The following is a 56,686-nucleotide window of genomic DNA, read 5'->3' as shown; positions in this document are numbered from 1 at the left end:
AACCATGCCGCGCAGCTGGCTGACGAGCTTGCGCTGCTCCGGCGTCCAGTTGTGCTTTGCAAGGCGCGAAACCGAGCCCGGAATATCGACCGCCGGAAAGCGCCCCTGCGCCGCAATTGCGCGGTCGAGCACGATGTGGCCATCCAGCGTGCCGCGAATGGTGTCGGAAACCGGATCGTTATGATCATCGCCATCGACCAGCACGGAATAAATCCCTGTGATGCTGCCGCCGGCTTCTGTAATGCCCGGTCCCGCCCGCTCCAGAAGGCGCGGAAGCTGGCTGAAGACGCTCGGCGGATAGCCGCGCGAAACCGGCGGCTCTTCCGCCGCTATCGCCACCTCGCGCGCGGCATGGGCAAAGCGCGTGACGGAATCGACGATCAGCAGCACATTATGGCCAAGGTCCCGGAAATATTCGGCAATCGCCGTCGCGGTGTTGGGCGCGAGGCGGCGCATCATCGGGCTTTCGTCGCCCGTCGCGACGATGGTGATGGTCTTGTCGAGATGGCCAGCCATGGTTTCTTCCAGCATCTCGCGCACTTCGCGTCCGCGTTCGCCCGTCAAGGCCAGCACCACCGTGTCGAAATCCGCCGCACGCGTCATCATGGCAAGCAGGGTCGACTTGCCGACACCCGAACCCGCAAAGATGCCGATACGCTGGCCGAAGCAGAGCGGCGTGAAAATATCGATGACATTGACGCCAGTGCGCAAACCCCGATCCACCCGCGCACGGCGCAAGGCGGCGGGTGCAAGGCTCTCGGACGCCATGGGCCGGGTCCCGGGCTGCAATGCGCCCTTGCCGTCAATCGCCTGTCCCAGCGCATTGATGACCCGGCCGCGCCATTCCGGCGCGGGGCGGATCTGCAGCGGGCCTTCCTCGAAAACCGCAGCGCCGAGCGAGGGAATGATGCGGTCGTCAAAGGGTTTCACCAGCACCTGTGCGTCCGCTACCCGGATGATCTCGGCAAGGCATTGGCTGCCCTGCGCGTGGATCGCCACCGCATCGCCCAGCCGCGCATCCCGCGAAAGCCCGCGCACCGCAATCGCCGAACGCGACACGTCGCTCACCGTTCCGCCGATACCGGTGAGCGACTTCGGCGCTACCGATTGCCGGCGGGCAAAGGCGGCCACGCGGGAGAGCGGCAGATCAGGCGTCATCCGTTTCTGGAGCCCAGGATCTTGATGGCTTCGGAGACGGTCGTCTCCTGCTGCGCCAGCAGGTTGTTGACCTGCTCGAAGGCGCGGCTGACGCTGATGAGGCGCGTCATCTCCGTCATGGCATCGACATTCGATCCCTCGATCATGCCCTGCACGACGCCCACGCTGTTGTCATCGGCCACTGGCTGGGCGGGCTTGTTGGGGATTACGCCGGATGTACCGGCATAGGTCAGCTCCGCATCGGCGGGGATGGTGAAAAGACCGATCGCGCCGATCTGCGCGCCGTTCTGGTAGATCGCGCCATCGCTTGAAATCTTCGGTGCGCCGCCTGCCGGGTTGAGCACGATCGGCGCGCCGCCGACATCCAGCACCGGATGACCGGTGACGGTGACGAGATCGCCCGTCGGCAGCATGTTCATGCGCCCGTCACGCGTATAGATCTGGCCCTGCGGCGTGGAGACAGACATCCACACATCGCCCTTGACCGCAACATCCAGCGGATTGTCGGTCTTGATCATCGGGCCCGCCTCGGTGCGGATGAAGCTCTTGCCCGCGGTCGCGAAGCTCACATCGTCGCTGGCCTTGTCCGAAACAATCGAGCTGAACTTGGTACCCTCGCCCCGGAAGCCGACCGTGGAGACATTGGCCACATTATGGGCAATGGCATCCATCCGCCGTTCCAGCGTGATGAGCGAGGAAAGCCCGACATAGATAGAATTGTTCTGCATCGCTTAGCGCCCGCCCGGCTTGAAGTTCTGCAAGGTGCTCAGAATATCCATCGAAATGCCGACGGAAGAAGTGCCGCCCAGAAGCAGGGACGCAATCGACGCCGGGCTGCTCGCGGTCGGGTTGTTCATCTCATACATAGCGGTAAAGCGCGAAATGAGCTTCGAGACGTAATCGGGGTCCGACATTTTGGTGAAGTCGATCTTGTCCTCGATCATCTTCGCCTGCTTGTCGATATCGGCATTGGATATGGTGGATGGCCAGCCGAAGGTCGTCTGGATCATCGACACCAGCGCCTTGTCGCCCAGAATTTCATAGGCATTGGTCAGCGTCGGGGCCTTGCGCTGGAAATAGAGCGCCAGCCGCACGCCTTCATTCTGGCTTCCGGCTTCCGTCTCCAGTGTTTGGCGGAGATATTTGTCGACCACGCCCTGCTGCGCCGCCGTGCTCTGGGTCGCCTCCGCGCCCTTGCCCTCGAAATCGAAGACCGTCGCAAATTCCTTGTATCGCTTGTCGGTCAGCTTGTTGGCCATGGCATCATCGCTTTTGATGCCTTCGGTCAATATCTTGCGCACGAACGCCTTGGCGAAGGCCATGTCTTCCAGACCGAACGCCTTCAGCGCATAATTATAAAGGCGGCTGTCGGCCATGAAATCATCGACGGATTTCACCTTGCCGATATTCTCCTTGTAGTAGGCGGTTTCCCGCTCCACCATCGGTTCCTTCGAAACACGCTGCAACGACCGCGCCATATCCGACGCGATCAGGCGATAGCTCGTCATCGTATCGACCATGCGCATGACCCCCTGACTCTATTTCGATCCTTATGCAGGACCAAGCTTGTCCGAAGCTGATTTTATCTGCGCGCTGCAGACAAGGTTCGCGCAAGGCGCAGCACTTAGGTTCCCGGCAAACAGAATGTAGGCGGGAGTCTCGAGCTTTGGGCATTATTGTCGGTCTTGTCATCACACTGGGCTGTATGCTGGGCGGCTTTATCGCCATGGGCGGACATGTGAGCGTGCTTATCCAGCCCTGGGAGTTCGTCATCATTCTGGGTGCCGCACTCGGCACCTTCTTCATCGCCAACCCCTTTTCGCTCGTGAAGGACACGGGCCGCGCCTGCATGGAGGCATTCAGCAATGCCGTCCCAAAGCAGCGCGATTATCTGGACGTTCTGGGCGTGCTCTACAGCCTGATGCGCGAACTGCGCGCCAAGTCGCGCAATGAAGTTGAAGTGCATATCGACAATCCGAAGGAATCGCCGATCTTTCAGGCCTATCCAAGCGTATTGAAGAAAGAGGACCTCACCAATTTCATCTGCGACTATTGCCGCCTCATCATCGTCGGCAATGTGCGCTCGCATGAGATCGAGGCGCTGATGGACGAGGAAATCCACACCATCGCCCGCGACAAGCTCAAGCCCTACCATGCCATGGTCAGCATTTCCGAAGCGCTTCCGGCGCTCGGCATCGTTGCCGCCGTCCTCGGCGTGATCAAGGCCATGGGCGCGCTGGATCAGTCGCCGGAAGTGCTGGGCCACCTGATCGGCGCGGCCCTCGTCGGCACCTTTGCCGGTATCTTCTTCTCCTATGGCGTGGTCGGCCCGATCGCAGCCAAGATCAAATCGACCCGCGAAAAGAACAATCGCCTCTATATCGTCGTGAAGCAGACGCTCCTCGCCTATATGAACGGCTCCCTGCCGCAGATCGCCGTGGAATATGGCCGCAAGACCATCTCCGCCTATGATCGCCCGACCATCGATGTGGTCGAGCAGGAAACCATGGCGAGCGCGCCGACACAGCAGGCCGCATAAGATGACCACCGCCGAAACCGCCACATTGGGACAAAACCGCAAAACCGATGTTCTGGCCGAGAATGTGCTGCGCGCAGCCGGTCTTTCGGGCGACGACCTGAAATCGCTTGCCCATGTGTTCAAGGATGCCTCGACGCATTTCTGCGACCGGCTGAAACATGGCTGCGCCGCCGCGTTCGACATTGATGCGGGTCAGGTGGAAAGCACCGACGAAGCCGCCTTTGCCGACATTCTCGACAAGGCTGCGATCATCGCGCCGCTGAAGGCCGAGCGCTGGGGCTGCACGCTTTATCTGACCGCCGATGCAACCCTCGTCTTCTCCGTGATCGAGGCGATGTTCGGTGCGCAAGGCAATATCGGGGGCAATGTCGGTTCCGTCGATGAGGACCGTCCCTTCGGCATGCTGGAGCAGAAGATTTCCGCACTTCTGGCCGGTCATCTTGCCAAATCGCTCGATCAGGTGTTCGCCGGAAACGGCCAGACGCTTTTTGCTGCCGGTGAATGCATCGATACCGCCGAATTCGATCGGGAGAATTTCGAGCGCTCGCGCCTTTTCGCCTGCCGCATCGATGTTACCGCCGCAGGCAAGACCGGTCGGGTGCACCTGCTGCTGCCGCGCAGCACGCACAAGCCGATGCAGGATGCCGTGGCCGCCTTTTTACGCCGCCCGATGAATCAGGCCGATCCGAGCTGGGCGAAGAAGATGCGGCACGAGGTCAGTCGCGCGCGCATCGAGCTTGAGGCATTCATCCAGCAGGGATCGATGACGCTGGACGCATTGTCGATGCTGGAAATCGGCCAGGTTCTGAAACTGCCCGCCGACGCCATGGAGCAGGTGCGCCTGCGCGCCGGCGATCAGCAGCTTTTCAAGTGCACGCTCGGCAAATCGGGCATTCATTTCACAGTCAAGGTCGGCGACCCGGTCAATCAGGAAGAGGATTTCATCGATGAGCTTGTTGCTGGCTAACGTGCTTTCCACATTGATGGCTCTCGCCTCGCTTGCGGCCCTGATCGTGGTTGGCCGCAAGGCTAATGAGACGATCAAGCTCGGCAAGCTGCTGGCGCTGCGCGTCGCAGCCGCCTCCAACGGGCTGGAGCGCGCCGTCAAGGCCATCCAGAGCGAGCGCACCGATCTTGGCACTGCCCTGGCTGACGAAAACACCAGGCTTGAAGCCCGCCTTGCCGAAACGCAGCGCGTGCGCCGCGAAATGGAAGAGGCGATCGAGGAGTTGAACCGGCTGCGCAAGGCGCTGACCCGCGACATCCGCCATGCGCGCAATGTCGCCGACAGCGCACGGCGCACCGACGACCGGACCGCCGCCGCCGAACAATCGCTCCCGAAGGAAAAGAACGCACTGCCGGTCTTCGTGCGCCGCACGGTCAGGAAGGCAACGGTCGAACTCGCAGGCCAGGCATGAGCAAGGAAACCGAGGACAAGAACATGCAGCAGGAACTGGACGAAGCCATTGAGGAACTGCGCGAGGAAAAGCCGCGCAGCGCGCAGAAGGGGCCATCCAAGCCGAATCTCGAACTCATCATGGGCATTCCCGTCGATGTGCAGGTTGTCCTTGGCGGCACGACCATGCCGGTTGCCAATCTGATGAAGCTCGGTCGCGGTGCGGTCATCACGCTCGACAAGCAGATCGGCGATCCGGTCGATATCGTGGTCAATGGCCGCGTCATCGCCCGTGGCGAAGTGATCGTCCTTGAAGACGATTCCTCGCGTTTCGGTGTCAGCCTCACCGAAATCATCGGCAAGTAACGGACGTGACCATGGCCGACAATGAACAGCAAGCCCTCGCGGAAGACCTTGAAGGGACCGCCAGCGGCCTCGTCGATACGCTGACCGGCCCGCAAAAGGCGGCGGCGATCCTCGTTGCCATCGGTCGCCCTGCGGCCGCGCGTCTTCTCAAGCATTTCAATGCCGAGGACCTGCGCAAGCTTGCCGGTCATGCCCGCACGCTGGAGCCGATTTCACCGCTCGATTTCGAACATCTGGTCAAGCAGTTCGAGGATTCCTTTGCCGAAGGCGCGCCGGTTTCGGAAGCTGCCCAGCGGTTCGAGGGCCTGCTGCGCGAAACGCTGCCGCAGGAAGAGGTCGATGCGGTTCTGGAAGAGCGCGTCCAGCCGCAACTCGTTCAGGAATCCGTCTGGGTGCAGCTCGGCCGCCTGCCGGTGGAAAGCCTGCAGGCCTATCTGACGGACCAGCATCCGCAGATCATCGCCTATATCGTGTCGAAGCTGCCGTCCGACCTCGCGGCCCGGCTGTTCGTGGTATTGCCGCCGCAGTTGCGCAACGCCGTCGTGCAGCGCTCGCTCCATATCGGCAATGTCGCACCGGCTGCGGCGGAACTTCTCGAAGACGTGCTGCGGCGCGATCTTCTGGGCCGCAGCGATTCCGGACCGGTAAAGGCGCATCACGGCCAGATCGCCAATATCTTCAACCAGCTCGACAGAAGCGAGATGGAAGAACTGATGGCGAGCCTTGAAGACCTCAACCGCGACGATCTCAACCGCATCAAGGCCAAGCTCTTCACCTTTGAAGACATCGAGCGCCTGTCGCAGCGCGCGCGCCTGCTGCTCTTCGATGAAGTGCAGACGGAACAGATCGCAACGGCGCTGCGCGGAGCGGACACAAGGCTTCAGGAACTCGTTCTCTCCTCGCTCTCGACCCGTGGCCGCCGCATGGTGGAAACCGAGCTTGGCGCCGAGCAGGGCAACATAACCGCGCAGAACATTGCCGATGCGCGCCGCACGATAGCCCGTATCGCCATCGATCTTTCCGAACGCGGCATCATCACCCTCGACGCTGGCGAAGCTTCGTCCTGATTGCGGTGACCCATGGCAGATGATGCTGACAAGGAAAGCAAAACAGAAGAAGCCACCGAACAGAAGATCCGCGACGCCTTGGAAAAGGGCAACATGCCCTTTTCCCGCGAAACGCCGATCCTCGCTGGCATCGCTTCCTTTCTGATCATCGCAGTCTTTGTCGCTGGACCTGCCACAACGAAGCTTGCCGTCTTCCTGCGGGAACTGATCGACCGTCCCGAAGACTGGCTCCTCAACAGCGCCGAGGATGCGAGCCGTCTGTTCGGCGTTCTGGCGCTCGCCGTCGGCGCGGCCCTCGTGCCGGTATTCATCATCATTCCGCTTGCCGGCATTGCGGCCTCCGCGTTCCAGAATGCGCCGCGTTTCGTTGGCGAGCGCATCCGCCCGCAGGCCTCGCGCATATCGCCTCTCAAGGGGTGGCAGCGTATTTTCGGGCGCAGCGGTCAGGTCGAGTTTCTCAAGTCGCTGGCCAAATTTCTGGCGGCGAGCGTCATCGTCTTCGTCGTCTTTTTCAGCGGCAACAGCCTTTTCACCGATGCGGTCGCCTCGGACCCCAGCGCCTTGCCCGAATTCCTGCGTGAGAACATGGTGCGCCTGCTGGTCGCCAATGTTCTGGCCATCACGGCAATTGCCGGTTTCGACCTTGCCTGGTCGCGCATTCACTGGCGGCAGGAACTGCGCATGACCCGGCAGGAGGTGAAGGACGAACTGAAGCAGTCGGAAGGCGACCCGCTGGTCAAGTCTCGCCTGCGATCGCTCGGTCGCGACCGTGCGCGCCGCCGCATGATCAACACCGTTCCGACGGCAACGCTCATCGTCGCAAATCCGACTCATTTTTCCGTAGCACTGCGCTACAAGCCCGATCAGGATGCGGCCCCGGTCGTCGTGGCAAAGGGGCAGGATCTGATCGCTCTCAAGATAAGAGAGATCGCCGCGCAGCATTCCATCCCGATATTCGAGGACGTTCCGCTGGCGCGCGCGCTCTATAAACAGGTCAATGTCGACCAGATGATCGCACCGGAATTCTACAAGGCCGTGGCCGAGCTGATCCGGGTCATCAATACGCGGCATGCATTACATTAGAGCATGTCTCAAAGGTGGGAACTGGGAGTGAGACATGCATAAGAACAATTGGATAATCATGATATTTATATGTTCCGGAACAGTGACGGCCTGTTCCCCAGATTGGCGGTGAAACCATGAAGAGCCTGCAATTCTCCAACGAGCGCGAGGCGATCATTGCCGGGAACCTGCGCGAAGTCGCAACCGATCTTCGTCTGGTCGATCCGGCCGACTACATCGCCTTCATACGCTGCGAGCTTTTTGCCAATATCGCCGATATCGTCAGTTCGGCGACCGAGCTTTATTTCTTTCCCGGCACGCTGGAACTCGGACATGGCGGGGAATATCGCTGCGACTGGCAGTCGCCACCGGCCATCGTGCTCGACATGGAGTTTCGCAATCAGGGCGTCTACGCCTATTTTCGGCTGACGCTGACCGACAAGACGGCGGGGATTGAGCTGAACCACATCGCCTTCGAGGACGCCGACGAAGACCCGGCCAGGAACACGGCGCGGCTTGCCAACGCCTTCGACGCCGCCCGCCTGCCGCTCAGAAAAAGGGCCTGAAAGCACAAAACACCGGATGCCTGAAACATCCGGTGTTCTTGTCTCTGCAAGTCCGCTGGCATCAGTTCAGATGATGGACTTCCGGCATTTCGATGATGCCGAGCGACAGCGCCGTCGCCACGGCTGAAGTGCGGTTGGAGCAGTTGAGCTTGATCTTGGCGTTCTGGAGATAAGTCACCACCGTCCAACGCGCGATGTTCAGGATTTCCGCGATCTCGCCATCCGTCTTGCCATTTGCGGCCCAGCGCAGGCAGTCGACTTCGCGCGGGGTCAGAAGACTGGACACCGTCGCCACATCCTTGCAGCCGCACAGCGCCGAATGGATGATGCCCGACAGGCTCAACAGGCGCGGGCGAAGCTTCGCCACGAACTGTTCACGGTCCTCGTCCGGGCTGATCTCGAAGCTGAACAGCGAACAGCCGACCGCACCTTTCTGGCCGCGGGCCGAGACGGCGATGAAAATATTGCCCAGCCCGTGCTTTTCCGCATCCTGCAGCATGTCGGCGACAGCCGGACACTGGTCTGCGTCTTCCTGGAGATTGCGAACGATGCCGCTTACATCGTCTTTGAAATAGGGCGCATCTTCCTGAAAGATCGGGTCGACAACGAAATAGTTCTTGGTGGAGTAGCGGGCGGCCCAGTTGGCGGGCACAGTCATCACGACCGTCAGGTCGGAAGAACTGGTTTTCGAGCAATCGCCCATCCGTCCACGATAAGTGTGCAAGATGTGACGACAACCGATCTCGTCGCGAATTCGTGTCAGCAGAGCAAGCGTATCGCTCTGGAAGGAAGTGCCAAAAAATGTCTTCTTAAAATTCGGAAAATGAATCAGATCGAGTGTCATTAATATAATGTCCTTAATGCTGGCAGGCGATTATTACCGTGTCCAAAAAGGGGGCCGAATCGGGGCCTGAAGCCATTCAATCTTTTGTATAAGTGACAAAAAAAACAGGGGGTCTGACAACCTTCAATTAATCGATAGCAAAGAATTGCACACAAAAGCGGTGCCGAAATAAGGCCTAAATGAGAAGTTAATTGGTGTGGCGGTAAACTTTTTTTGAGAATCAAGCAATGCCATGCTCAACTTGTTCTATTTCAGAACAGTTTCATTCTCATTTCCGTAAGCTCTGTAGAAGAAATCCACTGCCAGCTCGACATTGCTGCGAATCGTTTCCGCTGATGGCGGCTCCGACAAGGCCCCGAAAAGCCGCGGCCTGTAGAGGCCCGACAGGAAAAGATCGGAAAGCTGATAGGCCATCCGGTCGGCATCGAAAGGCTTGAGCTTGCCGCTTTCGATCATCCGCCTGAGATAGTCGGCCATCACCACGAGGCTGCGCTTCGGGCCACGCTCATAGAACCGCGCGGCAAGCTCCGGCTTGCGCTCGCTCACGCCCAGCACGATCCGCTGGGCGCGGATGGCGGTGGAGGAAGTGATGAGCGTCACCAGCGCCACGCCGAAATCGGTCAACTCCTGACGGTTCCCGAAACCGCTGTCTAGAGTGGCGATCAATTCGCTGAACATCGTGTGGCGATAGTGTTCGCACAATGCGACGAACAGGTCTTCCTTGCTGTTGAAGTAGACGTAGATCGTGCCCTTCGACACGCCAGCTTCACGCGTGATGTCGTTCATGCTGGCTGCATCGAAACCCATGCGCAGGAACACGTCCTGAGCGCCTTCGAGAATCTGGCGGCGTTTTGCAGGGTCCTGACCGGCACCCAGCCGCGTGCGACCGCATTCCGTTTCGGAGCAGGACGACTTGCTTTGACCCATAATGCCGACATCTTTCCCATCATGCCGGTTCCGGTCATGCATCATCGTATCCGTTGTTCCTTTGGTCTTGCGATCAGGCTTCATTTTAGAGACTCTTGAATTTTTTCGAACCAAGCGGTTCGATATGCTCTTGATATGCGCATCTTATTGATCTATGTCAACATCGAACCGAGCGGTTCAATCCCAAGGATGTCCAGAGAGTTTCCCTATGTCCGCCCCGAAGTCCGTTGATAAGGCCGATATTCATCCGTTTCCCAACGCCAAGAACTTCGCCTCGGCAACCCAGCCGGCGACGAATGAGGCGCCGCTGAGCGAGAGATCGCAGCCCCATACCGCGCCGAACCCGCAGGAAGCCGCACCCAGGGAAACCGCCAAGGGCGGCAAGAAGAAGGGCTTCGGCAAACGCGTACTTTTGCCCGGCATTCTGACGGTCGCGGTCGCAGGCGGCCTCTGGTTCGCCTATGACTGGTGGACGGTCGGACGGTTCATGGTTTCGACCGACGACGCCTATGTGCAGGGCGACATTGCGTCCATCGCGCCGAAAGTTACCGGCTATATCGAAAACATCCCCGTGGCCGCCAACCAGCAGGTCAAGGCTGGCGATGTGATCTTCCAGCTCGATGCAGGCGACTACCAGATCGCGCTCGATGAAGCCGAAGCCAAGCTCGCGACCCAGAAACAGACCCTCGTTCGCATCAAGGCCCAGACCGACGCCGCGCAGGCAACCCTGCAACAGGCCGATGCCGACAAGCAGGCCGCAACGGCTGTTCTGACCAATGCGCAGAACACGATCGCGCGCGTGCAGAAGCTGCACGACACGCGTTTCGTCGCGCAGGCCGAACTCGACACGGCCCAGTCCTCGCTGGACCAGGCGCGCGCCAAGGTTGCCGGCAGCGATGCGCAGATCGCTTCTGCCAAGGCCAATATCGAAGTGCTCAACGCCCAATATAGCGAAGCCGAAAGCACGGTAAAATCGCTGGAACTTGCCCGCGACAAAGCCGCACGCGACCTGTCCTTCACGACGCTGCGCGCGCCCTTCGACGGGGTGGTGGGCAATCTTTCCGGCAAGAAGGGCGATCTCGTTTCGCCGGGCCAGAAGATTGCGGCGCTTGTCCCGGTCAATGAGCTTTATATCGACGCGAACTTCAAGGAAACGCAGCTCGCAAAGATCAAGACCGGCGAAACCGCGCATATCTATGTCGACGCTATCGACGGCACGAAGTTCGACGGCAAGGTCGCGTCCATCGCTCCGGCTTCGGGCGCCGTGTTCTCGCTGCTGCCGCCGGAAAACGCGACCGGCAACTTCACCAAGATCGTGCAGCGCGTTCCCGTGCGCATCATGATCCCGAAGGAAGCGCTGGAATCCGGCAAGATCCGCGCGGGCCTCAGCGTCGTGGTCGATATCGACACGCGCACGGCCCCCGAGCAAAAGGCCGACTGATCGAGCCCTTTGGCTCACTTGAAATAACAGATGGCGGCGCGGCGAAACGGATTTCGCGCCGCCTTTCTCTTCCATTCCGGAGTGCGCCGTCATGGCCGCAGACACGACAATGGGGCCGATAGCCCCGGCAGAAGACCGCATCGACCCCAAGAAGGCCATCGGCTTTCTGGCCATGGTGTTCGGCATGTTCATGGCGATCCTGGACATTCAGATCGTCTCGGCTTCGCTGGCTGAAATCCAGGCGGGTCTCAGCGCCAGTTCCGACGAAATCTCCTGGGTCCAGACGTCCTACCTGATTGCGGAAGTCATCATGATTCCGCTGTCGGGCTTCCTTGGACGCCTTTTGTCGACGCGCGTGCTCTTCACCGTTTCTGCGGCAGGCTTCACGCTGGCCAGCATGCTTTGCGCGACGGCGACGAACATCGAGCAGATGATCGTCTACCGCGCAATTCAGGGCTTCATCGGCGGCGGCATGATCCCGAGCGTGTTCGCAGCCGCCTTCACCATCTTCCCGCCTTCCAAGCGTTCCATCGTTTCGCCGATGATCGGTCTGGTCGCAACGCTTGCGCCAACCATCGGCCCGACGATCGGCGGCTATCTGAGCCACGCCTTCTCATGGCACTGGCTGTTTCTGGTCAATGTCGGCCCCGGCATCCTCGTTACCATCGCCGCATGGAACCTCATCGACTTCGACGAAGGCGACAGCTCCCTTCTGAGCAAGTTCGACTGGTGGGGCCTTCTCGGCATGGCCGCATTCCTCGGCTCGATGGAATATGTTCTGGAAGAAGGCCCGCGCAATGACTGGCTTCAGGATGAAGCCATCTTCGTCCTGACCGGCGTTATGATCGTCGGCGGCATTCTCTTCTTCTTCAGGGCCTTTACCGCAGAAGAGCCTATCGTGGACTTGCGAGCCTTCAGGAATGTCAATTTCGCATTCGGCTCGGTGTTCTCCTTCGTGATGGGCGTCGGTCTTTATGGCCTCACATATCTATATCCGCTCTATCTGAGCACTGTTCGCGGCTATGATGCCCTGATGATCGGCGAAGCGCTGTTCGTCAGCGGTCTCGCCATGTTCTTCACCGCGCCGGTGGCGGGTTTCCTTTCCAACAGGATGGACCCGCGCCTGATGATGATGATCGGCTTCCTCGGCTTTGCGGCAGGCACATGGATGGTGACGGGTCTGACGGCCGACTGGGATTTCCACGAATTGCTGTTGCCGCAGATTCTGCGTGGCTGCTCGCTGATGCTGTGCATGGTGCCGATCAACAATCTGGCGCTCGGCACGCTTCCGCCTTCCCTGCTGAAAAACGCATCGGGCCTCTTCAACCTGACGCGCAACCTGGGCGGCGCCGTCGGCCTTGCCGTCATCAATACGATCCTCACCCGGCGCGGCGACATGCATTATGAGCGGCTGGCCGAACATGTTCGCTGGGGCAATGCCGAAGCGGAAAGGATGATCGCCAACCTGACCGCCAAATATAATGCGGCAGGCATGGACGGCGCGACGATTGCCATCGCCAAGCTTTCCGGCATGGTGCGCCAGCAGGCCACTCTTCTGTCCTTCATCGACGTGTTTTTCATCCTCACGATGATGTTCTGCTCGCTTGCCGTCTGCGCCATCATGCTGCGCAAACCCAAGCAGGTCGGCGGTGGCGGTGGAGGGCATTAGCTCTCCGCCTCCCAATTTCATACGAAACCTATTAGGGTTCGATCATCTTTCAGAAATTTTCGTTTATCGCAGAAATTCGACCGTGATGCCGCGCGGAGACAAACCCCTGTCGCGCAGGGAAAAGCCTCTTGCAGAATTATGACAACGACGAATTTACTGTCACATTTCCTGTCATAAAAATGCTGCTCCCGCAAACGGATGAATTGCTAAGTCTCTGAAAACGTGTTTCACTTTCCACCGCTGGCAGTTTGTGACAAGCCACAAACTGTCATCCAACCGTCATATAGGGCGGGTATCGGGAATGCGCGAGCACCGGAATCGACCGGGGGCGTTCGCCGGACCTTAAACAGGGGAGTCAAACAATGCTTGCTTACACAGCGCGTCTGCTGTCGCTTTCGACGGCAATCGCCGTTGCCGGGGTTTCCATCGCCGCTGCCGAACCGTCAGCCGAACTGATCGCCGCTGCCAAGGCGGAAGGCGAACTGACCACCATCGCACTCCCGCATGACTGGTGCGGCTATGGCGAAATCATCAAGAGCTTCAAGGACAAGTACGGCCTCAAGGTCAACGAACTGAACCCGGACGCCGGTTCGGGCGATGAAATCGAAGCCATCAAGGCCAACAAGGACAACAAGGGCCCACAGGCTCCTGACGTCATCGACGTCGGCTTCGCCTTCGGCGCTTCGGCCAAGAAGGACGGCCTGATCCAGCCTTACAAGGTCGCGACCTGGGACGAAATACCAGACAGCGCCAAGGACCCTGAAGGCCACTGGTATGGCGACTATTACGGCGTGCTCGCCTTCGAAGTGAACAAGGACATCGTCAAGGACATCCCGCAGGATTGGGAAGACCTGCTCAAGAGCGACTACGCAAATTCCGTTGCGCTTGCAGGCGATCCGCGCGTTTCCGCACAGGCCATTCTCGGCGTTCATGCCGCCGGCATCGCCCGTGGCGGCGAGCCGGGCGAAGCCGCAGGCAAGAAGGGCCTCGAGTTCTACAAGGAACTGAACGCCAACGGCAATTTCGTTCCGGTCATCGGCAAGGCCGCTTCGCTGGCGCAGGGCTCGACCCCTATCGTCATCCGCTGGGACTATAACGCGCTCGCCGACCGCGACACGCTCAAGGGCAATCCGGAAATCGAAACCGTCATCCCGAAGACGGGTGTCATCGCCGGTGTCTACGTGCAGGCGATCAGCGCCTACGCTCCGCATCCGAACGCTGCGAAGCTGTGGATGGAGCACATCTATTCGGATGAAGGCCAGCTCGGCTACCTGAAGGGCTACTGTCATCCGATCCGCTTCAACGCGATGGCGAAGGCTGGCAAGATCCCGCAGGAACTGCTCGACAAGCTGCCGCCAGCAGCAGCCTATGAAAAGGCTATCTTCCCGACCCTGGAACAGATCGAGGCAGCACAGGCCACGATCACCAAGGAATGGGACAGCGTCGTGGGCGCAAACGTCCAGTAAGCGCTTCTGTCGCATCGAACACATGTCGCGTCGGCCCCAAACGGTCGGCGCGACATCAAACTGGTTTCATTTGCCCTCCCGTCCTCTTTTCCAAACAGCGCCGCGCTCTTTGGCAAACAGGATGGGCAGACTGCAAAGATGCAATGTAATTGCCCCAGGGGCGAATGACCGCCCTGCCGATCGCAAGATATAAACAAGAAGTCGGAACGGTTCTGTCAGTTTCCGTTCTGCCGGGAACCGGTCCAAAGAAAGAACCTATGAGTTCAATTGCCGAAACATCAGCCCCCAGCGGAGTGCGCAAGCGCCGGCTTCCGTTGTCCTGGCTTGGCGTGACGCCGTTTTTCATCTTCGCCATCCTGTTTCTGATCTGGCCGACGATGTACCTCATCATCGGCGCCTTTCAGGACCCGGCTGGAAACTTCACGCTCCAGAACATCCATGATCTCTTTCAGCCGCAGATCATGAGCGCCTACTGGATTTCCATCAAGGTCAGTCTGGCCTCGGCCATCGGCGGCGCGATCATCGGCTTCTTTCTGGCCTGGGCGGTTGTCCTCGGCAACCTGCCCTCCTGGCTGCGGCCGACGGTGCTGACCTTTTCGGGCGTTGCCTCGAACTTCGCAGGCGTGCCGCTTGCCTTCGCCTTTCTTGCGACGCTGGGGCGAACCGGCTTCGTGACGATCCTTCTCAAGGAATGGTTCGGCTTCAACCTCTATGCGACAGGTTTCAACCTGCTCTCCTTCTTCGGCCTGACGCTGACCTATCTGTTCTTCCAGATACCGCTGATGGTGCTGATCCTGACGCCCGCCCTCGACGGACTGAAAAAAGAGTGGCGCGAGGCATCTTCCATTCTGGGTGCGACCACCGCGCAATATTGGCGCATGGTGGCCTTTCCGATCCTGTGGCCGAGCCTGCTCGGCACGACGCTTCTCCTGTTCGCCAACGCCTTCGGCGCCATCGCCACCGCCTACGCCTTGACGGGTTCCTCGCTCAACATCGTGCCGATCCTGCTCTTTGCCCAGATCCGTGGCGACGTTCTGCATAACCAGAACCTCGGCTATGCGTTGGCCCTTGGCATGATCGTCATCACAGGTATCTCCAACCTCATCTATATCTGGCTGCGCATTCGCGCCGAGAGGTGGCAGCGATGAAAAAGAAAGGCATAAATGCCCAGAAAATCGGTGCCTGGATCGCCTTCCTGATTGGCGCGATCTATTTCCTCGTGCCGCTCATCGGCACGTTCGAATTCTCGCTGCGCATGCGGCGCGGCGAATATTCCTTCGATGCCTATCGCGTCGTGTTCTCCGACCCGAATTTCCAGGCGACCTTCGGCTATTCCATCCTGCTTGGCCTGTTGACCATCATCTTCGGCGTGCTTCTGGTCGTGCCGACCGCCTACTGGGTGCGCCTGCGCCTGCCGCAATTGCGCCCGGTGATGGAATTCATCACGCTGTTGCCGCTGGTCATTCCGGCCATCGTCATCGTGTTCGGATATCTGCGCATCTACAACTCGTCATCCTGGCTGCCGTTCACCGCATCGACACGAGCGACCGACCTCCTGTTGATGTTCGGCTATATGACGCTTTCGCTGCCCTATATGTATCGTGCCGTCGATACGGCAATGCGCACTATCGACGTCAATACGCTAACCGAAGCCGCGCAAAGCCTCGGCGCTGGCTGGGGCCGCATCATGTTCAAGGTGATTTTTCCGAATGTGATTTCCGGCGTGATGAGCGGTGCCTTCATCACATTCGCCATCGTCATTGGCGAGTTCACGCTGGCCTCGCTTTTGAACCGCCCTGCCTTCGGTCCCTATCTGCAGCTGGTCGGCGCAAACCGCGCCTACGAACCGTCAGCGCTGGCGATCATTTCGTTTGGCATAACGTGGCTCAGCATCATCATGCTGCAGCTCGTCTCGCGCCTCAATAAATTCAAGACAACCGCCGGGTAAGATTCATGGCTTTTCTGAATATCAAAAACCTGAAAAAGAGCTTCGGCGCCAATACCGTCGTCCACGATTTCAACCTTGCCGTGGAAAAGGGCGAATTCGTCTCCTTCCTCGGCCCGTCAGGCTGCGGCAAGACGACCGTTCTGCGCATGATCGCCGGTTTCGAGATGCCCGACAGCGGCGCCATCGAAATCAACGGCAAGGATGTGGTGGACCTCAAGCCCAACCAGCGCAATATCGGCATGGTGTTTCAGGCCTATGCGCTTTTCCCTAATATGACGGTGGCGCAGAATGTTTCGTTCGGCCTGCGCGTTGCCGGAAAGTCGAAGGCAGAAATCGACGCCACGGTGAAGGAAATGCTGGGCCTCATCCGCCTCGACCATCTGGCGGATCGCTATCCCTACCAGATGTCCGGCGGCCAGCAGCAGCGCGTCGCGCTGGCGCGCGCGCTTGCCACCAAGCCGCAGGTTCTTCTGCTCGACGAGCCGCTATCGGCACTCGATGCCAAAATCCGCATATCCTTGCGCGAAGAAATCCGCGCCATCCAGCAGAAGCTCGGCATTACGACCGTCTTCGTCACCCACGATCAGGAGGAAGCGCTGTCGATCTCCGACCGCATCGTGGTCATGCATGAAGGCCGCGCCGACCAGATCGGATCGCCTTTCGACATCTATAACCGCCCTGCCTCGCGCTTCGTGGCGTCGTTCGTCGGCACGCTCAACATGCTGGAAGCCTCGGTCAGCGAACCCGGCCGGAACAGCATCGAGCTCGACGGCCGCACCATCACGGTGCAGGAAACGCTCGACCATCATCCGAAGGGCAAGCCGCTGACGCTGGCCTTGCGCCCGGAAGCTGTCAGCCTCGAAGCGCGCAAGAGCCACGATACAGCGCTGGAAGCAACGATCGACGATGTTCATTTCCTCGGTTCCGTCATTCGCACGCGTGTGACGCTCGGCAAGAACCGCCTTTCGTTCGACACGTTCAACGATCCGACTCATCCGCCGCCGCAGCGCGGCGACAAGGTGACCGTGCATTTCGCCTCACGCGATCTGCTCGTGCTGGCAGATTAAAACAAAAAAGCCGCCCAGTGGGCGGCTTTTTCAATTACAGCGAATTTTATTCGCCCCAGGGACCGTGGAAATCCCCGTCCTTGTCGATCCGCTTGAAGCCGTGCGAACCGAAGAAATCGCGCTGGCCCTGGAGGAGATTGGCGGTGCCAAGCGCCTGCGTAAAACTGTCGAAATAGCTGAGCGCCGAGCCCAGTGCAGGCAAAGGCAGGCCAGCGAGCGCCGCCTTGGCGACGATCTGGCGAAGGCCGTTGGAAGCCTTGCTCATGCGTTCGACAAAGGCGGGCGCCAGCAGCAGGTTGCGGCTTTCGCTGTCCTCGAAGGCGTGGGCGATATCGTCCAGCAGCTGCGAACGAATGATGCAGCCCGCGCGCCAGATGCGGGCGGTTTCTGCAAGCGGGATGTTCCAGCCGTGCTCCTGCGATGCGGCTTCCATCACCGCGAACCCTTGAGCGTAAGCGGCGATCTTGCCCGCCAGCAGACCCTGCTCCAGATCGGCGAGGAATTTTGCCTGATCGGAAATCTCGAGGCTGCGCTGGCCGGGATTATAGGCCTTTGCGGCAAGCGCGCGCGCCGCCTTCAGCGAGGACAGGGAGCGGGCAGCGACCGCAGCTTCAATCGCGGTTGCCGGAACACCCAGCATCTGCGCCTCGATGGCCGCCCAGCGGCCCGTGCCCTTCTGGCCGGCTTCATCGAGGATCATGTCGACCATCGCCTTGCCGGTTTCCGGATCGGTCGCCTTCAGCACCTTGGCGGTGATCTCGATCAGATAGGAGTTGAGCGGACCCTGGTTCCACTTCTCGAACACATCGCCGATGGCAGGGGCGGAAAGCCCGAGACCGTCACGCAGGATGCCGTAGATTTCGGCAATCATCTGCATGTCGGCATATTCGATGCCGTTATGGATCGTCTTGACGAAATGACCGGCGCCATCGGGGCCCACCAGCGCACAGCAAGGTTCGTCCTTGTATTTGGCGGCAGCGGCAAGCAGGATCGGCGCGATGCGCTCATAGGCTTCCTCGGTGCCGCCGACCATCATCGACGGACCGTGGCGCGCACCTTCCGCACCGCCGGAAACGCCCATGCCGACAAAGGTCGGATCATTGGGGCCGAGCGCCTTCAGACGGCGCACCGTGTCGCGATAATCGGAATTGCCAGCGTCGATCATGATGTCGCCCTTCTCAAGATAGGCCTTGAGGCGGGTGGTCTCAGCATCGACGGGAGCGCCTGCCTTGATGAGGAAGATGATCGGGCGCGGCTTGCGGATATTCGCCGCGAGGTCCTCGAAAGTAGGGCAAGCAATGATCTTGTCGCGCAGCGGGCCAGCCTTTTCGAGGAAGGCTTTCAGCACAGGCTCATCACGGTCATAGACGGCTACCGTATAGCCCTTCTCGGCTATGTTCAGCGCCAGGTTGGAGCCCATGACGCCAAGGCCGACCATTCCGATATCTGCTTTTTCCATTTTGTGCCCTTCGCAAATGCAACCGACCGGCCGTCGTCTAGACACATGCAGAACATCGAACGCCGACAAGCCGAACCGATAAGAATAGGCCGCCGCCGGATTTCGGCAGCAGCGCATGTCAATCTGTATCCTATTGTGGGATGATCTAGGGCATATGACGCAAAGTTGATAGACCTCCCGTCACGAAAATCACCGGTTTTGCCCGCATAACCGCCTTGTTAAATCGGTTAGCTGGCCTGAAAACCCGTGTTTCGCGATTTTCACACCCGTTCCAGCTTGTGATGCGGCAGCGGCGGCAATTCGATAGTGATCGCGTCGTCCGCCTTTACCATGCCACCTGCAAGAACGATGGTCATGATGCCCGACTTGCGGACCAGTTCGCCATCGGGGGTGCGGTCCAGCACAGCATTCAGAAGCCCGGCCTGGAAATTCTCTATCTGGGCGCAGGGGTTGCGCAGGCCGGTCGCTTCCAGAACGACTTCATCGCCGATCCTGATCAGCGCGCCCTGGGGCAGACCCAGCAGATCGACACCGCGCGTGGTGATGTTCTCGCCAAGGTCGGCGGGCGCAACATCGAACCCCTTTTCGGCCAGCTCGTCGAAAAGCTCGGCATGGATGAGATGCACCTGCCGCAGATTGGGTTGTGTCGGGTCGGCCCGCACGCGGGAACGGTGCTTTACCGTCACGCCCTGATGCGCATCGCCTTCGACGCCATGCCCCGTGATGATGCGGATTTCCGGCACGACCTGTTTGGAAAAACGATGCTCACCATCCCGCGCTACAGCCACGACAAATCCGCTCATCAAACCCACCTTGTGAAAGACATCCTGACAGGACAAAGAAACTTCGTTAGCCGCATTACATGAGCTATATAGCACCTGTATGAAGTTGCGGGGCAAGCACGTGAATCAGGACAGGCAGGCAAAGACAGACTTTCGCTGGGGCATATGGGGCACGGGCACGATAGCCAACGCCTTTGCGGACGATATTCAGGCAAGCACGGGGATGCGTGTCACCGCTGTTTGCTCGCGCGCGGCGGAGACCGCCGAAGCTTTCCGCCGGCGGATCGGCGCTGACAAGGCATTCAGCGATTCAGGCGCGTTTCTCGCCCATCCGGATATCGATGCCATCTATATCGCCACTCCGAGCGCGATGCATGTGCTGCAGGCCATGCAGTCAATCGCGGCCGGCAAGCCATGCCTGATCGAAAAGCCGCTGTCGCTGGATGCGGCGGGCGCACGGCAGATCGAAGCCGCTGCGAAAGCAAAAAACGTCTTCGCCATGGAGGCGATGTGGAGCCGCTTTCTGCCAGCGATCCGCGCCGCCAGGAAGCATATCGACAGCGGTCGCATCGGCGCGGTGACGCGCATTGAAGCCGATCTGTCCTATATCCGCGCCTATGACCCGCAAAGCCGCTTCTTCAGTCCGGAACTTGGCGGCGGCGCTGCATTCGATCTCGGTGTTTATCCGGTTTCGCTGGCACTGTATTTCCTTGGCTTGCCGGATCATGCGGACGGCCGCTGGCAGCGCGCCAGAAGCGGCGTCGACATGCGTACCGATTTCCAGCTCGGCTGGCGGGGCGCTACAGCCAGCCTTTCCTGCGGCTTCGACCGCGACGGCGAGAACAGCATGCTGATCGAGGGGACCAAAGGCACGATCCTGATCCATTCGCCATTTCTGAAAGCCCAGAGGCTGACGCTGTTTTCTGCCTTTGCCGCGCGGTCATCGCTCGGCCCGAATGGCGGCAAGGGGTTTGTAGGCAAGGTCATGAACCGCCTGCCCCTGCCGGGCCGCACCATCGAAACCTATGCTTTTTCCGGCAACGGATTGCAGTTTCAGGCCGAAGCGGTCCGCGATGCGGTGCGAAGCGGCCGGATATCCGATGCGATCATGCCGCTCGACCATAGTGCAGCCGTTGCCGACATCATCCGCAAGGTGCTGTCGAAGGGTTGAAAAGCGTATCCCGAAAAGTGTGAAACGGTTCTCGGATAAGATGCGCGCCAGGACAAATTTTCAGAAAGACGAGCTGAGATCGGCTCTCTAGAAACTGCTTCTCATCCTGTAAGGCTGCGCATTTTCACCGGCATTGTTCAGGGCAAGCGCGATTTCGGTGATATGCAGCGCCACATCGCCAGAGAAGAACGCCTTGTCGCCCGTCTGGATTGCGCGGGCCTGATCGGCGATGCCCCGCACGAAATCGATCTGTGAGGGATACATGGGCAGCGACCGCTTGTCGGCCTTCGGATAGGACAGCTTTGTGCCGACGGTCGGTTTCCAGGACAGAAACTTGCCGACGCGCATTTCGATGATGCCGAACAGGCGCGCGAGAAAACGGCGCTTTTCCTCCGTGCGTTCAAGACGGACGACCGAACGATTATCCCAGAGATCATCCACCACTATCGAGCCCTTGTCGGCAACGATTGTCAGGCTGCGATCCTTCGGCATGGCAAGCCCCGATGTGAGACGCGCCACCAGCCCCGACTTGAAAACGAGACAGCCGACCGAAAAATCAGGCGCCATATGCAGATGCTCGGTTCCCGGCCCCTTGTCCGGAAAGGTTATCGCGGAAAATGCCGAGACACTTTCGACCGGACCGAACAGCGACACCAGCCATGACAGCGCATAGCCCGCATGTTCCAGCGTGCAGCCGATCTCAAATTCGTGCAGGCCGGGCCACGGCGCTCCCGACTGCGAACGCCAGCTTGACCATTTGTCACGAAATACCGGCCCGTCTTCCATTTCCGCATAGACAAGACGCGGCACGCCGATGCCATTCATTACGCTTGCTACCAGACGATAGGCATCGCTGAGGCCATTGGCCGGAGCTGCCGCGAGCGTGAGCCCTGCCTTCCGCGCAAAAGCGACCAGCGCTTCCGCATCGTCATAATTCATCGCCAGCGGCTTTTCGGAATAGACGTGCTTTCCCGCCGAAAGCGCTGCATGGGAGATTTCAAAATGACTTTCAGGCGTGGTCAGGTTGACGACGATCTCTACGTCCGGATCGGCGAGGACTGCCTCGAAACTCTCATAAGCACTGACCGAGTAATGCGCGCAGAACGCCTTCAGCCGCTCGGGAGAGCGGTCATAGGCGCCGCGCAGCGTCAGTTCGGGATAATTGCGCAGCGTGGTCATGTAGTAGTCGGCAACAAATCCGGTCCCGACAATTGCGATATTCATGAAGTGGCTCCGGCTAAAAGCATTTCCAGCAAAAGTGCGAAACGGTCCTGCGTTGGATAATGCGTGTAAACAAAGAGATAGAGCGGTTCCACGATTCTGTTTTCACTGGAACCGCTCTATCGTTTCGGGATGATGATTTTCGCGGTCAGCCTGAGGCCGAAGATCGCAAAGACGAGCGTGAGCCAGACCGGGTCCATGCGGCGGAAGAAGAAGCTTTCCAGCATGGCGTTCAACGTTCCGAAGAACACGACCATCAGGAAGAAATCGGCCAGCAGCAGGTTTTCCCGCACCGGGCGGCAGCGCGCGTAATTGACCAGCGGCATGACGATGATGACGAAAATAGCACAGATGAGCGCCGGAACCCCCATCGACAGCGCGATATCGAGATAACCATTGTGCCCATGCACGATGCCGCGCACATCCCAGTCGAGATAATACGGATTGGCGGCTTGCTTCGCGATCGGTGTGCCCCAGAAGCTTTCATAGCCGAAGCCGGTCCACGGGCGCTGGGACAGCGCTTCCACCGCAAAGGCCCAGATGGAGGTGCGCCCGGTAAAGGTGGGATCGACGTCGAGTTGCAGAACGAGCTGATGCATCGGCTCGAACAGGACCGTGCCGAAGGTAAACAGCGCAAGCAGAAACTGGATCGTGAAGACTGCCACCGGCGCGAGGAAACGGAGGCCGAAAAGACCGGGGGTGATCACGAGCAGCATGGCCAGCGGCACCAGCGCCGCCGTCGTCTTCGATCCGGTCTGCGAAACGAAGACCAATGCGGAGACGGCAATCAGGAAACCGCTCACCCGCCAGCCGCGCCGCCACAGATAGACACCGGCGAAGGAAAAGGCGGCCATGACCGGACCGGCAATGTTCTTGTGCGTGAAGACACCGCGCCAGAGATAGGCGTTCTGCGGTTCCAGCGCGTCGGCGCCGTGGGTGCCGAGATTTGGCAGAAGCACGACGCCCGCATAGGAAACGACGATGACGATCGAAGCCACAGTGACCAGCATGGCCGAATAGGCGTCGCCATCCTGCGGCAGGCTGAGGACGGCAATGACCGTCAGAATGCCGATCATCGTCAACAATACGCCGCGTATCGCGGTTGCCGGATCGGGGCTTGCGAAAACCGACGCCAACAGGAAGGCAAACATCAGCAGCCAGCCGGGGCTGACGATTTTGGCCACCTTCTTCGGATCGGCGAACATGGCAAGCGACAGCAGGGATACGGCTCCGAGACAGCCGAAACCGAGCTGGTTGATGGCATCGCCGCCGCCCGACGCATCCCCGCTCGCCGCGGCGCTGAGCGGATTGAAGGGACGGAAGGAAATCAGCAGAATGCAGAATGTTATCGTGGCGATAACGAGCGCAATCGTGCGGACTGTCGCCCGCACGTTGGCTTGCGCCGCAACATCGGAACGCGCGTCAGTTCTTGTCCGGGTTGCGATATTGCTCATTCAGATATCCAAAATGGGCCATGACGCGGCCCAGCCCGATATGGATGAAGTAAGTCCCGACCGGCACGAAGCGCGCCGCGATGCCGCGCCGCAGGGCCTTGATCGGAGAATAAGCCAAAAGAGCGAGACTTTTCAAAAAAACACGCACCTGACCCAAAGGCTCGTCCTTGCGCTGGCGTTGCTCGATCAGCGTTGACAGGACGCCGTTGCGCAGGCCCCGCGCCGTGATCCAGTCGCTCTCCAGCCGCCGTGCCGGAATAGTCTCCCGCACGATGCCTTCGTTGCACCAGGCAATCGTGAAGCCTTTGGCGCGGGAGCGGTTGATGAAATCGGAATCGCCGCCGCCGGTGAAATTGAACTTCAGGTCCATGAACGGATAGCCGATGGCTTCCAGAACCGGGCGGGCGATCAACAGGTTGCCGGATGAATAGATGATTGGAACCGGCCCGGTCTTGCTGTAATGCGGCAGGAAAACCGGATGCCTTGCCCATTTTTCCGAACCCGGCTTCTCAAAAATCGGATATTGGGGACCGCCGACGAGGCTGGCATTATAGCGCTCGGCGGTTGCCACCATGTTTTCGATCCAGGCCGGATCGGCGAGTTCGTCATCATCGATGACGATGACATATTTGAAATTCGGGAAATAGGTCGTCGCCGTCAGCCAGCCTGCATTATAGGCATTGCAGTTGCCGCGATGGGATTCCACGATCAGCATGCCGTTATATTTTCCGGCCTCGAACTGTGGTGCCGCAACCTTGGCGCCTTCCCGGTCCTCCGCCTCGTTTTCGATCACCACGACCGCGAAGCGGCGGCTGGTGACTTGGGCATTGAGCGTATCCAGCGTGCGGATGACATGCTCCGGACGGCGAAATGTCGGCAAGGTCACCACCACCTCTACTTCATCGAAACGAAGTTTAGGTGTTTTAGCAATTACTTGTATATGATCCGGTAATACAGACATTACGCCACCCAATATTTAACGACCCATGTTTTCACCGGGCCTATTCAAAAACAATTAAAGAAAAGTTCACCGCGTGGTTGTAAGCACAGCCTGAAACTATCATAGAGAACGCTGATCCGTAATATGCAGGAGCTGACTTGCCGTCCCCTCACCTTGTTTTCGTAACATCGATTGTTCCGCATGGAATCCCGACTACCGGTTATGAAGTGGCGAATTCGGCTGTGGTCGATGGCCTGCGGCGTTCGGGTGCAAAGGTGACCGTGCTTGGTTTCACATGGCCGGGCGTGAAAGCCGATGCTGCGGTTACGGTCGTGCTGGGCGAGGTGGAAGTGCGAACCGAAGGCGCTGGCATCAGGCGCAAGATCGGCTGGGTGGTGAAATCCTTCCTGACCGGCCTGACTGTCTCCTCGGCGAAGTTGCGGGTGATTCCAGCGCAGAAACTGCGCGAGGCCATCGGACGGATCGGCCCTTTCGATGCCTATGTGCTGAACGGGGTGACCCTGCCCGGCGCGTTTGAAGATATTTTCAAGGACAAGCCGTCGCTCTTCGTGGCGCATAATGTGGAATATCGCTCGGCGGAGGAAAACGCCGCCGACGCCCGAAGCTTCATTCAGAAATTCCTGTTCGCCCGCGAGGCGCGCATTCTCAAAGGGCTGGAAAGCCGCCTCAGCGGAACGGCGCGTTTCGTCTTCACCTTTGCCGAAGATGACGGCCCGGCGCTCGGACTTGCTCCCGACCGGTTTGCGACGATGCCGCTCGTCACGCCGGGCGGAATGCAGGCGGCTCAGCCACGCCCGGCAAGGTACGACCTTGCCCTCATCGGCACATGGACATGGCACCCGAACCGCATCGGGCTGGAATGGTTCCTGCGCGAGGTAAAGCCGCATCTCCCCGGCGATATTTCCATCACGATTGCAGGCAACACGCCCGCTGATCTCGTCTCTGCCTGGTCTGGCGTCAACTTCGTCGGCAAGGTGCCGGATGCGACGGAATTCGTGGAAAGCGGGGCGGTTGTTCCGCTCATCAGCCGGGCGGGAACCGGGGTGCAGCTGAAAACCATTGAAACATTCGAGCTGGGCATGCCAAGCGTCGCCACGACGCATTCCGTGCGCGGTATCGACAATATCCCGGCCAATTGCACCATTGCCGATGACCCGCGAGCCTTCGCGGCGGCAATCATCGAGCGGATCGGGAAGGCAAGATCGGGGGACAGCCAGAGACTGGACGGCAAGGCCTTCACCCGGTCACAAATCGAAGGCATGGACCGTGCGGTTGCCCGCGGTCTGCAAGCACTTCGCAGCGAAAATAGAATGACGGACTAGGCATGATGCATACCGAAAATGTAACCTACCGGAACATCCTTGGCGTGAAGGTCGCCTGTTTTGATTGGGACGGCGCCTTCGCCTTCTTCGAGAACCGTATCAATGAGGGCCGGTTCATGAAGCAAGGCTGGCTCAACGCCAACAATTCCAACATTGCGGATGAAACCCCGGATTATCGCGCTGCGTTGCAGGATTTCCTGATCCTGCCCGACGGGGTGGGTGTCGATATTGCCAGCAAGGTTGCCTATGGCAGCAAATTCCCTGCCAATCTCAACGGAACGGACTTCATTCCGGGGCTCTTGCAGCATATGAAACGCCCGCTGAAGGTTGCACTTCTCGGCGGCGGTCCGGGCGTCGCTGCCGACGCCGCACAGCTTTTCAGGCAGCAGATACCCCGCCATGAATATCGCGTCATTTCCGACGGCTTCTTCAAGCCCGCCGATCTCGACGGCATTCTGGCGCAATTGAAGGAATTCCACGCCGACCTATTGCTCGTCGCGATGGGCGTCCCGCGCCAGGAACTCTTCATCGACAAGCATATCACCGCGGAGCACTGCACGATAGCGAGCGCGGTCGGCGCGCTGTTCGACCTGCATACAGGCCGCGTGCAGCGCGCGCCGCACTGGATGCGCAAGATCCAGATGGAATGGGCGCACCGGCTGTTGCAGGAACCGCGAAGGCTCGCGAAACGCTATCTCATCGGCAATCCCGTATTTCTGTGGCGCGTCGCCAAAGGCTGGATGAAGGGAGAACCCCGGTGAGAACCGCAATCGTCACGGCCAGCTGGGATCAGGATTTCGAGCGCTGCAAGCTGCTTTGCGAAACCGTGGACAAATATGTCAGCGGTTTCACGAAGCACTACATCCTCGTAGACAGCAAGGATGTTGCCCTGTTTCGCAAGCTCGAAAGCGCGCACCGGGTCATCATCGATGAGCGCGATCTTCTCCCCTCCTGGCTGCACGCCTTCTGGGATCCGACCTATCTTTGGCGCAGACGGGTCTGGCTTTCGCTCCGGACCAAGCCGCTGCGTGGCTGGCATGTGCAGCAGTTGCGCCGGATCGCGCTTGCCGCTGCCGTGGAGGAAGACGGTTTTCTCTACACGGATTCCGACACGGCCTTTCTGCGCCCCTTCGATTGCGGCACACTCTGGCATGGTGAACAGCTTCGGCTTTTCGTCCGCCCCAATGCGCTCGCCAATCCCGAATGGCCGGAGCATCCGGTCTGGGCGGCCAATGCAGCGAAACTGCTCGGCATCGAAAACGGCAAAAGCGGGCTTAACGACTATATCGGCCAGCTTGTTTCATGGCGGCGCGACAGCGTGATTTCGATGTGCGAGCGGATCGAAGCTCATACCGGACAGCATTGGGTGGCGGCCCTTGGCAATATAAGACGCTTTTCCGAATGCTTCATCTATGGCCGCTATGTCGATGACGTGCTGCAAGGCTCGGGCCATTTCAGCGACACGCATGATCTCTGCCGGATGCAATGGTTCGCCCCGCCACCGAGCGAAGAGGAATTCCGCACCTTCATCGCCGAAATGGAACCCCATCAGGTCGCTATCGGCATGCAATCCTTTCTCGGCCTTTCGGTCGACGATATCCGGCGCATTATCGGAGCCTGAACCTTAAATTCGTTTAGCTGGCAAACGAATGCTGGAATAGGTGAAAACCAGCGACAGCAGATAGAGGCCGCCAAACACGATATTGAGTCCCAGAATCCAGTCGTGACTGTCGGCATAGTTCACCAGCAACAGCCAGACGAAGAATGCCTTGGCCGCAGTCATCAGCACCATGCTCAAGGTCCTGAGACCGGACTGACCGCGCGCATACAGAATTTCGGTCTGGTATTCGATCAGGTTGCGGAAACCGGGTACGAGCAGCACCAGCGGCAACAGGCCGACGATGGGCGCAACGCTTGAACCGAGTGCGTTCGGGAAGATTTGCAGGAACACGACCATCGCGCCGAGACCTGCCACCGAGACGGAGAAGACCGCAAGCTCCAGTCCGGCGCGGATGCGCAAAGAAGACAGCATGTCCGGCGCGCGCATGAGCTTTTGCACCAGCATCATGTTGAAGGAGCGAACCGGCAGGGCAGTAAGGTCCACAAGGCGCATGATGATCGCGTAAAGCCCCGCCGTCGCAGGCCCGCCGACAGTCAGCACGAGAAGCTTGTCCAGCTCGGCCTGGATATAGAACAGCAGTTCGGCGCCCATCACGGCAATCGCATCGGAAAGCCGCCGCATATAAAGCGACGGTCTGAAGCGAAGCCGGATCGACGGGTAAAATCGCAGCGCGGCAAGCAGCGCGACCCCGTTTGCAGCCGCATACCACCATGCCCAATGCGCAATATCGTGGGCGCTTGCCAGCCACATGAACAGTAGGGCTGCGACGGCTCGCGTGGCCGTGCCGAAAATCACCAGTCCCGCCGATATGCCGAAGCGGCGCAGGCCGTTATTGACGATGATGACGATTTCCGTCGACCGCCAGAACAGGGCCTCGGCAAACACCACAACGGCAAAGGGCAGGAAGGAAATATCGCGGCTGAAAAAGACGAAGTAAACCAGCCAGGACGCCAGCGCGAACAGCGGCAGCGACACCAGAATGGCGACGAGAAAACCCGCCGTATAGATGCCGAGCAGGCGCGGCTTTACTGTCGATATGCGGTAAAGCGGCGAACTGAACCCGAGGGAAACGATGCGCGACAGCACCACGCCCGTGCCCGATGCAGTGGCGAATATCCCGAAATCGCCCGTGGGCAGCGTGTTTGCAAGCGCGATGAAATAGACGAGTGAAACCACCAGCCTGCCAGCGGAGCCGGAAAACAGGGACAGGTAATCGCGCACTATTCCGGCATTATTGCCTGACAGTTTCCGCAGCGCTTTCGCTATCAACAGGGAGCCTCATCCATCGTGGTCTCGTGGTGCGTTCGACCCATTGGAGCGGGACGAGATAAAGAGATTTAGCTAAAAAGACTTAAACTCTTCTTTGCAAGCTCAAAGAGCAGACAAGCAAAAGCTAAAATAAGAGGGCCGAGCATTTCGCGGTTCAGGCCGACATTATTTTAACTTTTTGTTTTCTATAAAAAATTACATTCGGCCATCAGGTTTGGGGCGAGCGGATTCCGGTTTGGCATGTGCAAGCCCTGTTTAATGGATTTCATGGCGGCAGCGGGCACCTGAAACGGCCGCAGCGGCTACAGATGCGGACGAATTCGACAATGAGCGATCATGAGGGGCGCAGAAAGGCGGGAGTTGAGAAACCTCTTCTCGCATTTTCCGACGTGCGCCCGACGGATCGCCCCACCGGTCGCCCGCCTGCTCCACGTGATAGCGAAGCCGCGCCGCCATGGACACCACCCGCCACATCGGATGAACGCGCTGCGTTCTTTCATGAACACGACCATGATGCGCAAGAAACGCCAGAACCCGTTATCGAGGAAGAACTGGACGATGCGGACGTGGCCGAGTTGCAAAAACGCGTGGCGCTCATCGAAGCGGAACTGGAGCGCAAGATTCAGGAACGCGAACGTCGCAAAATCGCAATCGAGGCTGACGCTCCACCCCCGGAGCCAGCCCGCGAACCCGTCATGCGCGAGCATCCTGTTGCCGACCGCCCGGCACCGGATGCCGAATGGAAACCGCTGATCGATCCGCGCATCGCCATCGATGTAGTGCGGGGATCGCGCAGGCTCCTGCTGGTCAGCACGATATTGGGCGGTGTGGTCGCCGCGCTCTATGCATTGTCGCTGCCGCAGATGTACGTCGCTTCGACCGATATTCTGGTCGATCCGCGCAACATCAAGACGGTTGGAGACGAACTGACCCCGGGGCAACTCCCGACCGACGCATCGCTTGCCGTCGCCGAAAGCCAGGCCCGCATCATCGATTCCAGCAGTGTTCTGCTGAAAGTGATCGACAGGACGGACCTGACAAAAGACCCCGAATTCAACGGCACGCTGGTTCCGACCGGCATTGCCGGACTGTTTGCGCAGATCAAGGATATCTTGTCCCCCCAAAAGGCGAGCGACAGCCAGACGCTGCAAACCCGCGTTCTCTATAACCTGCACAAGAGTATCGCCATCGGGCGCGACGCCAAGACCTTCATCTATTCGATCTCGGTGAAAACCCGCGATCCGCAGAAATCGGCCTCGCTTGCGAACACCATCAGCACCGTTTTCCAGAGCGAGCTTGCATCGCTGCAATCCGATGCCGCACGGCGCACTTCGGACGAACTGTCGAACCGGCTTGCAGACATGCGCGCCAATGTCGAACAGGCGGAGCGCGCAGCGGCTGATTTCCGCGCATCGCACGATCTCGTCAATGTGGATGGCAAGCTGATCAGCGATAACGACCTGACGCGGCTCAACGATCAACTGACCAACCAGCGCGCCGAAACCATGCGGCTTCAGGCCCGTGTACAGGTACTGAGCAACGCCACTTCCGACAGTGTGGTGACCGGGACTTTGCCGGAGGATTTGCGATCCAACACGCTGACGGCTCTGCGGGCGCAATATGCGCAGGCGCGCCAGACGGCAAGCGGCTTATCCACCCAGCTTGGCCCCCGTCACCCGGCGCTCATTCAGGCACAGTCGCAGGCGGGCACGGTGCTGAGCGACATCGACGCTGAATTGCGGCGCATCCGCTCCTCGCTGCAAGTCGAGGTCTCGCGGTCCGTGCAGCAGGAAAAAGACCTGACCACGCGTCTGGCGCAGCTCAAGTCACAGCAGGCAAACAATAGCGGCGATCTGGTGAAATTGCGCGAGCTTGAGCGCGAGGCGACCGCGCGCCGCTCCGTCTACGAAGCCTTCCTCCTGCGCTCGCGCGAGACGAACGAACAGGAAGGGCTGAATACCGCCAATGTCAGGGTGTTGTCGGAAGCCCGCCCGCCGCTCGATCCGGCCAGCACATCGCGCAAGCTGATCGTCATCGCCGGGCTGATTGCCGGCTTCCTCGCAGGGCTTGCGATCACAGCCGTCCGCAATTTCGGACGGCTGCTGCGCCTCTAAGCGGTTCCTGTTCCAACAGGAACGCCGGAACCGCTCTAACTATTTGTTTTATCGCATTATCCAACGCATCGAAGCGGGATAGGAAATCAGTCCAGTGAACTGATTTCCCCCCGTAGACGTTTCACACTTTTGGTGGAAATGCGCTAATCTCTTCCATTTGAAGTATAATCTTATCGATCAACTCATGCCGACCGGCGTGCAAGCACCTCGGCGCGAGGCACCTTGCGCCCGCTGGCGCGCAAGACACCATGTGCGCCGTCCAGATGGCCCGGCTTCAATTCGAGCGCCAGAAAACGGCGCTTTTCATATGGGCCTGGCATGGCAAGCTCGCCGGTCTTTTCAGCGGTAAAGCCGAAGCGCCCGTAATATTCCGGATCGCCGACGAGCAGGATCGCGCCATGGCCAAGGCGCATGGCCTCGTCGATGGCATGACGCATCAAGGCCGAACCGATGCCGCAACCGGCGGCGGAAGGTTCGACGGCCAGCGGACCGAGCAGCAAGGCGGACACGGGAAAACCGAAGGCGTCGAGCCCGGCATGGACATCCCACAGCCGCACGGTGCCTGCGAGCGCTCTGTCTTCGCCAAGTGCGGCAAAGGCCAGCCCCTCTGCGGGCAGGCGACCACGACGCAGTTTTTCCGATGACTTGCGGCGGCGGCCTTCACCCATCGCGCGGTCCAGCAAGGCTTCGCGCGCCAGCACATGCTCCAGCGCCTCGCCCGCGATCGAAAAAGCCGGGGCAACGAGGGTTACGGTGTTTTCCTGAATTTCAAGAGTTGCGTTCATCACATCTATCCCCGCAAAGCGGCAGCAGCACACCCCGCCCGACGCCTTGCAGCACCGGGCGGATTGAGAGGATCTTTCAGACTTTCAAAGGTATGATCGAGGTCGGAAAGCGTTCGCGCTTTCCGGGATCATATCCCGGCCTCAAAGATCAGATGACGTAGGATCGGAGCGGTTCGAAGCCGTTGAACGCCACCGCCGAGTAGGTGGTGGTGTATGCGCCCGTGCCTTCGATGAGGATTTCATCACCGATGGTCAGCGAGACCGGCAGCGGATACGGCGTCTTTTCGTAAAGAACGTCCGCACTGTCGCAGGTCGGGCCGGCCAGCACGCATGGTTCGGTTTCGCTGCCGTCATGCGGGGTCACGATCTGGTAGCGGATCGCCTCGTCCATGGTTTCGGCGAGACCGCCGAACTTGCCGATGTCGAGATAGACCCAGCGCACATTGTCGTTGTCCGCCTTGCGCGAGACCAGAACCACTTCGGTCTTGATCACGCCTGCATTGCCGACCATGCCGCGGCCCGGCTCAATGATAGTTTCCGGGATGCGGTTGCCGAAATGCTTGGAGAGCGCGTCGAAGATCACCATGCCATAGGCCTGCGCGGTCGGTACGTCCTTGAGGTAACGGGTCGGGAAACCGCCGCCCATATTGACCATGCGCAGCACGATGCCTTCATCGGCAAGGGTGCGGAACACCTTGGCCGCATCGCCGAGCGCACGGTCCCATGCGGTGAGGTCCGTCTGCTGAGAGCCGACGTGGAACGACACACCGTAGGAATCGAGACCCAGCGACTTTGCATGGCGCAGAACGTCGATAGCCATCGCAGGCACGCAACCGAACTTGCGCGACAGCGGCCATTCGGCGCCTTCACCGTCCGTCAGCACGCGGCAGAACACGCGGCTGCCGGGGGCGGCGCGCGCAACCTTCTCCACTTCTTCCACGCAATCGACCGCATAAAGGCGAATCCCCAGCTCGAAAGCGCGCGCAATATCGCGCTCCTTCTTGATGGTGTTGCCATAGGAAATGCGGTTCGCCGTCGCGCCGGCTTCCAGCGCCATTTCGATTTCGGCGACCGAAGCGGTATCGAAGCACGAGCCGAGCGAAGCGAGCAGGCGCAGGATTTCCGGCGCAGGATTTGCCTTCACCGCATAGAAGATGCGCGAATAGGGCAAAGCCTTCTCGAAGCTCAGATAGTTGTCGCGCACGACGTCGGTATCGACGACGAGGCAAGGACCGTCCGGACGGCGGGTGTTGAGGAAGTCGATAATACGCTGCGTTGCCATGGTCGTTCTCCCGCGCGGTTGTCTTCACCGCTTTCAAAGGGACAAAGTGTGCATGAACGCATCCGCCGTGAAGCCAGCCTTTGGAGGTGCTGATGTCACGCGAAAACTCATGCGGCGATGGAACAACGCTAAACCCGCGTTACTCCGCTTTGTCTGCCTTGGATTGGAATTGGAGAACCGCATCCGCACTTCTGGCAATGAAGGTGTGCCTCTTCAGTAATTTCGGCTTTTGGACAGCCGAAAGACACTAGAAAGGCCCGCACCGTCGTTGCTTCAAGATGTCCTCGATCTGGCGGTTGGCCATCAGATCGACTGGAGCGGTTAGGTCCAGGTACCGTACCGAATTCCTCACCATTCGAGGATCGGCGGACACCCACAGGCACGTGCGACTTTGGGCAAGCGCGATATAAGCGCAAAGTCGTGTCCATTCAATGACAAAAAATTGGTTGAGCGAATTTATTTTTGGCAGGATCGCAGTGCGCTGTACGCTTGCCATTGTTCAATATTAGTGAAACATTCAACAGGCAAATCCGTCTCGAAAGAGCGTAAATATCCCGTTAATTGTTGCATGTTGTGAACAATGGCCAGTTTCGATCCCTTCAACGCCATCATTGCAAAAGCTGAAAAGCCGCCCGTTCACGCATTGGAAGGGCCGCTTGAAGGCGAACGGCTCGCCGTAAAAGACATTTATGACGTTGCCGGAATGGTGACGGGATGCGGCAATCCGCAGATCGAGGCCGAATCACCGCGCGCCGAAAGATCGGCTCCGGTGGTGGAAAGGCTGCTCGCCGCCGGGGCGGAATTTGTCGGCAAGGCACAGACCGACGAACTTGCCTTTTCCCTGATGGGGCAGAATTCGCATTTCCCCTATCCGATCAATCCGGCAGCGCCGGACCGCGTTACCGGCGGTTCGTCCTCCGGCTCGGCGGCGGCCGTTGCAGGCAAGCTCGCCGACATTGCGCTCGGTTCGGATACGGGCGGCTCCATTCGCGCTCCAGCAAGCTTCTGCGGCCTCGTGGGCTTGCGCAGCACCCATGGCCGCATTCCGCTTCAGGGCATCATGCCGCTTGCGCCCTCGCTCGATACAATCGGATGGTTTGCGCGCGACATAGAGCTTTATGACCGGGTTGGCGCCATCCTGCTTGGCGACGACGCCCGAGAATTCAATCTGACGAAGCTTCTTTATATGCCGGTTCTCGAACAGCTTCTGCTGGGCGAGGCCGAAACGGATGCCTATCGCGCCATGTTTGCCGAAGTGCGCCCGCACTTCGCGAACCTCCAGGCGGCAAGCCAGCCGACACTTTCGATAGATGAACTCTATCTGGTCTTCCGCCACATTCAGGGTGCGGAAGCCTGGGTAACGCATGGTGGCTGGATTTCCTCGGGTGATCGCAAGCTCGGGCCCGGCGTCGCGGACCGTTTTGCCTTCGGCGCGGAAATCGCCCCAAATCTCGTTGCCAGCCAGCGCGTGCGCCGGGCGCAATTCACGCAGGAACTTGAGAAGATCATCGGGGACGACGCCGTGCTGGCGCTGCCGACCGTACCGGGTGCGGCTCCGCTCGCAAAGGAACCTTTCGAGACCTTGCAGGCCTATCGCGAGCAGGCATTGCGCCTGCTCTGCCTTTCGGTGCTTTCCGGTCTGCCACAAATCACATTACCCCTGGGGCAGGTGCAGGGCGCACCTTTCGGCATTTCTTTCATAGGACCACGCGGCAGCGACCGGGCGCTGATCGGGCTGGCCAGAAACATCATCGGGAAGCGGGGCTAGACCATGGACACCCTCACACGTATGCGCGCCTTCATCGACGTGGTCGAGGCGGAAGGCTTTTCCGCCGCAGCGCGAAAAATCGGGCGTTCCAAGGCACTCCTTTCCAAATATGTGCGCGAACTGGAAGACGAGCTTGGAGCGCGTCTTCTCAACCGCACCACGCGGCAATTCTCGCTGACCGAAGCGGGTCACACCTATTATCACCGCGCGGTCGAAATCATCCGCGAGATCGACGCGCTGCAGGATGCCGTCAGCGAAACCAGTTCCGATGCGCGCGGACGCATCAAGCTGTCGGCCCCGCGCACCTTCGCCGATGCCGTCATCGGCCAGTCCCTGATCGATTTCTGCCTCGCCCATCCCGAAATCGTGCTCGACGTGCGGCTGGACGACCGGTTTGTCGATCTGGTGGAAGAAGGCTTCGACCTTGCGATCCGCATCACGCGCTTGCAGGACTCTTCCCTCATCGCAAAGCGATTGTCGCCCTTCCACTCCGTCCTGTGCGGCGCGCCGGAACTGATTGCCCGTGTCGGCAAACCGGAGCGCCCCGAAGACCTGGCCGACCGGCCCTGCATCATCGACACCAATGCGCGCTCGCGCAACAACTGGCATTTCCGCAATACGGATGGATCGATGATGACGGTTCCCGTCAACGGCCCGATTGAAGTGAACAGCCCCGTCGCCACAAAGAACGCCGCACTCGCCGGTCTGGGCTTTTCCATGCTGCCCGCCTTCATCGCCGAAGAAGAAATCGAGCGCGGCAGGCTGGTCTCCTGTCTGGACGAATTTATCGTGAAGGATGGCGGCATCTATGCTGTCTATCCGCATCGGCGCTATCTGCCGGCAAAAATCCGGGCGCTGGTCGATTTTCTGACCCAATGGTTCAAGGACAGGGAAAACAACTCCAGGGAAATGCAGTAAAGCATTCCTGTCTGCCTTCTCCCGAACCGGGTCAAACTTTCGGGAAACATGCTCTGGATTTTCCAGAGACGTCGCACTTTCGCCGCCTTCGGGCATAAGCGTGTTCTAATGGATTTTTCGATGGTGGTTTCATCCTTGTTCAAGCGCGGTTTCATCCGGCCTGCAGCAATCGCGTTGCTGGGGGGCTGTTTGCCCACGGTTGCACTTGCCCACCCGCATGTCTTCGCCGAGGCGCGGCTGGAACTCTCCGTATCGCCCGACGGCACGGTGCAGCAGCTTGCGCATGTCTGGCGCTTTGACGACGTTTTTTCCTCCACCGTCCTCATGGAATTCGACAAGAATGGCGATCTCAAGCTCGACAAACAGGAGTTGATCGACCTTGGCCATGTCATCAATGGCTCCATTGCCGAATTCAAATATTTCCAGACCGTTCTGGACAATGGCAAGGATGTGAAAATGGCAAGGCCGACCGATCTTGCCGCCGATTTCACGGACAATCGCCTGCTCATCATCTTCACCAGCAAGCCCGACAAACCATTGAAGCTTGCCGCGGGTCACAAGATCAGCTTCGGCGTCTATGACCCGACCTTCTATACCGCCATCGATTACATGAATGACAGCGACCTGGTCGTGAAGGGCCTGCCCGCAGGCTGCACATCCAAGGTTGTTCGTCCTGATCCGGACGAGGCGCTTGCCCAGAACCAGGCGACACTGACCGATGCCTTTTTCAACGATCCGACAGGCACGGACATGTCGAAGATATTTGCAACCCGTCTCGAGATAGACTGCGAACCGAAAGGAAAGACTGGCTGATGAGAAAAGCGGCAGCCTTCGTTCTGGCCCTCTGCCTTACGATGATCGTTGCGCAAGCCTATGCGCAGTCCTCGCTCGGTATCGGCGCGAATGAGGTGGCGATGAAGCCGACCGGGCCTTTCGCGCATGTCATCCTCTGGATGAACGAACAGCAGCGCTCTTTCTATCTCGCCATGACCAACGCTCTGAAAGCCATGCGCGAAGACCCATGGCAGGCTTCGGTTCTCGTTGGACTTTCCTTCGTTTATGGCATTTTTCATGCGGCAGGGCCGGGCCACGGCAAGGCGGTGATCTCGTCCTATATGATCGCCAATGAAACGGCGCTGCGGCGCGGTATCTTCCTTTCGTTCATTTCGTCGCTTTTGCAGGCACTCATGGCGATTGCCGTCGTCGGCCTCGCATGGTTCCTGCTGCGCGGCACCGGCATCTCGATGAACCAGACAGCGCGCTACATGGAGATCGCCAGTTTTGCGCTTGTGCTGTTTTTTGGCCTGTGGCTGCTGGCGCGCAAGCTGCCGCTGCTTTTCAGGAAGCGCGAGGATGCAGGCCCTGGCCCGACCGCATCGCTCTTTGCCGCCGCGCCCGAGCCGGCAATGGCTTCCGGCCCGGCATGGCAGGGCACGATTTCGCAAGCCACACGCGCGGCTGCGACCGGCAGCGCGGTCAAGCTCAATTACAAGCCCGCAACCACTGCTGCATCGGATCATATCTTCATCGGCGACGGGGACGTGTGCGCCGCATGCGGCAATGCCCATATTGCCGATCCTTCGGCGCTCGGCGACGATTTCAACTGGAAAACGGCATGGTCGGCGATTTTTTCGGTGGGCCTGCGCCCATGCTCGGGCGCGCTGATCGTGCTGACATTTGCGCTTTTGAATGGCTTGATGGTTGGCGGTCTGCTTTCGGTCTTCGCGATGGCCTTCGGCACGTTCATCACGGTGGCTGTTCTTGCCACGCTGGCCGTCACCGCCAAGAACACGGCGCTGCGCTTTGCGGGCAGCAAGGCCATGTCGGGTCGGCTGAAGGCGGCAATCGAGGTGGCCGCCGCCCTGTTCATCGCCCTGACCGGTGCGCTGTTGTTGAGCGCTTCGCTGGTGAGTTAGAGCGCGTTTCGATCTGAGTGAATCAGATCGGCGCTCTATCTCTTTGTTTTTGACGCGCATCTTTTCCGAAAACCGTTTCACACTTTTCGGGATGCGCTCTAATCTTTATTTTGCCGCTTCGAGCGCAGCCAGAAAATTGCGAAGAAGCCCAGAACGAAGACAATCGGGAAGATGATCGCCGCGATTTGTGAGCGCTCGCCCAGCGCCAGCATGATGCTGGGTACGAAATAGGCAAGCACCCCGAAGCCGATCAGGATGACGGCGGCGGCAATTGCCGGATTGCTCTTCTTGCGCTCAGCCACGGTCACGAAACTCCTCCAGCTTCTTCTTCTGCTGGCCGTCACTATCAAAGTTTTCGGGTGCAAGCCATGCCTGATAGGCTTTCTTCAAGGCAGGCCATTCGCTGTCGAGAATGGAAAACCATGCCGTATCGCGGTTTCGGCCCTTGGCCACCATATGCTGGCGGAATACACCCTCGAACTGAAACCCGAAACGCTCGGCGGCACGTTTGGAAGGCCCATTTTCATTGTGGCACTTCCATTCGTAGCGGCGATAGCCAAGCTCATCGAAAATATACTGCATGAACAGGAACTGCGCTTCCGTGGCGGCGGGTGTGCGCGAAATCTGCGGCCCCCAATAGATACTGCCTATCTCGATGACGCCATGGACGGGATCTATGCGCATCAGCGCCTGTCGCCCCGCCACCTTGCCGCTCGCCTTGTCGATGACGGCGAAAAACAGCGGATCGTCGCTTTTGGACGCTTTTTCCAGCCAAGGCTCGAATTCTTCGCGCGTTGCAGGCGGAAACTCGAACAGCCAGGTAAAGCGCCGGTCCGCATCCTCCACCGAGGAAGCGGCAAACAGTTCGTCACCATGCTTCCCGGGGTTCAGCGGTTCCAGCCGCACATAGCGGCCTTCAAGCACTTTGCGTTCCGGCTGTGGACGCGGCGTCCAGTTCTGCAAATCAGTCATGCCAATTCTCCCATTCGACCGGACAGGAGCATAAAAGAAGCGGGACGAAAACCGGATTATTGTGTCCGTGTCATTTTTCCCGAATGGCCGCGCGATCAACCGAAACTGCTTTCACCAGCGCCACCACTTCATCACCGGCGCGCAATGCCAGTTCGTCGACCGAGCGTCGCGTCAGCCGCGCAACCAGATGACGCCCCCGGAAGTCGAGCGTGACATAGGCGTTGGGACCGCCATCCATCGTGATGGCCGTGACCCTCACCGGCAGCACGTTGCGGATGCTGATCGCTTCCGGCGCCTTGCGGGCAATGGAAACATCGCGCGCACGCACGCGCAGCCGCACATGCATATCCTGTTTCAGCCCCGCATCGCTGAGCTGAAACGATGCGCCGCCAAGATCGATCTCCGCCAGCTTGTAATGCTCGTCATAGGACGAAACCGTCCCTTCCAGCAGCACGCCGCCGCCCTCGCCCTCGGCGTCGATCAGCGGAAAGACATCTGCCGCCGCACCGCTTGCCGTCACCCGGCCAGCGGACAGGAGCACGATCTGGTCGGCAAGCCGCGCCACCTCATCGATCTCATGGCTTACATAGACGATCGGCACATGGCTTTCATCACGAAGACGTTCGATAAAAGGGAGGATTTCCTGTCGTCGCGCGTGGTCGAGCGAGGAAAGCGGCTCGTCCAGCAGCAGGAGCGCGGGATCGGACAGAAGCGCGCGACCGATGGCGACACGCTGGCGTTCGCCGCCCGAAAGCGTCGATGGCCGCCTGTCAAGGAGATGGCCGATGCCAAGCAGCGCCACCACTTCGTCAAAGCTGCGCGTCGCCTGCCTGCGGCCTGCCCAGCGCGCGTAAGTCAGGTTGCGCTTGACGCTCATATGCGGAAAAAGCCGTGCCTCCTGAAACACATAGCCGATGCGGCGCTTTTCCGGCGGCAGGTTTATGCCGCTTTCGACATCGAACAGCGTGAAGTCGCCAACAGCGATACGCCCGCTTTCGGGGCGAAGCGTTCCGGCAATCATTTTCAGAAGCGTCGTCTTGCCCGCACCGGAATGGCCGAACAATGCGGTCACGCCCCAATCGGCTGCGAAATCGGCTTCCACAATGAACTTGCCGTTGCGGCCATTAATCGAAACAGCTAGCCCGCTCATTTCGTTGCTCCCGCAAGCCTGCGCTGCAGCCATTCGGACAGCACCACGGCAACCACTGAAATGGCAGCAGATATCGCAATCAGGCGGAATGCTTCCGCGTCGCCGGACGGAGTCTGCATCAGGGCATAGATGGCAAGCGAAAGGGTCTGCGTCTCGCCCGGAATGTTGGATACGAAAGTGATCGTGGCGCCAAACTCACCCAGCGCCTTGGCAAAGCCAAGCACGGCGCCTGCCAGCACCCCGGGCAGAAGCGGCGGCAGAATGACGGTGAAAAAGGCGGTGAAACGGCTGGCGCCAAGCGTGCGGGCAGCTTCCTCCAGCCCGCGGTCAAGCCCTTCTATCGAAAGCCTGATCGGGCGGACAAGCAGCGGAAACGCCATCACACCGGCGGCAAGGGCGGCACCCGTCCAGCGAAAGGAAAAGGAAAGGCCGAACCATTCCTGCAAGGGAGCACCAAGCGCACCCCGCGCGCCAAACAGGATCAAAAGCAGATAGCCCGTCACCACCGGGGGCAGAACCAGCGGCATGGTGACGATGGCCTGCGCCAGAGACTTGCCCGGAAAGTTGAACCGGGCAAGAATCCACGCGACCACAAAGGCAACCGGCAGAGCGACAATGATGGCTATTCCGGCAACCCGGAGGGACAGAGACACAATCTGCCAGACGTTACTCTCAATCATTTTTGGCGATCATTTATTCAGCAGCCTCCGACGCGCCTACGAACCCCTTGTCCTTGATGATCGCCTGACCGGCATCGCTTTCAAGGAAAGCGAGGAAAGCCCTGGCGGCGTCGGTTTCGTTTTTCGCTACAAGCGCCGCAGGGTAGAGGATCGGCGCATGACTGTCAGCCGGGAACCGATAGGCTTCGACCAGTCCGCGTGCCGCCGCACGGTCCGATGCATAGACGATGGCCGCCCCGACTTCGCCACGGCTGACATATTGCAGCGCAACGCGCACATTCTCGCCGAAGACCGCGTTCTTTTCGACATCCTTCCAGATATCGAGCTTTTCCAGCGCTGCCTTGCCGTATTTGCCCGCCGGGACATTCGAGGGGTCGCCCATGGCGAAACGACCGCCGCCCAAAAGCTCCTTGGCCTCGCCCTTCGGCGTGTCCTTCTGCGTTGCGATCACCAGCGCATTGCCTGCGATCACCTTGCGCGAAGCGTTGTCGATGGCACCAGCCTTTTCGACATAATCCATCCAATCGAGATCGGCGGAGATGAAAATCTGCGCCGGAGCGCCCTGCTCGATCTGCTTGGCCAGAACCGACGAAGAAGCAAAGGACGCGACCACTTCGGTGCCGTCCCGGGCCTTCATCTGCCTGGCGGCTTCCTCGATAACGTCTTTCATGCTGGCAGCCGCGAAAACGGTCACCTTTTCGGCAGCATGAGCAACCGAAGCGGCACCAGCAGCAACAGTGATGAGAAATGCGGCGATCAGTTTCTTCATGAATATCCTCCATATCACCTGCAACAGCAGGCAAACCATCATCCGCCGGAGAACCGGCGCTGTTTCTGTTGGGACATGAGAAATTTCCATGCCCTGACTTGCGATGATGGGTGTGATGGAGGCAAACGCGACCCGGATGCCGTCAAACCCTTGATGCACGGGCGTCCATGCAAAAGCCGCCCAAAATTCCGTAACGAATTCAGATCGTTCCGGAACCAGAGCCACCATAATGCGGTGAAACCCGTTTGACCAGCCCTATGAAGAGCGTGCGGCGTCAGCTACCGATATGTTTGTGCGCCCCGCGCTTCTCAGCAAGCTTTACCTGCTTCTGGCGCTCCGCATAACGGGCGCGATCTTCCGGCGTCCGCTCGTCATAGCAGCCGGCGCAGGAAACGCCTTCCTCGAAAAACTGCGAAAGCTTGTCTTCCGGCGAAATCGGGCGACGGCAGGCGCGGCAGAGCTCGACGTCGCTTTCAGCGAGGCCGTGGCCTACGGCCACGCGCTCATCGAACACGAAGCACTCGCCATTCCACATGCTTTCTTCACGCGGGACTTCTTCAAGATATTTCAGGATACCGCCCTTGAGATGGAAGACATCCTCAAAGCCCAGCCCCTTGACGAAGGCTGTCGCCTTTTCGCAGCGAATGCCGCCGGTGCAGAACATGGCAATCTTCTTGCCTTCGAGCTTGTCGCGGTTCTGCTCGACCCATTCGGGAAACTCGCGAAAAGTCTTGGTCTGCGGATCGATCGCCCCTTCGAATGTGCCGATGGCATATTCGTAGTCGTTTCGCGTATCGACCACGACAGTGTCTTCATCCGCGATGAGGGCGTTCCAGTCCTGCGGCGCGACATAGGTGCCCACGCTTTTCAACGGGTCGATGCCCTCGACGCCCATGGTGACGATCTCGCGCTTCAAGCGCACCTTCATGCGATGGAACGGCATTTCGCTGGCATGGGAGTATTTGAGTTCGGGCTCTGCCAGGCCGGGAATGGCCGTGATGTGCTGCACGAGCTTTTCAATCGCCTGGGCTGTGCCCGCAACCGTCCCGTTGATGCCTTCCGCCGCCAGAAGCAGCGTTCCCTTGATGCCATTCGAGCAGCAAAGCTGAGCCAGCGGCTCGCGCAGGCTCTCATATTGCGGCAGCGGCGCAAAGCAATAAAGGGCGGCAACGGTGAAAGGCAAATTGCTCATCGGTTCTGTCTTCTTTGAAAATTCACCTCGCAACTAATCCCCGCAACCGGCGAATTCAAGTCAACTTTATCCTCATGTGTCGAAGTCGCCCCAAAATCGGCCTCTCAGATCAACTTTTCGAGGAGCAATAAATGTTCGACAGCCAGACGATTGCAGCCCTGACAATGATGGCGAAGGAGGCGAAAATCGAACCGGCGGCCTTGCTGGCGATCGCGGAAGTGGAAAGCGGCGGTCGGGCGCTTCACAACGTCAATGGCGGCAAGGAACCCACCATCCGGTTCGAGGGTCATTATTTCGACCGCAGGCTTTCCGGACGCTTGCGCGATTACGCAAGGAGCAACGGCCTGTCGGCGCCCGTTGCAGGCCGGATACGCAATCCCAAATCGCAGGGCGAACGCTGGCTTCTGCTTGAACGGGCGATGGGCCTGAACAAGAAGGCAGCGCTTGAATCCACCTCCTGGGGGCTGGGACAGGTCATGGGCGCACATTGGGAATGGCTTGGCTATGCGACCGTTGACGATCTTGTGGCAGAGGCACGCGGGTCGGTTGCCGGGCAAGCGCGGCTGATGCTGCGCTTTATCGAAAAGGCGGAGCTTCTTGAAGTGTTGAAAGCCCGCAACTGGCGCGAATTCGCCCGCCGCTATAATGGCCCTGCCTTTGCCCGTAACGAATATGATAAGCGGATGGCCGAAGCCTATCAGCGCTGGCAAAAACAGCTCGACACGCTTAAAAGAGCCGCATGAACCAGGAACTTTCGGTGGTGGACAAACCGCCGACAGGGATTTAAATCGATTTATCCACTCAAACAGCCGAGCAAGCCGATGTCCCAGAAAACCGATCTTCTCGTTCCCATCATGACAGGCCAGCCGGTCATTCCGGTTTTGTTGATCGACAGGGTAGAACATGCTGTTCCGCTGGCACGCGCGCTTGCCAAGGGCGGGTTGCCCGCTATCGAGATCACCTTGCGCACCGCTGCGGCGCTTGACGCCATCCGTGCAGTGGCGTCGGAAGTGCCGGAAGCAATCGTCGGCGCTGGCACTATCCTCAACGCCAAGCAATATGAGGATGCGGCAAAGGCGGGTTCGCGCTTCATCGTCAGCCCCGGCGCGACCAAATATATCGTTGCAGCCGCCAATGACAGCGACGTGCCGTTGCTGCCCGCAGCCATCACGCCGAGCGAGATGCTGGCGCTGCGCGAAGAAGGCTACACCCATCTGAAATTCTTCCCGGCTGAACAGGCTGGCGGCGCATCGTTCCTGAAGGCGTTGTCCTCGCCGCTCGCTGGAACGGTCTTCTGCCCAACCGGCGGCATCAGCCTCGCCAATGCAAAAAACTACCTGTCACTGCCGAACGTTGTCTGCGTCGGCGGCTCGTGGGTTGCACCGAAGGAACTTGTCGAGGCAGGTGACTGGGATGCGATTACCCGGCTTGCGAGCGAAGCGGCTGGCCTGAAAGGCTGAGCGAGCCCAAACGGGAAAATAAAAAGGGGCCTTCGGGGCCCCTTTTCTTTTGCTTTGTTTCGATCTGACCGACGATCAGTTGGTTTCCGTGAACTTGGCCACCGTCAGGAAGGTAACGGCGTTGCCGCTGAACTGGTTGGCGCGTTCGGTCGGCAGATTGCCGCGCTGGAAACCTGCCGTGTAGACCATGGCCGGTGCGGACCGCAGCGCATCGTTGCGGAGGACCGGGTTTGTCACGGGCACGGCGCTGGAAACGGATTCCGCCGACAGGGCAACTTCCGAAGTCGGCATTACGGCAGGCTGAACCACCGCACGCGGCGTGGATTGGGCCTTGGCGATGTAGCGTCCGCCCTTTGCTGTGGCGCGAACGCCCGTCTCGGCAGCCTTGCCAATCGCTGCGACCTTCTTCTGGACAGCGGCGGAAGCCGTAGCAGTCGCCTTGGCTGACGCGGTGCGGGCCACAGAAGCCGTCTGCACAGCTGCCGGCGCCTGCTTCGGTGCGGCGTCTACAACCGGCTTGCTGTCATAATAATCGTCGGAAGGCGGTGCGATCAGCTCACCGATCTCATCCTTCTTGGAAAGCAGGGCAAGCTGCGTATTGGCGCGCGGCGCTTCCTTCGGCAGCGGGAAAGCTGCCGTTTCGCCCGGCTGCGGCACTGCCACAGTGCCAGCATCGGCGACCTGTGTCGGTTCGTTCTGCTCGCTGTTGACCAGTGCGGCAATCGCATCCTGGCCGCTTGCGGCAGGTTTTTCGCCCGGGCGCATCGGACGTGCTGACGGGATCACTGCGGCGGCGAGCTGCATATTATCCGTCTCAAGCTGCGGACGGGCCGACGGCACCGGCACAAAACCGTTCATCAGCGGCGAAGGCGTACCGGCATCGGCAACCTGAACCGTGTTCGCATCCACGGCGGCGCGGGCCGCGGCAGCAGCATCGGCGGCCGGTTCGGCTGCGGCAAGCGCCACGGCATCCTGCGGCGCCATTGCCGGCTTGCGAGCCGGTATCGGAACATTGAGCGCGGCCACCGGAACTTCGGCTGCGGCCTGCGCCTGGGCATCGAGCCCGGCTTCGGGACGCGGCGCCTGCATCGGCACCGGAGCCTCACGGGCGGGCAAGGCGGCAATCATCGTTTCACGCGGCTGCTGGACCGGTTCTTCCGGAACCGCCGGAGCTTGACGCGCAGGCACTGCGCGGGCAGGACGTGCGGACGCCGGTGGAGCACTCACCTCACCGCCGCTTTCCTCTTCTTCGTCGGCACCACCACCAAACAGCGCACCGAACAGGCTCTTGCTGCGGCGTGGGGATGTATTGCTGGCCACCATGACCTCGCCGCCACCAGCCTTGCGCCTTTCGATCATGGCCAGTGCCTGCTCATAACCGGGCAATGGCTTGCCATCGGCGGGAAGGTGAGCGGTTTTGCCATCCGGGAACAGCGCGAGCAGTTCGCGGCGGCTCATGCGCGGCCAGGAGCGGACATTGCCGACATCCATATGGACGAAGGGCGAACCGGAGCGCGGATAATAGCCGACGCCGCCGATCTGGTAGCGCATGCCGATGCCGCGCAGCTTGGCCAAGGGAACGCCGGGAATGTAGAAGTCCATCGCGCGGCCCAGCATGTGCTGGCTCTTCTTGGCAACGCCGGTGTTGGCGGAACGCGAACGCAGCATGGCGTTGGTTGCCGGCGAACGATAAGCGGAGACGACGGTGATATACTGGCTCGAACCGGTGGAGCGATAAACCTGCCAGATCAGGTCGAACAGGCGCGGGTCCATCTTGGTCGGCTCGTTACGGCGCCAGTCCCGCAGGAAAACATTCAGCTTCTTCAAGCCCTGCGCATCGAAGCGACCATTTCTCTTGAAGACGATTTCGGCCTTTTCACCGGTATGAACGTAATAAAGCTTGAGAGAGCGGGTTTCAGCCGAAGCCTGCGAAGGAGACAGCGCCAGGACAACCGCAGCGACGGCAAGGGCAGACGGAGCGGACACAGATACCTTCATCGTGGCCTTTATTCCGGTCCAAACCTTCGCAAAGCGCGCTTTAATGGTCGATATGCTGTTCATCGAATCGTATCGCCTTACCGTTTTCCGCCCCCAGAGGCATTCTCCAGGCTTCCCTCGGGGCTTTCTTTGTGGTGCCACAAAAAGCCTGCGTCCCAGTTCCGCTTGAACTCCGATTGTCGGATTTAATGGTTAATGGACGCTTAGTGAACAACAAATGAGGAAACACCATGGCAAAAAAGCCACACACGTGCATCTATTTTCGCCATGGTTAAAAAATTATTAACAGTCTTTAATTCGCAACAGTACCTGCGAGGACCGACAGTATGTCTATTATAAATGACTGAAATTCAATATGTTAGGCCGGATCAATCAGCCCGCAACGCGGTTGAAAGGGGTGATACCGGCCTCTTCCTCGGCGCCTGATCCCTTGCCGGAAATCGACGCCACATCGATGCCATATTCCTTCAGCTTCCGGTAAAGCGTGGTTCTTCCGATACCCAGACGCCGGGCCACTTCACTGATTTGTCCGTCATAATGAGCGATGGCGAACCGGATCATTTCCTCCTCGGCTGCGGCAAGCGTGCGAACCTCGCCCGCTCCGTCTATTCCACTGAACAGACCGGCCGAAGTCACGCCTGGATCCTGATCGACAAGGTTGAACCGGGCGGAGTGCTGTGCAGGCCTCATGGCCTCGCTGCCCGCACCGATCTGCGCGAAATCACCCGCTGTCAGCTCGCCAGTGTCGCAGAGGATCACCGCACGGTAAACGGCATTTTTCAGTTCCCGCACATTGCCGGGCCAATGATAGGCCTTCAGCTTTTCCAGCGCGTGGGTGGTGATGCCGGTGATATGTCCCATCCGCTCTTCGCTGACAAAGCGCATCATGAACTGATGCAGCAGGATCGGAATATCTTCCGGACGATTGCGCAGGGGCGGCATGGCTACCGCAAAGGAGCCGAGCAGATGGTAGAGCCCGGCATGAAAACGTCCCATATCGACGAGATCGGCCAGCGGACGGCTGTTCGACGCCATGATGCGTGCATTGGAAAGCGTGCGCTCGCCGCCGCTTTCGAACTGGCCCGATTGCATTGCGGCAAAAAGCTTGATCTGCGTGTGGCGGGGCAGCGCGCCGACTTCGTCAAGGAAAAGCGTGCCGCCATCGGCTTCCGCAAGCTTTCCGAGGCTGCGCAGGGCATCGCCATCGCGACGGTCGCGCCGTGCTGTCGAAACGCCGAAAAAAACCTCGTCGGCATTATCCACCGTCAGGGTGCGGCAATCGACGGTCACGAAAGGGCCGCGCCAGCGGACACTGCCGCTGCAAATGGCGCGCGCCAGCGTCTCCTTGCCGCTGCCAGGCTCTCCCTCGATCAGAAGCGGCGCATCCAGCGCCGAAGCCCGACGCGCCAGAATGCCGACACGCTCCATTTCCGGGCTCTTGATCGCCATGTCGGAAAGCGTCAGATGAGCCTTCAGAGAGGAACGCGCGCGGCGGATTTCCTGCGTCAGCGCATCGATCTTCAACACATTGGAAACGGAAACCTGAACGCGCTCAAAGGCGATCGGCTTGGTCACGAAGTCGACCGCGCCCATTTTCATGGCCTGGAGAACCGGCTGGAGATCATCGTTCTGGACGAGAACGATCACCGGCACGCTGTTTCCGGCTTCACGCATGCGCCGCAAAACGGTCAGGCCATCCATATCGGGCATGGAAAGATCGAGCAGCATCAGCACAATGTCCTTGCGCTGGCTGACGAAGCTGAGTGCGCTGGCCCCGCCATCCGCCAGGATGGTCCGATAGCCCATGCGCATGACTACCGCTTCCAGATTGCGTCGTTGGATCGGATCGTCATCCGCTATGAGAATGCGCGTGGCCATTAACCGTTATCATTACCTATGGAGTTCCCGCGCCCGAAATACTTAAACAGTTTAAATGTCTCATATTTCTAGGCGCGTTATTTGGTGCCAAGCCTTCAGCGAATGCAAGGTACTAAAATGTGCCTCGGTGTCCCATTTCACAAAATTTGTATCCTGAATCCACTCTCTTCTTCAACCATCTGCCTGTCGAGCGGCCTGATCGGAGGGCCATCACAAATGATCGAAGCCCTTTTCCCACCTCTTGGCGATCCTGACAAGACGTGCGAGAAGGAGCCTGACAGAGCGGCTCCGGTCAGCGCCGGATCGTGGAGCCGCGCTCTCTCTTTGTTTGTATGCATTATCCTACGAAAAGCCGCTTCGCACTTTTTCTGGAAATGCTCTTGGAGAATGTTCATGACCCGTTTTTCAGAATCCGTTTTCTTCAACAAAGCTTCGCATGGGCCTGCCGGCGATGCGGCTGCGGCCGAAAAGGCTGATCTCGGCAACCTTCCGGAATGGAATCTGGGCGATCTTTATCCGTCTGCCGACAGCCCGGAACTGAAAAACGATATCGAAAAAGCCATGAAGGATGCAGCGGCCTTCGAGGAGCGCTGGAAAGGCAAGCTCGGAGACGAAGCGGCCAAGCCAAATGGCGGCAACTTTGCCGATGCGATCAGGGAATTCGAGGCTCTGGATGAGCTGATGGGCCGTATCGGCTCTTTCGCCGGCCTCTATTATTACGGCGACACCACAGACCCGAAGCGCATGAAGCTTTTCGGCGACACGCAGCAAAAGCTGACCGACGCCAGCACGCATCTCATTTTCTTCGGCCTCGAACTGAACCGCATCGATGATGCCGTTCTGGAAAAGGCTATGAACGACAATGCGGCAATCGGGCATTACCGCCCATGGCTGACCGATCTGCGCCTGGACAAGCCTTACCAGCTCGACGACAAGCTGGAGCAGCTCTTCCATGAAAAATCGATCACCGGCTATAGCGCCTGGAACCGGCTATTCGATGAAACCATGTCGGGACTTCGCTTTGAAATCGACGGCAAGGAACTCAGCATCGAGCCGACCCTGAACATGCTTCAGGACGCCGATGGCGCTGTGCGCAGGAAGGCATCGGAAGCGCTGGCAAAGACTTTCGCAGCCAATCTTCGCACTTTCACGCTGATCACCAACACGCTAGCCAAGGACAAGGAAATCTCCGATCGCTGGCGCGGTTTTCAGGACATCGCCGACAGCCGCCACCTTGCCAACCGCGTGGAGCGCGACGTTGTGGATGCGCTGGCAAAGGCGGTGGAAGACGCCTATCCGCGCCTTTCGCACCGCTATTACGCCCTGAAAGCCAAATGGCTCGGCCTTGAAAAGCTTGAGAACTGGGATCGCAACGCACCATTGCCGGAAACGCCGCAGGCCCTGATCCCGTGGGACGATGCACGCGAAACGGTGCTTTCCGCCTATGGCAACTTCGCGCCGGAAATGGCCGAGATCGCGAAGAAGTTCTTCGACAAGAACTGGATCGATGCGCCGGTCCGCCCCGGCAAGGCTCCGGGCGCATTCGCGCACCCGACGGTTCCGTCGGCGCATCCCTATGTGCTGCTCAACTATATGGGCAAGCCGCGCGATGTGATGACGCTGGCGCACGAATTGGGCCACGGCGTGCATCAGGTTCTGGCGGGCAGCCAGGGTGCTCTGATGGCTTCAACGCCGCTGACGCTCGCTGAAACCGCATCCGTGTTCGGCGAAATGCTGACTTTCCGCTCGCTTCTGGAGCGCACAAAGGACAAGCGTGAACGCAAGGCCATGCTGGCCCAGAAGGCCGAAGACATGATCAACACGGTCGTGCGCCAGATCGCCTTCTACCAGTTCGAACGTCGCGTCCACACCGAGCGGCGCGAAGGCGAGCTGACGGCTGAGCGCATCGGCGAAATCTGGATGGATGTGCAGCGCGAAAGCCTTGGCGATGCCGTCAATCTCAATCCGGGCTACGAGACCTTCTGGACCTATATCCCGCATTTCATCCACTCGCCGTTCTATGTCTATGCCTATGCTTTCGGTGACTGCCTGGTGAACTCGCTTTATGCGGTCTACCAGAACTCGGAAAAGGGCTTCCAGCAGAAGTACTTCGACATGCTGAAGGCTGGCGGCACCAAACACCACAAGGAATTGCTGGCGCCATTCGGCCTTAATGCGAGCGATCCCGATTTCTGGAGCAAGGGCCTGTCGGTGATCGAAGGTATTGTCGACGAGCTTGAAGCCATGGAAGACTGAGGCGACAGTGACCCGAACGGGTAACAAACCGCTCATTCTCTTTCGGGACGACAAGGCGGGCCGCGACGTGCTTTTCGCGGCCCCTTCATCGATCATCCGTGCCGACACGCCGGATGAATTCGAGCCTGCATGGGATGCAATGCAAGAAGCGCACGAGGCCGGAAGATGGCTTGCGGGCTATCTTTCCTATGAAGCGGGCTATCTTCTCGAACCCAAGCTCAAGCCGCTCCTGCCCGAAGGACGCAAGGCGCCGCTTCTCTGCTTCGGCGTATTCGACGGCCCATCCGATGAACGGATGCACGGTCGCAGCGAAGACAACGCCGCCTCACTGGCCACCTTCCTGCGCAATCCGGTCGCGCAATGGTCGTTCGATGACTATGCGCCGCGTTTCAAGCGCTTGCACCAGCACTTACGCGAAGGCGATTGCTATCAGGGCAACCTCACCTTTCCCGTCCACGCGGAATGGGGCGGCCATCCGCTGATCCTGTTCAACATGCTTGCGAAGCGTCAGCCGGTTCGCTACGCGACCTATTGCGATCTGGGCGGACCGATCATCCTGTCGCGCTCGCCTGAACTTTTCTTCGAAGTCGATGGCGATGGATGGATCGAGACCCATCCGATGAAGGGCACCATGCCGCGCGGTGCCACGCCTGAAGAAGACGAGCAAAACCGCCAGTTCCTGTTGAACGACCCGAAGAACCAGGCCGAGAACCGCATGATCGTCGATCTTCTTCGCAACGACATTTCGCTCGTAAGTGAAGTAGGCTCGCTCGACGTGCCGGAACTTTTCCGCGTCGAAACCTATCCCACCGTCCATCAGATGATCAGCCGCGTGCGCGCCCGTCTGAAAGAGAACTTGCCGCTGCGCTCGCTTTTTGCCGCCCTCTTCCCGTGCGGGTCGATCACCGGCGCGCCGAAGATCAGCGCCATGGAAATCCTGCGTATACTGGAGACCGGGCCGCGCGACATCTATTGCGGGTCGCTTGGCTGGATCGAGCCGGGCGGACGTATGCGTTTCAACGTTGCCATCCGCACGATCTCGCTTCTGGATGAAAATCGTGCGATCTTCAATGTCGGGGGCGGTGTGGTCTTCGATTCCACGGCGCAAGCGGAGTACGAGGAATGTCTTCTGAAAGCACGGTTCGCGGCACTGTCGAGCCACAAGGGGCGCAAGCCGTGACGATTGAACCCGCTTATCAACTGATCGAAACGATGCGCTCGGAACCGCTCTCCGGCATTCTGCGTTTCGATCTGCACATGGCGCGCCTTGAGAATTCCGCCCGTGAACTCGGCTTTGCCTGCAATATGGAGGCCATTCGGCAGAAGGTTGCGGAAGCCGGAGCTGGCGAACAAGCCTTGAAACTGCGGCTGACGCTCGCTCCGGATGGTGTCGCCACTGTCTCGAGCGCTCCCTACGAACCGTTGCCCTCCCAGACGATCTGGCGGGTTGCGATAGCCCGCACGCATCTCAATCACAACGACCCCCTGTTGCGCCACAAGACGACCCGGCGGCAGGCCTATATCGCGGCTCGCGAGGAATATTCGCCCGCAGAGATTGACGAAGTCATCCTGCTCAATGATCGTGGCGAGGTCTGTGAAGGCACGATCACCTCAATATTTCTCGATATCGGCGGCGCAGCCTGCATGACGCCCGCGCTTTCATGCGGTCTGCTCGACGGGGTGCTGCGACGTGAATTGCTGAACGACAACGTGGTTGAAGAAGGTATCGTGACCGTCGAGACGCTGAAAAACGCGCGCAACATTCTTGTCGGCAATTCGTTGCGCGGCATGATCCGCGCAAAGCTTGTCGACCTCTGAAATCCTAATATCCATTAAACATGTATTGATGTCATAGCCTTGTGACGTTTCTTTCTTTCTATGAAGTTGTGTTATCGTTCCGGCACATCAGCTAAAGCGGGTGATAACCTGACCGCAATTCTGCGGCATCTGAGAGGAAGAAAATGGCGAAAGCGAAATGGCAAGTCTATGGCGAGATAACTGGCCCTGTCATCATGATCGGCTTCGGGTCGATCGGGCGCGGTACCCTGCCGCTGATTGAACGTCATTTCAAATTCGACAAATCCCGCATGGTCGTGATCGATCCGAGCGAAGCCAACCGCAAGATCCTCGACGACAAGGGCATCCGTTACCTCAAGGAAGCGATCACCAAGGAAAATTACAAGAAGATTCTCGGTCCACTTCTGAAGGGAACGGAGGGCCAGCCCTTCGTCGTCAATCTTTCGGTCGATACCGGATCACTCGATCTGATGCGCTACGCCCGCGAGCATGGCGCGCTTTATATCGACACGGTGGTGGAACCCTGGCTCGGCTTTTATTTCGATGAGAAAGCCGACAACGCCTCGCGCACCAATTACGCGCTGCGCGAAACAGTCCGCGCTGAAAAGCGCAAGAACCCCGGCGGAACGACCGCGGTTTCCTGCTGCGGCGCCAATCCGGGCATGGTTTCCTGGTTCGTCAAGAAAGCCCTTGTCGACCTCGCGACCGATCTGAAGCTCGATTTCACCGAACCGGCGGCGGATGACCGTCACGGCTGGGCGAAACTGATGAAGAAGGCTGGCGTCAAGGGCATCCATATCGCGGAACGCGACACCCAGCGCGCCAAGGAGCCCAAGCCCTTCAACACTTTCTGGAACACGTGGTCCGTCGAGGGCTTTATTGCCGAAGGCCTGCAACCGGCGGAACTTGGCTGGGGTAGCCACGAAAAATGGATGCCCAAGAACGCCCGCAAGCAGAAGAAGGGCAACAAGGCCGCGATTTTCCTCGAGCAGCCCGGCGGCAACACCCGCATCCGCACCTGGTGCCCGACGCTCGGTGCGCAATATGGCCTGCTCGTCACCCATAATGAAGCAATTTCCATCGCCGATTTTTTCACGCTGCGCGACAAGAAGGGCAAGCTCGACTTCCGCCTGACCTGCCATTACGCGTATCACCCCAGCAACGACGCCATTCTGGCGCTTGACGAAATGTTCGGTGCGGGCGGCAAAGCGCAGCCGGTGCAGCACGTTCTGGAGGAGCATGAAATTCTCGATGGCAGCGATGAGCTCGGCGTGCTGCTTTATGGCCACGACAAGAATGCCTATTGGTATGGCTCGCAACTGACCGTCGAGGAGGCGCGCAAGCTTGCGCCCTATCAGAACGCAACCGGCCTGCAGGTTTCCTCCGCCGTTCTGGCTGGCATGGTCTGGGCACTGGAAAATCCGCAGAGCGGGATCGTCGAGACGGACGAAATGGATTACCGTCGCTGCCTTGAAGTCCAGATGCAATATCTGGGGCCCGTGAAGGGCTATTATACCGACTGGACGCCGCTGGAAGGTCGCGGCCACCTGTTCAAGGAAGATCTCGATACCAAGGACCCATGGCAGTTTCGCAATATTTTGGTGCGTTGATTGAACCGGCCCGGTTTCGACCGGGCCATTCCATGAGGATATGCGTCTGTCCTTCTCTGCCCGCAACATGACGAGGCTGATTGCAAGCCGGTTTCCCGATCTGGTGGCTCTGATCTGCGGGCTACTTGTTCTGCCCTGGATTCTGGGCGTCCCCGGTCACCCTGAGCCAATGGTACGGCTTGGATGGACAATCGGACTGATCTCGATTGTCATCTATCTCGTTCTTTATCAGATATCGAAATCCCTTGCATCCAAAGCCTCGTTCAGGAGCAATATTGCGGCCGGTCGCTATCTCCACCGCATGCTTGCAACGTCGTCGGTCATCGCAACCGTCATTCTGGCGATATCCGTCATGCTCGTTTTGGGGTCGTAATCGCGAAGCAGAAGGACCCGGCGCACCCTTTGCCCGGCGCGGCGATCTTGCATCATTGCTAACAAATCGACAGGCCCGGCACCTATTCCTCGCAATGAGGACTTGTTTTCGTGCAAGTTTCCATACATCAAACTAATCATCCCGAGCGGTCCCATCAGCACGGTGTCGTTGATACCGCTCTAAATATCTGGTTACGCATTTCAGATGCCAGCTAAGCTATGGTTCTGGCTCGGAATGCTCTAATGGAGAGCATGGATATGAAACGCTTCCGCATCATTGCCCCTCTTGCAGTCATGTCGCTGGCGTTGGCAGCGTGCGAAACGACTGGACCGGTCGGCGGCAATGTCCCGGTCGTCTCCCGCGCGCCGGCTGGCATCGAAGGCAGCTGGGTCGATCCCAACGGCATCGTTTCGTCCTTCAATGGCGGCATTTTCGAGACTCGCGCCACCGACACGAACGAAAAGCTTGCCGAAGGCAACTATCGTTACCAATCGCCACAGCTTGTCGAAATCGACATGCGCTCCATCGTGCGCGGCACCTCGTCGAAGGTAAACTGCGCCCTCGTCTCGCCGACGCAGCTGAACTGCACGTCCTCGTCGGGCTCGCGCTTCTCCCTCACGCGTCGCGCAGCCGGTTAAGCAGCGGATATTTCGCGTAAATCTCGAATATTGACGGCGCGGGCAACACCCGCGCCGATAGAATTTCGCCAGCGGCAATTGTCAGGATTGTAATTTGTCTTTTTTTCTCTAGTTTTCCGGCTGAACAGGAGTCGGACGATGAGTGAGATGGACAAAGTGCAGGAGAAGCCCAACCAGACAACCAGACCGGAGGCGCAGGGAAAACTGCCGAAAGTTGGTGTTCTGCTGGTCAATCTCGGCACGCCGGATGGCACGAGTTATGGCCCGATGCGCCGCTATCTGGCCGAGTTTCTCTCGGATCGCCGCGTCATCGAATGGCCGCGCCTCATCTGGTTCCCGATCCTTTACGGCATCGTTCTCAACACCCGCCCGAAACGGTCTGGCAGGCTTTACGACCGCATCTGGAACCGTGAGAAGAACGAATCTCCCTTGCGGACCTACACCCGCGCACAGGGTGAGAAACTGGCCGGGGCGCTCGCTGAATACCCCAATGTGGTGGTGGATTGGGCGATGCGTTACGGCCAGCCGTCCATTGAAAGCGTCACCGACCGTCTTCTGGAGCAGGGTTGCGAGCGGATTGTCATGTTCCCGCTCTACCCGCAATATTCGGCGACGACCACCGCGACGGTGAACGACAAGTTCTTCGAAGCGCTCATGAAGAAGCGCTTCCAGCCAGCAGTGCGCATCGTGCCATCTTATGAAGCGGAACCGGTCTATATCGAGGCGCTGGCACGTTCCATCGAGAAACATCTGGAAACGCTTTCCTTCAAGCCGGAAGTGATACTGGCTTCCTATCACGGCATTCCGAAAAGCTACTCGGACAAGGGCGATCCCTACCGCCAGCAATGCCTTGAAACATCACGCTTGCTGCAGGCACGGCTGGGTCTGGATGACAGCCAGTTTCGTTCCACCTTCCAGTCGCGTTTCGGACCTGAAGAATGGCTCCAGCCCTATACGGACGAAACGGTGGAGGAATTGGCCAAGCACGGAGTGAAGTCGATGGCCGTTCTCAATCCGGGGTTCGTTGCCGACTGCCTGGAAACGGTGGACGAGATCGGCAACGAAGCAGCCGAAGAATTTCTTGAAAATGGCGGCGAGAATTTCAGCCACATTCCTTGTCTCAATGACGGCGAGGACGGCATGAAAGTCATCGAGACGCTGGTGCGTCGCGAGTTGCAGGGTTGGGTATAGATTGAAGAGAGTAAGGCAATAGGGCAGTAAGGCAGTATGTTCTGATCTGTGCTAGATTCCGCCTACTGCCTTATTGTCCTACTGCGCTATTGCCTTAAGGAAAAACAATGACCGGTTTCGATATCACGTTACTCATTCTGGCCGCGCTGGTTCTGGCGACACTGTTTGCCGGCATCAAGACCGTGCCGCAGGGTTTTAATTATACGGTCGAACGGTTCGGCCGCTATACACGCACCCTCAATCCCGGCCTCAATCTGATTGTGCCGTTTTTCGACCGCATTGGCGCCCGTCTCAACATGATGGAGCAGGTGCTGGATGTCCCAACGCAGGAAGTCATCACCCGCGACAATGCCATCGTCGGCGTCGACGGCGTGGCATTCTATCAGGTGCTGAATGCGGCTCAGGCGGCCTATCAGGTCGCCAACCTGCAATATGCAATCCTCAACCTGACCATGACGAACATTCGTACCGTCATGGGTTCGATGGACCTCGACGAGCTTCTTTCCAACCGCGATGCGATCAATGACCGCCTGCTGCGTGTCGTCGACGAGGCCGCCCATCCGTGGGGCATCAAGATGACCCGCGTGGAAATCAAGGATATCAATCCACCGGCAGATATAGTGACTTCAATGGCCCGCCAGATGAAGGCCGAGCGCGACAAGCGCGCGCAGGTTCTGGAAGCGGAAGGCGACCGCAACGCGCAGATTCTGCGCGCCGAAGGCCAGAAGCAGTCGCAGATTCTCGAAGCAGAAGGCAAGCTGGAAGCGGCCAAGCGCGAGGCGGAGGCACGCGAGCGCCTTGCCGAGGCCGAGGCGAAAGCCACGACCATGGTTTCCGAAGCTGTCTCCAACGGCAATGTGCAGGCGCTCAATTACTTCGTCGCGCAAAAGTACACCGAAGCCCTGAGCAATATCGCGAGCGCCAAGAACCAGAAGGTCGTATTGATGCCGCTTGAGGCAAGCTCCCTCATCGGTTCGCTCGGCGGCATTGGCGCAATTGCCAGGGAAGTCTTTGGCGACGGCAACCGGCCGGTCGATCCGACACCGCAGTCGCCAGCCCCGTCCCGCCCACGTAGCGTTCCGCCAGCAACGCGCTGAAACCAGGAAAGAGGGCGCCATGATTATTGAATTTCTATCCGGTCTCGGCATATGGAACTGGCTCGT

54 protein-coding genes (2 of these 54 running past the window's edge) are annotated in these 56,686 nt (G+C 59.2%); 33 read left to right on the top strand and 21 right to left on the bottom strand.

The features are described 5' to 3' along the window. The 3 genes in view from fliI to ACOWVS_RS12860 are tightly spaced (at most 3 nt apart) and all read right to left on the bottom strand, a layout consistent with a single transcriptional unit that may run on beyond the window. Positions 1-1,158 carry the 5' portion of a flagellar protein export ATPase FliI gene (gene fliI / locus ACOWVS_RS12870; RefSeq protein ID WP_006471434.1) on the bottom strand. 201 nt of this gene lie to the left of the window's left edge, so only the first 1,158 of its 1,359 coding nucleotides appear in the window; it begins with the start codon at positions 1,156-1,158; the stop codon falls past the left edge of the window. Further along, positions 1,155-1,886, bottom strand: a complete 732-nt coding sequence (gene flgF / locus ACOWVS_RS12865; protein WP_006469420.1) for a flagellar basal-body rod protein FlgF — start codon at positions 1,884-1,886, stop codon at positions 1,155-1,157. Before flgF ends, fliI begins: the two co-directional genes overlap by 4 nt. A gap of 3 nt (positions 1,887-1,889) precedes the next feature. Then, entirely contained in the window at positions 1,890-2,678 is a 789-nt protein-coding gene (locus tag ACOWVS_RS12860) for a DUF1217 domain-containing protein (protein ID WP_006471433.1), read from the bottom strand. Between the two features lie 146 nt (positions 2,679-2,824). On the opposite strand from ACOWVS_RS12860, the gene motA reads away from it, so the two are divergent. From motA to ACOWVS_RS12825, 7 genes are all read left to right on the top strand, one after another. Beyond that, positions 2,825-3,697 (top strand): flagellar motor stator protein MotA, encoded by an 873-nt coding sequence (gene motA, locus ACOWVS_RS12855; protein WP_021585290.1) that lies wholly within the window; start codon positions 2,825-2,827, stop codon positions 3,695-3,697. Between the two features lies 1 nt (position 3,698). Beyond that, entirely contained in the window at positions 3,699-4,664 is a 966-nt protein-coding gene (locus tag ACOWVS_RS12850) for a FliM/FliN family flagellar motor switch protein (protein ID WP_006469423.1), read from the top strand. Further along, a complete protein-coding gene (locus ACOWVS_RS12845; protein WP_006469424.1) occupies positions 4,645-5,115 on the top strand; it encodes a BAB2_0123 family type IV secretion system effector in 471 nt (156 codons plus the stop codon). The genes ACOWVS_RS12850 and ACOWVS_RS12845 overlap by 20 nt, the downstream gene beginning before the upstream one ends. Beyond that, on the top strand, positions 5,112-5,459 hold the full coding sequence (fliN, locus tag ACOWVS_RS12840) for a flagellar motor switch protein FliN (RefSeq protein ID WP_006469425.1): 348 nt from the start codon (positions 5,112-5,114) through the stop codon (positions 5,457-5,459). Before ACOWVS_RS12845 ends, fliN begins: the two co-directional genes overlap by 4 nt. An 11-nt stretch (positions 5,460-5,470) precedes the next feature. Further along, positions 5,471-6,526 carry a flagellar motor switch protein FliG gene (locus ACOWVS_RS12835; RefSeq protein ID WP_006471430.1) on the top strand — a complete coding sequence of 352 codons (1,056 nt, stop codon included), beginning with the start codon at positions 5,471-5,473 and terminating at the stop codon, positions 6,524-6,526. A gap of 12 nt (positions 6,527-6,538) precedes the next feature. Then, positions 6,539-7,609, top strand: coding sequence for a flagellar biosynthesis protein FlhB (flhB, locus tag ACOWVS_RS12830; RefSeq protein WP_006469427.1), 1,071 nt, complete (start codon positions 6,539-6,541; stop codon positions 7,607-7,609). Between the two features lie 116 nt (positions 7,610-7,725). Then, the gene (locus ACOWVS_RS12825; protein WP_006471429.1) at positions 7,726-8,154 is read left to right on the top strand and encodes a hypothetical protein; all 429 of its coding nucleotides are present in this window, start codon (positions 7,726-7,728) and stop codon (positions 8,152-8,154) included. 61 nt (positions 8,155-8,215) lie between these two features. Here ACOWVS_RS12825 and ACOWVS_RS12820 read toward each other — a convergent pair whose 3' ends face one another. Together ACOWVS_RS12820 and ACOWVS_RS12815 are read right to left on the bottom strand one after the other, a co-directional pair. After that, positions 8,216-8,998 carry a helix-turn-helix transcriptional regulator gene (locus ACOWVS_RS12820; protein WP_006471428.1) on the bottom strand — a complete coding sequence of 261 codons (783 nt, stop codon included), beginning with the start codon at positions 8,996-8,998 and terminating at the stop codon, positions 8,216-8,218. Between the two features lie 246 nt (positions 8,999-9,244). Continuing rightward, on the bottom strand, positions 9,245-10,009 hold the full coding sequence (locus ACOWVS_RS12815; RefSeq protein ID WP_006471427.1) for a TetR/AcrR family transcriptional regulator: 765 nt from the start codon (positions 10,007-10,009) through the stop codon (positions 9,245-9,247). Between the two features lie 124 nt (positions 10,010-10,133). On the opposite strand from ACOWVS_RS12815, the gene ACOWVS_RS12810 reads away from it, so the two are divergent. From ACOWVS_RS12810 to ACOWVS_RS12785, 6 genes are all read left to right on the top strand, one after another. Then, positions 10,134-11,366 (top strand): HlyD family secretion protein, encoded by a 1,233-nt coding sequence (locus tag ACOWVS_RS12810; protein ID WP_075041755.1) that lies wholly within the window; start codon positions 10,134-10,136, stop codon positions 11,364-11,366. Between the two features lie 91 nt (positions 11,367-11,457). Beyond that, the gene (locus ACOWVS_RS12805; protein WP_006469431.1) at positions 11,458-13,035 is read left to right on the top strand and encodes a DHA2 family efflux MFS transporter permease subunit; all 1,578 of its coding nucleotides are present in this window, start codon (positions 11,458-11,460) and stop codon (positions 13,033-13,035) included. 362 nt (positions 13,036-13,397) lie between these two features. Then, complete coding sequence (locus tag ACOWVS_RS12800; RefSeq protein WP_006469432.1) at positions 13,398-14,501, top strand: ABC transporter substrate-binding protein; 1,104 nt, start codon at positions 13,398-13,400, stop codon at positions 14,499-14,501. A 257-nt stretch (positions 14,502-14,758) separates the two neighbouring features. Further along, the gene (locus ACOWVS_RS12795) at positions 14,759-15,649 is read left to right on the top strand and encodes an ABC transporter permease (RefSeq protein ID WP_006471425.1); all 891 of its coding nucleotides are present in this window, start codon (positions 14,759-14,761) and stop codon (positions 15,647-15,649) included. Beyond that, positions 15,646-16,449 (top strand): ABC transporter permease, encoded by an 804-nt coding sequence (locus tag ACOWVS_RS12790; protein WP_006471424.1) that lies wholly within the window; start codon positions 15,646-15,648, stop codon positions 16,447-16,449. Before ACOWVS_RS12795 ends, ACOWVS_RS12790 begins: the two co-directional genes overlap by 4 nt. A gap of 5 nt (positions 16,450-16,454) precedes the next feature. Then, positions 16,455-17,516: an ABC transporter ATP-binding protein gene (locus tag ACOWVS_RS12785; protein WP_006469435.1), complete on the top strand. Its 1,062-nt coding sequence runs from the start codon at positions 16,455-16,457 to the stop codon at positions 17,514-17,516. A gap of 46 nt (positions 17,517-17,562) precedes the next feature. Here ACOWVS_RS12785 and gndA read toward each other — a convergent pair whose 3' ends face one another. After that, entirely contained in the window at positions 17,563-18,975 is a 1,413-nt protein-coding gene (gndA, locus tag ACOWVS_RS12780; protein WP_006471423.1) for an NADP-dependent phosphogluconate dehydrogenase, read from the bottom strand. Between the two features lie 260 nt (positions 18,976-19,235). Continuing rightward, a complete protein-coding gene (locus tag ACOWVS_RS12775) occupies positions 19,236-19,778 on the bottom strand; it encodes an MOSC domain-containing protein (protein WP_006471422.1) in 543 nt (180 codons plus the stop codon). 100 nt (positions 19,779-19,878) lie between these two features. On the opposite strand from ACOWVS_RS12775, the gene ACOWVS_RS12770 reads away from it, so the two are divergent. Then, positions 19,879-20,928 carry a Gfo/Idh/MocA family protein gene (locus ACOWVS_RS12770; protein WP_031346095.1) on the top strand — a complete coding sequence of 350 codons (1,050 nt, stop codon included), beginning with the start codon at positions 19,879-19,881 and terminating at the stop codon, positions 20,926-20,928. A gap of 87 nt (positions 20,929-21,015) precedes the next feature. On the opposite strand, the gene ACOWVS_RS12765 is transcribed toward ACOWVS_RS12770, so the two are convergent. The 3 genes from ACOWVS_RS12765 to ACOWVS_RS12755 form a co-directional block, all read right to left on the bottom strand. After that, positions 21,016-22,152 (bottom strand): Gfo/Idh/MocA family protein, encoded by a 1,137-nt coding sequence (locus tag ACOWVS_RS12765; protein WP_006471420.1) that lies wholly within the window; start codon positions 22,150-22,152, stop codon positions 21,016-21,018. Between the two features lie 116 nt (positions 22,153-22,268). Next, on the bottom strand, positions 22,269-23,603 hold the full coding sequence (locus tag ACOWVS_RS12760; protein WP_006469439.1) for an O-antigen ligase family protein: 1,335 nt from the start codon (positions 23,601-23,603) through the stop codon (positions 22,269-22,271). Further along, a complete protein-coding gene (locus ACOWVS_RS12755) occupies positions 23,572-24,564 on the bottom strand; it encodes a glycosyltransferase family 2 protein (RefSeq protein WP_006471419.1) in 993 nt (330 codons plus the stop codon). Before ACOWVS_RS12755 ends, ACOWVS_RS12760 begins: the two co-directional genes overlap by 32 nt. 137 nt (positions 24,565-24,701) lie before the next feature. On the opposite strand from ACOWVS_RS12755, the gene ACOWVS_RS12750 reads away from it, so the two are divergent. The 3 genes from ACOWVS_RS12750 to ACOWVS_RS12740 are packed head-to-tail and all read left to right on the top strand — an operon-like array spanning position 24,702 to position 27,507. Further along, positions 24,702-25,886 (top strand): glycosyltransferase, encoded by a 1,185-nt coding sequence (locus ACOWVS_RS12750; RefSeq protein ID WP_006469441.1) that lies wholly within the window; start codon positions 24,702-24,704, stop codon positions 25,884-25,886. Positions 25,887-25,888: 2 nt separating this feature from the next. Beyond that, entirely contained in the window at positions 25,889-26,647 is a 759-nt protein-coding gene (locus ACOWVS_RS12745) for a WecB/TagA/CpsF family glycosyltransferase (protein ID WP_006469442.1), read from the top strand. Beyond that, the gene (locus ACOWVS_RS12740; protein WP_021585297.1) at positions 26,644-27,507 is read left to right on the top strand and encodes a DUF6492 family protein; all 864 of its coding nucleotides are present in this window, start codon (positions 26,644-26,646) and stop codon (positions 27,505-27,507) included. Before ACOWVS_RS12745 ends, ACOWVS_RS12740 begins: the two co-directional genes overlap by 4 nt. Before the next feature lie 3 nt (positions 27,508-27,510). Here ACOWVS_RS12740 and ACOWVS_RS12735 read toward each other — a convergent pair whose 3' ends face one another. Continuing rightward, a complete protein-coding gene (locus ACOWVS_RS12735; RefSeq protein WP_006469444.1) occupies positions 27,511-28,776 on the bottom strand; it encodes a lipopolysaccharide biosynthesis protein in 1,266 nt (421 codons plus the stop codon). Between the two features lie 326 nt (positions 28,777-29,102). On the opposite strand from ACOWVS_RS12735, the gene ACOWVS_RS12730 reads away from it, so the two are divergent. Beyond that, the gene (locus ACOWVS_RS12730; RefSeq protein ID WP_006471418.1) at positions 29,103-30,890 is read left to right on the top strand and encodes a GumC family protein; all 1,788 of its coding nucleotides are present in this window, start codon (positions 29,103-29,105) and stop codon (positions 30,888-30,890) included. 182 nt (positions 30,891-31,072) lie between these two features. Here the strand turns inward: ACOWVS_RS12730 and ACOWVS_RS12725 are convergent, their stop codons facing one another. Together ACOWVS_RS12725 and odc2 are read right to left on the bottom strand one after the other, a co-directional pair. Then, entirely contained in the window at positions 31,073-31,675 is a 603-nt protein-coding gene (locus tag ACOWVS_RS12725; RefSeq protein ID WP_006471417.1) for a GNAT family N-acetyltransferase, read from the bottom strand. A gap of 148 nt (positions 31,676-31,823) precedes the next feature. Further along, complete coding sequence (gene odc2, locus ACOWVS_RS12720; protein ID WP_006469447.1) at positions 31,824-32,957, bottom strand: ornithine/lysine decarboxylase; 1,134 nt, start codon at positions 32,955-32,957, stop codon at positions 31,824-31,826. A gap of 580 nt (positions 32,958-33,537) precedes the next feature. Between odc2 and ACOWVS_RS12715 the strand changes: the two genes are divergently transcribed. The 4 genes from ACOWVS_RS12715 (at position 33,538) to ACOWVS_RS12700 (ending at position 37,559) form a co-directional block, all read left to right on the top strand. After that, the gene (locus ACOWVS_RS12715) at positions 33,538-34,725 is read left to right on the top strand and encodes an amidase (RefSeq protein WP_021585299.1); all 1,188 of its coding nucleotides are present in this window, start codon (positions 33,538-33,540) and stop codon (positions 34,723-34,725) included. A 3-nt stretch (positions 34,726-34,728) separates the two neighbouring features. Continuing rightward, the gene (locus tag ACOWVS_RS12710; RefSeq protein WP_006469450.1) at positions 34,729-35,643 is read left to right on the top strand and encodes a LysR family transcriptional regulator; all 915 of its coding nucleotides are present in this window, start codon (positions 34,729-34,731) and stop codon (positions 35,641-35,643) included. 108 nt (positions 35,644-35,751) lie between these two features. Further along, a complete protein-coding gene (locus ACOWVS_RS12705; protein WP_031346097.1) occupies positions 35,752-36,456 on the top strand; it encodes a DUF1007 family protein in 705 nt (234 codons plus the stop codon). Next, positions 36,456-37,559 (top strand): nickel/cobalt transporter, encoded by a 1,104-nt coding sequence (locus tag ACOWVS_RS12700; RefSeq protein WP_021585302.1) that lies wholly within the window; start codon positions 36,456-36,458, stop codon positions 37,557-37,559. The genes ACOWVS_RS12705 and ACOWVS_RS12700 overlap by 1 nt, the downstream gene beginning before the upstream one ends. 98 nt (positions 37,560-37,657) lie before the next feature. Here the strand turns inward: ACOWVS_RS12700 and ACOWVS_RS12695 are convergent, their stop codons facing one another. The 6 genes from ACOWVS_RS12695 to ACOWVS_RS12670 form a co-directional block, all read right to left on the bottom strand. After that, positions 37,658-37,867, bottom strand: a complete 210-nt coding sequence (locus ACOWVS_RS12695; protein ID WP_006469453.1) for a hypothetical protein — start codon at positions 37,865-37,867, stop codon at positions 37,658-37,660. Next, positions 37,854-38,531: a GNAT family N-acetyltransferase gene (locus tag ACOWVS_RS12690; RefSeq protein ID WP_021585303.1), complete on the bottom strand. Its 678-nt coding sequence runs from the start codon at positions 38,529-38,531 to the stop codon at positions 37,854-37,856. Before ACOWVS_RS12690 ends, ACOWVS_RS12695 begins: the two co-directional genes overlap by 14 nt. Before the next feature lie 70 nt (positions 38,532-38,601). Next, positions 38,602-39,681, bottom strand: a complete 1,080-nt coding sequence (gene modC / locus ACOWVS_RS12685; protein WP_021585304.1) for a molybdenum ABC transporter ATP-binding protein — start codon at positions 39,679-39,681, stop codon at positions 38,602-38,604. Continuing rightward, positions 39,678-40,361: a molybdate ABC transporter permease subunit gene (gene modB / locus ACOWVS_RS12680; protein WP_006469458.1), complete on the bottom strand. Its 684-nt coding sequence runs from the start codon at positions 40,359-40,361 to the stop codon at positions 39,678-39,680. The genes modC and modB overlap by 4 nt, the downstream gene beginning before the upstream one ends. Positions 40,362-40,374: 13 nt before the next feature. Beyond that, positions 40,375-41,130, bottom strand: coding sequence for a molybdate ABC transporter substrate-binding protein (modA, locus tag ACOWVS_RS12675; RefSeq protein ID WP_031346098.1), 756 nt, complete (start codon positions 41,128-41,130; stop codon positions 40,375-40,377). Between the two features lie 274 nt (positions 41,131-41,404). Continuing rightward, the gene (locus ACOWVS_RS12670; protein WP_021585306.1) at positions 41,405-42,322 is read right to left on the bottom strand and encodes a rhodanese-related sulfurtransferase; all 918 of its coding nucleotides are present in this window, start codon (positions 42,320-42,322) and stop codon (positions 41,405-41,407) included. 131 nt (positions 42,323-42,453) lie between these two features. Here ACOWVS_RS12670 and ACOWVS_RS12665 point away from each other — a divergent pair, with 131 nt between their 5' ends. Together ACOWVS_RS12665 and ACOWVS_RS12660 are read left to right on the top strand one after the other, a co-directional pair. Then, positions 42,454-43,065, top strand: a complete 612-nt coding sequence (locus ACOWVS_RS12665; RefSeq protein WP_021585307.1) for an N-acetylmuramidase family protein — start codon at positions 42,454-42,456, stop codon at positions 43,063-43,065. Positions 43,066-43,143: 78 nt separating this feature from the next. Further along, positions 43,144-43,782 carry a 2-dehydro-3-deoxy-phosphogluconate aldolase gene (locus tag ACOWVS_RS12660; RefSeq protein ID WP_025091773.1) on the top strand — a complete coding sequence of 213 codons (639 nt, stop codon included), beginning with the start codon at positions 43,144-43,146 and terminating at the stop codon, positions 43,780-43,782. Positions 43,783-43,857: 75 nt separating this feature from the next. Here the strand turns inward: ACOWVS_RS12660 and ACOWVS_RS12655 are convergent, their stop codons facing one another. Next, positions 43,858-45,843, bottom strand: a complete 1,986-nt coding sequence (locus tag ACOWVS_RS12655; RefSeq protein WP_021585309.1) for a DUF882 domain-containing protein — start codon at positions 45,841-45,843, stop codon at positions 43,858-43,860. Positions 45,844-46,152: 309 nt separating this feature from the next. Beyond that, a complete protein-coding gene (locus ACOWVS_RS12650; RefSeq protein ID WP_021585310.1) occupies positions 46,153-47,658 on the bottom strand; it encodes a sigma-54-dependent transcriptional regulator in 1,506 nt (501 codons plus the stop codon). Between the two features lie 393 nt (positions 47,659-48,051). On the opposite strand from ACOWVS_RS12650, the gene ACOWVS_RS12645 reads away from it, so the two are divergent. The 9 genes from ACOWVS_RS12645 to ACOWVS_RS12605 form a co-directional block, all read left to right on the top strand. Further along, on the top strand, positions 48,052-49,914 hold the full coding sequence (locus ACOWVS_RS12645) for a M3 family oligoendopeptidase (protein ID WP_021585312.1): 1,863 nt from the start codon (positions 48,052-48,054) through the stop codon (positions 49,912-49,914). Positions 49,915-49,921: 7 nt separating this feature from the next. Further along, positions 49,922-51,094 carry an aminodeoxychorismate synthase component I gene (locus tag ACOWVS_RS12640; RefSeq protein WP_063621271.1) on the top strand — a complete coding sequence of 391 codons (1,173 nt, stop codon included), beginning with the start codon at positions 49,922-49,924 and terminating at the stop codon, positions 51,092-51,094. Beyond that, entirely contained in the window at positions 51,037-51,732 is a 696-nt protein-coding gene (locus ACOWVS_RS12635; RefSeq protein ID WP_036592432.1) for an aminotransferase class IV family protein, read from the top strand. The genes ACOWVS_RS12640 and ACOWVS_RS12635 overlap by 58 nt, the downstream gene beginning before the upstream one ends. Before the next feature lie 143 nt (positions 51,733-51,875). Beyond that, on the top strand, positions 51,876-53,321 hold the full coding sequence (locus tag ACOWVS_RS12630; RefSeq protein WP_021585315.1) for a homospermidine synthase: 1,446 nt from the start codon (positions 51,876-51,878) through the stop codon (positions 53,319-53,321). 40 nt (positions 53,322-53,361) lie between these two features. Continuing rightward, positions 53,362-53,694: a hypothetical protein gene (locus ACOWVS_RS12625; protein WP_021585316.1), complete on the top strand. Its 333-nt coding sequence runs from the start codon at positions 53,362-53,364 to the stop codon at positions 53,692-53,694. A gap of 257 nt (positions 53,695-53,951) precedes the next feature. Next, entirely contained in the window at positions 53,952-54,332 is a 381-nt protein-coding gene (gene omp10, locus ACOWVS_RS12620; RefSeq protein ID WP_006473350.1) for an outer membrane lipoprotein Omp10, read from the top strand. 138 nt (positions 54,333-54,470) lie between these two features. Further along, positions 54,471-55,523: a ferrochelatase gene (gene hemH / locus ACOWVS_RS12615; RefSeq protein ID WP_031346101.1), complete on the top strand. Its 1,053-nt coding sequence runs from the start codon at positions 54,471-54,473 to the stop codon at positions 55,521-55,523. A gap of 107 nt (positions 55,524-55,630) precedes the next feature. Further along, positions 55,631-56,620, top strand: a complete 990-nt coding sequence (locus tag ACOWVS_RS12610; RefSeq protein ID WP_021585319.1) for an SPFH domain-containing protein — start codon at positions 55,631-55,633, stop codon at positions 56,618-56,620. Between the two features lie 19 nt (positions 56,621-56,639). Next, on the top strand, positions 56,640-56,686 hold the start of the coding sequence (locus ACOWVS_RS12605; RefSeq protein WP_063621269.1) for an NfeD family protein. 415 nt of this gene lie beyond the right edge of the window; the window shows 47 of its 462 coding nt (coding positions 1-47); its start codon is at positions 56,640-56,642; its stop codon lies off the right edge, out of view.

The organism is Brucella sp. IR068 (assembly GCF_049065885.1).
GTDB lineage: Bacteria > Pseudomonadota > Alphaproteobacteria > Rhizobiales > Rhizobiaceae > Brucella > Brucella intermedia.
The sequence above is the reverse complement of the archived record's forward strand: the minus strand, read 5'-3'. Positions and strand labels throughout refer to the sequence as shown.

What these genes read in the sequence shown, in the direction of transcription:
- flgF (WP_006469420.1), bottom strand. Translation starts at nt 1,886, where the DNA reads ATGCAGAACAATTCTATCTATGTCGGGCTTTCCTCGCTCATCACGCTG.
- ACOWVS_RS12860 (WP_006471433.1), bottom strand. Translation starts at nt 2,678, where the DNA reads ATGGTCGATACGATGACGAGCTATCGCCTGATCGCGTCGGATATGGCG.
- ACOWVS_RS12850 (WP_006469423.1), top strand. Translation starts at nt 3,699, where the DNA reads ATGACCACCGCCGAAACCGCCACATTGGGACAAAACCGCAAAACCGAT.
- ACOWVS_RS12845 (WP_006469424.1), top strand. Translation starts at nt 4,645, where the DNA reads ATGAGCTTGTTGCTGGCTAACGTGCTTTCCACATTGATGGCTCTCGCC.
- fliN (WP_006469425.1), top strand. Translation starts at nt 5,112, where the DNA reads ATGAGCAAGGAAACCGAGGACAAGAACATGCAGCAGGAACTGGACGAA.
- ACOWVS_RS12835 (WP_006471430.1), top strand. Translation starts at nt 5,471, where the DNA reads ATGGCCGACAATGAACAGCAAGCCCTCGCGGAAGACCTTGAAGGGACC.
- flhB (WP_006469427.1), top strand. Translation starts at nt 6,539, where the DNA reads ATGGCAGATGATGCTGACAAGGAAAGCAAAACAGAAGAAGCCACCGAA.
- ACOWVS_RS12825 (WP_006471429.1), top strand. Translation starts at nt 7,726, where the DNA reads ATGAAGAGCCTGCAATTCTCCAACGAGCGCGAGGCGATCATTGCCGGG.
- ACOWVS_RS12820 (WP_006471428.1), bottom strand. Translation starts at nt 8,998, where the DNA reads ATGACACTCGATCTGATTCATTTTCCGAATTTTAAGAAGACATTTTTT.
- ACOWVS_RS12815 (WP_006471427.1), bottom strand. Translation starts at nt 10,009, where the DNA reads ATGAAGCCTGATCGCAAGACCAAAGGAACAACGGATACGATGATGCAT.
- ACOWVS_RS12810 (WP_075041755.1), top strand. Translation starts at nt 10,134, where the DNA reads ATGTCCGCCCCGAAGTCCGTTGATAAGGCCGATATTCATCCGTTTCCC.
- ACOWVS_RS12805 (WP_006469431.1), top strand. Translation starts at nt 11,458, where the DNA reads ATGGCCGCAGACACGACAATGGGGCCGATAGCCCCGGCAGAAGACCGC.
- ACOWVS_RS12800 (WP_006469432.1), top strand. Translation starts at nt 13,398, where the DNA reads ATGCTTGCTTACACAGCGCGTCTGCTGTCGCTTTCGACGGCAATCGCC.
- ACOWVS_RS12795 (WP_006471425.1), top strand. Translation starts at nt 14,759, where the DNA reads ATGAGTTCAATTGCCGAAACATCAGCCCCCAGCGGAGTGCGCAAGCGC.
- ACOWVS_RS12790 (WP_006471424.1), top strand. Translation starts at nt 15,646, where the DNA reads ATGAAAAAGAAAGGCATAAATGCCCAGAAAATCGGTGCCTGGATCGCC.
- ACOWVS_RS12785 (WP_006469435.1), top strand. Translation starts at nt 16,455, where the DNA reads ATGGCTTTTCTGAATATCAAAAACCTGAAAAAGAGCTTCGGCGCCAAT.
- gndA (WP_006471423.1), bottom strand. Translation starts at nt 18,975, where the DNA reads ATGGAAAAAGCAGATATCGGAATGGTCGGCCTTGGCGTCATGGGCTCC.
- ACOWVS_RS12775 (WP_006471422.1), bottom strand. Translation starts at nt 19,778, where the DNA reads ATGAGCGGATTTGTCGTGGCTGTAGCGCGGGATGGTGAGCATCGTTTT.
- ACOWVS_RS12765 (WP_006471420.1), bottom strand. Translation starts at nt 22,152, where the DNA reads ATGAATATCGCAATTGTCGGGACCGGATTTGTTGCCGACTACTACATG.
- ACOWVS_RS12760 (WP_006469439.1), bottom strand. Translation starts at nt 23,603, where the DNA reads ATGAGCAATATCGCAACCCGGACAAGAACTGACGCGCGTTCCGATGTT.
- ACOWVS_RS12755 (WP_006471419.1), bottom strand. Translation starts at nt 24,564, where the DNA reads ATGTCTGTATTACCGGATCATATACAAGTAATTGCTAAAACACCTAAA.
- ACOWVS_RS12745 (WP_006469442.1), top strand. Translation starts at nt 25,889, where the DNA reads ATGATGCATACCGAAAATGTAACCTACCGGAACATCCTTGGCGTGAAG.
- ACOWVS_RS12730 (WP_006471418.1), top strand. Translation starts at nt 29,103, where the DNA reads ATGAGCGATCATGAGGGGCGCAGAAAGGCGGGAGTTGAGAAACCTCTT.
- ACOWVS_RS12725 (WP_006471417.1), bottom strand. Translation starts at nt 31,675, where the DNA reads ATGAACGCAACTCTTGAAATTCAGGAAAACACCGTAACCCTCGTTGCC.
- odc2 (WP_006469447.1), bottom strand. Translation starts at nt 32,957, where the DNA reads ATGGCAACGCAGCGTATTATCGACTTCCTCAACACCCGCCGTCCGGAC.
- ACOWVS_RS12715 (WP_021585299.1), top strand. Translation starts at nt 33,538, where the DNA reads ATGGCCAGTTTCGATCCCTTCAACGCCATCATTGCAAAAGCTGAAAAG.
- ACOWVS_RS12710 (WP_006469450.1), top strand. Translation starts at nt 34,729, where the DNA reads ATGGACACCCTCACACGTATGCGCGCCTTCATCGACGTGGTCGAGGCG.
- ACOWVS_RS12705 (WP_031346097.1), top strand. Translation starts at nt 35,752, where the DNA reads ATGGATTTTTCGATGGTGGTTTCATCCTTGTTCAAGCGCGGTTTCATC.
- ACOWVS_RS12700 (WP_021585302.1), top strand. Translation starts at nt 36,456, where the DNA reads ATGAGAAAAGCGGCAGCCTTCGTTCTGGCCCTCTGCCTTACGATGATC.
- ACOWVS_RS12690 (WP_021585303.1), bottom strand. Translation starts at nt 38,531, where the DNA reads ATGACTGATTTGCAGAACTGGACGCCGCGTCCACAGCCGGAACGCAAA.
- modC (WP_021585304.1), bottom strand. Translation starts at nt 39,681, where the DNA reads ATGAGCGGGCTAGCTGTTTCGATTAATGGCCGCAACGGCAAGTTCATT.
- modB (WP_006469458.1), bottom strand. Translation starts at nt 40,361, where the DNA reads ATGATTGAGAGTAACGTCTGGCAGATTGTGTCTCTGTCCCTCCGGGTT.
- modA (WP_031346098.1), bottom strand. Translation starts at nt 41,130, where the DNA reads ATGAAGAAACTGATCGCCGCATTTCTCATCACTGTTGCTGCTGGTGCC.
- ACOWVS_RS12670 (WP_021585306.1), bottom strand. Translation starts at nt 42,322, where the DNA reads ATGAGCAATTTGCCTTTCACCGTTGCCGCCCTTTATTGCTTTGCGCCG.
- ACOWVS_RS12665 (WP_021585307.1), top strand. Translation starts at nt 42,454, where the DNA reads ATGTTCGACAGCCAGACGATTGCAGCCCTGACAATGATGGCGAAGGAG.
- ACOWVS_RS12660 (WP_025091773.1), top strand. Translation starts at nt 43,144, where the DNA reads ATGTCCCAGAAAACCGATCTTCTCGTTCCCATCATGACAGGCCAGCCG.
- ACOWVS_RS12655 (WP_021585309.1), bottom strand. Translation starts at nt 45,843, where the DNA reads ATGAACAGCATATCGACCATTAAAGCGCGCTTTGCGAAGGTTTGGACC.
- ACOWVS_RS12650 (WP_021585310.1), bottom strand. Translation starts at nt 47,658, where the DNA reads ATGGCCACGCGCATTCTCATAGCGGATGACGATCCGATCCAACGACGC.
- ACOWVS_RS12645 (WP_021585312.1), top strand. Translation starts at nt 48,052, where the DNA reads ATGACCCGTTTTTCAGAATCCGTTTTCTTCAACAAAGCTTCGCATGGG.
- ACOWVS_RS12635 (WP_036592432.1), top strand. Translation starts at nt 51,037, where the DNA reads ATGTCTTCTGAAAGCACGGTTCGCGGCACTGTCGAGCCACAAGGGGCG.
- ACOWVS_RS12630 (WP_021585315.1), top strand. Translation starts at nt 51,876, where the DNA reads ATGGCGAAAGCGAAATGGCAAGTCTATGGCGAGATAACTGGCCCTGTC.
- ACOWVS_RS12625 (WP_021585316.1), top strand. Translation starts at nt 53,362, where the DNA reads ATGCGTCTGTCCTTCTCTGCCCGCAACATGACGAGGCTGATTGCAAGC.
- omp10 (WP_006473350.1), top strand. Translation starts at nt 53,952, where the DNA reads ATGAAACGCTTCCGCATCATTGCCCCTCTTGCAGTCATGTCGCTGGCG.
- hemH (WP_031346101.1), top strand. Translation starts at nt 54,471, where the DNA reads ATGAGTGAGATGGACAAAGTGCAGGAGAAGCCCAACCAGACAACCAGA.
- ACOWVS_RS12610 (WP_021585319.1), top strand. Translation starts at nt 55,631, where the DNA reads ATGACCGGTTTCGATATCACGTTACTCATTCTGGCCGCGCTGGTTCTG.